Source organism: Cryobacterium sp. 10I1 (assembly GCF_035019805.1).
Lineage (GTDB): Bacteria > Actinomycetota > Actinomycetes > Actinomycetales > Microbacteriaceae > Cryobacterium > Cryobacterium glucosi.
Window position 1 is genome coordinate 1 of sequence record NZ_JASJVF010000003.1, and the last position, 49,487, is coordinate 49,487.

The following is a 49,487-nucleotide window of genomic DNA, read 5'->3' on the forward strand; positions in this document are numbered from 1 at the left end:
GCGTCGAGCGCTACCTTGTCCCCGGAATCGCGCTACCGGATCGTCAGAACAGCGCTACCCGATAGGGCGACTCGCCAGCCGTGAGCCTGGCGTGACGATCGAGCACATTACCAAAGATTTTGGTATTCATGCGATGACGTTGCAGAAGTGTGGCGAGTAGCCCCAGTCGGTTGCTGCACGGCCTGCTGCCCGATGACGGTGAGGTGACCGGGATGCTCGGGATGCTGCTGCTCACCGACGCGCGCCGTCCGGCAAGGGTGTCATCGGCGGGTGAGCTGATCCCGTTGGGTGAACTTGTGGGATGTGGATCAGATATCCGAAGGACACGCGCTCGTCCGTGAGCGATTGGCCTCCAAGGACGCGCCTGGCCGGTACCAGCTTCTCGCGGCGATCAACGCCGTGCACACCGACGGCGACGCGACGGACTGGACGCAGGTGGTCGCGTCAGGCTCGACGGCTCGCCGATTGTGCGGCTCAACCGGGCGAGCGTGACAGCGCAGAGGTGGGACGCGCGCTCATCGACGAAATCAAATCGGCGCTCTCGGGATACCACGCCCACCACGCCGCTCGCGCGCACCTGTTGCGTCGGCTGGGTCGGCCCATGGCATCCCGCGACGCTTACGACGCAGCGATCAGCCTCGCAGAAAACACTGCCGAGATCGCGTTCCTCAAGAGGTGCCGGGATCAGGCACGACCAGAAGACAACGGTCGTTGCGGCTGACCAGCCCAAGGCTGACCTTTAGTGTGAAAACAGATAACGGACTTCACTGTTAACTTTTCGGCTCTCGTGCCGACACGGACTCGCCGCTCCCGTGCTCGCCCCGTGTCATCTGAATCGAGGCGCTCACGAGCGCGTCAGTAAGAGGAACCATCTACGGCCATCTCAACCAAGCAAGCATCGGCCGAAAACCGCAACTCGCCTAATAATCCTGCTGCCCTTCTCGAACGTTTTCGTTCTACTATTACCGAAACTCCGTAGTGAGGATAAGTCTGGCGTTCCTCGTTTCGGATATTACAGCCCAGCGTCCGAGGTAGTCACCTAGCTGCCCTCCGTGCCGGTTGTGAGGTGTTTTCTGCGCACCACGATTACCGCGCAGGCCGCCGCAGCGGCGAGGAACAGCGCGGTCGAGACTGTCGCGATGGCGGTATCCGGATGCACGATCGATTCGCCGGACAGCGCCTGAACTGTGAGCACCGCGATGACACCGAGATAGAGCGCCGCGATCACCACGAGAATGCCGAGCCTGGTGGCGGAATCGCACAGGGCCAAGACGCGGCGAGAGCCCAGCTCGAGGAGCAGCGCTGCGACGGGGATCACCTGCATGGCGTGCATCCCGACAAAGTGCGGGATACGCAGGTCGCCCGCAACAGTGCTCCAACCGAGCAGCGGCAGACCGAGGCCCCCATCGGGGAGGCCCACAGTGTGGGCGCCAGCAATCCCCTGGAAGTGTGACAGTTGGGCGGCGGTTGGGCTCGTCATCAAGAACGCGAGCCCCATGCCGATCACCGCGACGATGAGGCCGGACCGGATGGCGAAGCTGCGAGCGGGGTCACCAAGATCGGCGCGAAACAGCAATACGGCCACGAGGATGGTTGCGGCCCAGACGATCACGATCGACACCGCCATCGTGCCCCAGATTGCCGTCGAGAACGGTGTCGACACGTTGAAGTGGCTCGTTGTGTCGGCGACAGCGGCCCCGTCGATGGCCATTATCTCCACGGCGAGGAAGGCAGCGGTCACCGTGCCGGCCCACCAAGCGAGTCGGCGGCGACGCGGAAGCTGGCCGAGCAGCCAGGACAGCGTGACGCTGTAAATCAGTATTGAGAGGGAGAACTTGAGTGGCTTCTCCCAGAGCGGCATCCCCGTGATCGTACGGGGGTCAACTACCAGCCCGACGAGGGCAATCACGGAGAGGGCGACCATGGCGAGGGCGAGCCAGAGCAGTGGTCGGTGCCCACCGAAGCGAGTGAGGACGGAGGCGGGGGACGCGTTGAGCGTGCGGGTCATGGTGGTCATTTCTTCTTCAGGAATATCGCTGGGATGTGACGTGCTCCTGGGCCGCACGGCGCAGCCCGGAGATCAGGGCATCGCCGAGTACGGTGCCCACAACGACGGTTTCGGCCTTGGCTGCGCGGTCGGGTCGCGACTGGATCTCATCGAGGTCGGCGGTGGCGATGAGTAGGGCGGCCTCGGCGTAGCGGGCGTACCAGCCCCGCTCATCCGCCTGCCCGACTCCGCGGAAGGCGGAGAGCACTCGTGCTGCGGCGAGACGCCCGGGGTTCTCCGGTGAGACGTGCCAGCCCTCGAGCAGCGCGTCGATGCTGGCGAGATCCGCCGGGTCAAGGTCACCCGGCTCGATGGCCGCCGACACAGAGCGCTGCGCCACCTTGAAGGCTTCGGGCAGCGAGGCATCCGAGTCAATGGCTTCGAGCACGCTGCGGGCGGATGCCACGCTGAGCCCGCCGACGTCGATGAGCGCGCGGATGAGACGCAGACGATCCAGGTGAACGGCCCCGTAGCTGGCCTGGTTAGCCGTCTCACTCTCGCCCGCAGGCAGCAGTTTTTCGCGTAGGTAGTACTTGATGGTCGCCACCGGGATGCCGCTGGTGGTGCTGAACTCAGCCATTCGCATACGGAGAGTATAACTATCCGACAGTGAAACTATCTAGTAGTAATTTTCTCAGACCACTCCGGAAAAAGGCTCTCGGGACTGCACCTCCACACTCATGTGAAAGCCCTCACCTGTATTCGTGCCATCTTGGCGAGTAGCGCTTGTTGGTAGCGTGAGTCCGGAATTTGATGCTCCTATTGTTGTCAAGCGCTGACTTTCGGTTGTTCGCTGAGCCATGTGCGGTAGCGCTCAGAAAGGACTCGATCTTGGGTGGCGCCGCGTTCAATCCGCGAGATGGCTTTGGGCCAGGCGCTCAGCTCGAGTGCTACTGCGGTCTGGGTGAGGTGCAATGCGAGGCGCCGTGGACGCAGGTCGTTGGTTAGCAGGCCGGACCGTGGGTGATCTGGATCGGCGGCAAGTCCACGAACCGGGGCGAATTCACCACCGCCAGGATCCGGCCCCGCTCGAGGACACCGAGCTTGTTCGCCGGCACCAACGCCGGACCGCGGGCCAGGGTGCGCGGCGCCCGGGTCGCCGTCGACCGCGGCAACCCCGCCAGGACCGCGGCGGTCCGGGTGGACACTCCCCGGCGGGTCAGGGCACGGTAGGTGGTCATCACGGTTTCGTCTGCGGTGTTTCGTCCCGCGAGCTCTTCGACAAATTTTCGAGTAGCTCGTGCATTTTTGACATGATCTCCAACGCCACCCCGGTCGTGGCCAGACGCCGTTCGGTCACATCGAGCTGCCGGCGAAGCCGGGCGATCTCGGCCTGCTCGGGCGTGAGCCGGCCGATCCTCTCCCCCGCCTTTTTGCCCTGCAGCACGCCCGCGTCGCGGAGCTTGCGCCACTCGTTGATCTGCGAGGAATAGATGCCCTGCTCCCGCAGATACGCCCCGCCCCCGTTCCGAGTCATCGCGTCCTCATACGCGGCCAAATGATCAAGCTTCTGCACGGGCCTGAACGACCGCCTGGCTGTCGGACCACCCGCACGCGGGCCGAGACTGCTGTTCTTTACTCATCGCACTATCGTCGCGCACGACGATCGAAGACGGGCTGGACATGATCGAAACTTCCTGATTCTCGCCCTACGTCACACAGCGGACTTGCTCTGAGCTACTGGCCTCAACTCACCCTGACACGCAGGGCGGCGACGCGAGACGTTTCATAGACACCTTCGTCGAGGGTTACAACCACACCCACCGCCACACCGGCATCGGCCTGAACACGCCCGCCGACGTCCACTACGGGCTCGCAACCGGCAAAGCCGCCAAGAGGTCCGCGACCCTGGCCCAAGCCCGGGCTCGGAACGCTTCAGTACCAGCGTCGATCCCAAAATCCTCGCCACCCCCAACGCGGCCTGGATCAACAAGCCAGCCGAAGCACAAGAAGACGAGCCAAAACTAGCCGCCTAACTCACCCTGGCCCCATTCACCTTGACGTAGGGATCCCCCGATGCGGCTAGAACGGGACACACTGCAGAAACTCGTTGCCGAGCTTCACGCGCAAGGGATGAGGACAAGGGCTATCGCGCCGATTATGGGAGTGCGCGGCGACATCATGGTAGAAGACATTCGAGGTGGCGGAAATCCGCCACCTGCGCCGGGTCCGGAACCTGAGTCCTACTGGTCACCCGAAGAGTCATTCGTCGGGACGCACAGCCTTGGGGCAATCTACACACCACCAGTTATCGTCGACTGCCAGCATAGGCTCGTCGCACTTGGGACAGTTCGGCGTAATGAGGTAGTCCATGCCATGAGTCTGCTCCGAATTGGTGATCGGGTGTTGGAAGAGCGACCAGATGTCCAAAAGACAACTGGCTTTGGCTCTAGCGGTTGTGGGGTCATTCGGCTTCATTCGGCGTTTTCTTGCGGTGCCCGTGCAAAAATGTCGGTGTGTCCTGGTCTGTCTGCAGCGAGCCGACGACCGTGGCGGGGCAACCCGAACGGCAAGACCGGACCGATACAGACGGGAAGACAATGAACGAGAAGTCCACCTACCGCGCCATCTTCTATGGTGCCAACCCGATCGCGTCCGGCACGGAACGAGAACTGGCCTACGTCGACGGCGGCTACCAACAGACAGTCACCCTCGAGGTGGATGAGGAAGGCGCCATTGTCCGCCGGGTATTCAAACTGGGGCATGTGACCGAAGAGCCGATCGCGTACCAGTACGTAGAAGACGTGCACGATGCTGCGGCCGAACCGGACGTTCCCAACTAGGCCAGGCCGAAACGCCAGATCCGCGCGCCCCGGGCTCCGGCTGGACCGCACAGGCAGCACCATCAGCGGGCCGACCATCGACGCCCGGAGTACGGAGACGATGGTCGGAAACGGGGGCATAGCTTTCGGCGAGGTGGCCGAGGATGCCCGAGTAGGGCTTCCTGATGAGGACGTTGATCCTTGTGTGCTGGACGCACTTGAGACTGATGGTGTCGAAGTCGCCACAAGGAATGCTGGTTAGCAGAGCACAGGCAGTATCGTGACTTCGTTCGATGCTGAGGTTCTCAATCACAGGTGACTGATCCGGAACGCTCGCCACGGTGCAGGTGTGATGGTCCTGGTGGTTTCTCACTTTCGGTCGATTGCTTTTTTGCCTTCCAGCGGAAGAATCGATATCAAGTGTGAGCGGGTACGTGCCCGGAATTCCAGGTGAAATAAGCCGAAAACGCGTCCAAAAATCTGGGCACGGCCTTCCCGCTGAGCTGGCCCGATGGCTGCGTTTGTCCGCACCATGGAAGCACCAACGGATGGCGGCCGACCAACTCTCGTTGGAAACGTGGCGGTTACGACCGGAAGATGTCCGTAACGGTTCGTTCGTCCAGCGCGATCCGTCGCGCGGCGACGTTAAGGTCGACGAGTCAATCTTTGATGGCTTCGAGCCGGGCATACGGGGCGGTAGATCGACCAGAAAGCTTCTGCTCGCCGCCGCGGTGGAACGCAGACCCGTAATTCAGGGCGCCAGCCACGTCAGTCTCGCTGCTTTCCTCCAAGCCAACATCGAACCAGGTAGCCATGTGATCACCGACGGCTGGTCTGCGTATCCAGCTGCGACACCCGGTCGCTACGACCACACCGGCATTCCCATGCCTGCTTCAGGCCTCCCTGCGCACGAGGTACTCCCGGGCTTCCACCACATGTTCTCTCTGGTCAAGGGGCGCTGATGGAAACGACTCACGGTTCGGTCGTGGCGAGCATCTACACGCCTACGTCGACGAATGGGTATTCAGGCTCAATCGTCGGAGTGCCCGCCGCCGTGAACTCCTGTACATTCGACGCTCGTTGAAAAGTAGGCCGCCGGCGCCCTATTACTCGATGCGCGAAGCTGGCCGAAAGCGTCCCAGGCCGATCCCAATGCGCGGCCACCACCAACGTCCACCGAGCCTCGACATCGGGCACCCAGAACTCCCTTGGTGCAACGAAACACTCTAAAGCCAGGCACCTGAACAGAAAAGTAGTCTCCTGAATTCGGAACGGGACGCACTGACTTTTCCGGTCGAGAGTTGCCGGTGTGGCGGGCACTCTCGACCGGAAAGGTCTCAATAGGGTGGGCTAGAGGACGTCCTCGTCGACCCAGTCGAGGGACTTGGTGATGGCCTTTTTCCAGTTGCGGAGCAGCCGGTCGCGTTCGGCGACGTCGAGCTTCGGCTCCCAGCGGGCGTCTTCCTGCCAGTTGGCGCGGAGTTCGTCGAGGTCGTTCCAGAAGCCGACCGCGAGGCCGGCCGCATACGCCGCGCCGAGCGCGGTCGTCTCGGCGACCACCGGGCGCACCACGGACACGCCGAGGATGTCGGCCTGGAACTGCATCAGCAAGTCGTTGGCCGCCGCGCCGCCGTCGACCTTGAGCTCGGTGAGTGGGACCCCGGAGTCGGCGTTGACCGCGTCGAGCACTTCGCGGGACTGGTACGCGATTGCCTCGAGTGCGGCCCTGGCGATGTGGCCCTTGTTCACATAGCCAGTCAGGCCCACCAGGGCGCCCCGGGCATCGGCACGCCAGTAAGGCGCGAACAGGCCGGAGAACGCGGGAACGAAGTAGGCGCCGCCGTTGTCCGTGACGGAGAGGGCGAGGGCTTCGATCTCGGAGGCCGACCCAATAAGGCCGAGGTTGTCGCGCAGCCACTGCACGAGCGCGCCGGTGACGGCGATCGAGCCCTCGAGCGCGTAGTGCGTCTCGCCGTCGCCGAGCTTGTAGCCCACGGTCGTGAGGAGGCCGTTCTGGGAGTGCACGATCTCGGTGCCGGTGTTGAAGATCAGGAAGTTACCGGTGCCGTAGGTGTTCTTCGCCTCGCCCTGGTCGAACGCGGCCTGGCCGAACGTTGCGGCCTGCTGGTCGCCGAGGATGCCCGAAATCGGGGTCTCGCGCAGCAGGCTGTGTTCGCTCGCGATGCCGTAGACCTCGGAGGAGGAGCGGATCTCGGGCAGCATCGACCGGGGCACGTTGAAGGCGGCGAGGATGTCGTCGTCCCATTGCAGGGTTTCGAGGTCCATGAACATCGTGCGGCTCGCGTTGGTGACGTCGGTCGCGTGCACGCCGCCCTCGAGGCCGCCGGTGAGGTTCCAGAGCACCCAGGAGTCCGTCGTGCCGAACATCAGCTCGCCGGCATCCGCCTTGGCCCTGGCGCCTTCGACGTTCTCGAGGATCCAGACGATCTTCGTGCCCGAGAAGTACGTGGCGAGCGGCAGGCCGACCTGCTTCTTGAAGCGTTCGACGCCCCCGTCGGCGGCGAGGCGGTCGACGATGGGCTGGGTGCGGGTGTCCTGCCAGACGATCGCGTTGTAGACGGGGAGCCCGGTGGTGCGGTCCCAGACCACGGCGGTCTCGCGCTGGTTGGTGATGCCGACGGCGTCGATGTCGTGGCGGGTCAGGTTCGCCTTGGACAGTGCCTGCCCGATGACCTCGCGGGTGTTGTTCCAGATCTCCATCGGGTCGTGCTCGACCCAGCCGGCGCGGGGGAAGATCTGTTCGTGCTCGAGCTGGCCGGTCGAGACGATCGACCCCGCCTTGTCGAAGATGATCGCACGGGAACTGGTCGTCCCCTGGTCGATCGCAATGATGTACTGGGCCATTGAATACTCCTTTGTAGTCGTGCGGTTCAGGTTGGGTGTGGGAATTGCTAGCCGAACGTGCCGCGGCATCCGTCAACGGAGGCCGCGGCACTGGTTCCCTGGTTAGGCCAGGATGGGCAGGAGTGCGGTGGACAGGAGTCCGGCGAGGACGCCGCCGATGATGGGGCCGAAAACGGGGACCCACGAGTATGACCAGTCCGAGGAACCCTTGCCCTTGATGGGCAGGATGAAGTGCGCGATTCGCGGACCGAGGTCACGGGCGGGGTTGATCGCGTAGCCGGTCGGCCCGCCGAGGGAGGTGCCGATCACGATGACGAGCAGGGCGACCGGGAGCGGGCCGAGCGCGGCAAGCCCGCCGTTGACACCCTGGCGGCCACCGCCGAAGGCGATGATCACGAACACCAGCACGAACGTGCCGATGATCTCGGTAAGAAGGTTCCAGCCGTACGAACGGATGGCCGGACCGGTGGAGAAGACACCGAGCTTGTTCGCCGGGTTCGGTTCCTGGTCGAAGTGCTGCTTGTACGCCAGCCAGCAGAAGACGGCGCCGATGATGGCTCCAAGCAGCTGCGCCCCGATGTAGGTCAGCACCGACAGGAAGTTCACCGGGACCCCGGAGCCGAATTCAGTGGCGCCGGATGCGACCAGGCCGAGGGTCACGGCGGGGTTCAGGTGCGCCCCCGAGTTGTAGGAGACGATGACGCCGGAGAAGACCGCGAGGCCCCACCCGACCGTCACCATCAGGAAACCGCCGCCCAGGCCCTTGTTCTTGGCCAAGGCCACGTTGGCCACCACCCCACAACCAAGGAGGACCAGCAAGGCCGTGCCCACCAGCTCCGAGAGGAAAACGATACCGAGATTGTCCACATTGACACCCTTGTTCAGTGAAGCCGAATTGTTGACGCTGGAGATGAGACAGTGTTTGGGCCGGTTATGGCTGCAAAACGAATCTCGAGAAACCTATCGGCTCAGCGCGGCCAATGGTGCATCCACGCGTGCACGTTTGTGCAGATCGTGGGCTACGCGCGCGAAGCGGATGCCGCGTCGACCGTGGTGAGGTCGACACCATGCCGGTCGCGCAGCACGTCGACGGCGAGGTCGAGCTCGGCTGCCCCGCGCGCGGAATCCCAGCCCAGCACGGGAGCGAGGACTCCGGCGAGTTCTTCGAGCAGCGCCAGGCTGAGCTCACCACGGAAGGCCATGCTCGTTCGTCGCAGCACGAGGTCGGTCAGGTGCACCACAGATTCCGTGGCCGCGAGGAACTCAATCTCGCGACGGGAGTAATCGGCGTGGTGTTCCAGCGCTGCGTCCGGTTCCGCGGTGATGAAGTCGATCACGTCGACCGCGCGGGTGCCGTAGCGGGTCAGCAGTTCGTCGGCCCTCGAGGCGCCGACCTCGTCGCCGTTCGCGGCGATCCAGACCCGGTGCGCGGCATCCGTCGACGGGAAGTTGCGACCGCCGCCGATGGCAATGCCGGCCGTCGACACGACCCGGGTGCGGCCGAGCAGGGCGAGGATGTCACCGCTCAGGTGCTCGGCGAGGGCCCGGAACGTCGTCCACTTGCCGCCGACGAGGCTGAGAAGTGTGCCCGGTCGGGCACCGAGCGGACGGGACTCGATGCGGTAGTCGCGGGAGACGAACCCCGGCGCCTCGTCATCGTGCCGCGGCAGCGGACGCACACCGGCGAACCGGAAGACGATCTCTGAGCGGTCGACGGCCACATCCGGGAAAACGTGCTTGACGAGATCGAAGAAGTAGTCGACCTCGGCCTCAGTGCAGCGCGCGGGCTGGGTCATATCGTGTTCGAGGTCGGTGGTGCCGACCAGCACCCGGCCCGCAAGCGGGAAGATCAACACGATGCGGCCGTCCTTGTGCTCAAAGAAGATTTCGCGGCCACCCGTGGCCGCGAGAAGCTCCCGGTTGTCGAGCACGATGTGCGACCCCTTGGTGCCGCCCATGTACGTGCTGGTCTGGCCGAGGGCCGTGTTTGTGAGGTCGGTCCAGGGCCCGGACGTGTTCACGACGATGTCGGCCTGGAAGCTGAATTCGGCGCCGGTGACCGCGTTCCGAAGACGCACGCCCGCGGCATCCATGCCGATGGCCTCGATGTAGTTGGCGCTGCGCGCGTGCGCACCGGCGGCCAGGCCGTCGGCCAGCACGTCGAGCGCGAGGCGCTCGGGGTCGTGCATCGAGGCGTCGTAGTAGGTGGCCGTGTACTTGAGGCCCGGGTTGAGGCGCGGCAGCAGTCTGAGCGATGCCTTCCTGCCGAGGAACTCGTGCCGGGGCACCGTGCCGCCGTCGCGGGAGAAGGAGTCGTAGAGCATCATGCCGATCTTGATCAGCAGGGCGCCACGTTCCTGGGCCGCACCCTGGCGGTGAGTGAGAAAGCGCATCGGCGCCGACATCACCCCGGAGAAGGTGGAGTAGATCGGAATGGTCGTCTTGAGGGGCTTGACGTAGTGCGGGGCGATCTTCAGCAGGCTGTTGCGTTCCTCCACCGACTCCTTGACCAGGCGGAATTCCCCGTTCTCGAGGTAGCGCACACCGCCGTGGATCATGTGGGAGGAGGCCGACGAGGCGCCGGAGACGTAGTCGCCCTTGTCGACGATCGCGACGTCGATGCCCTGCATCGCCAGGTCGCGGAAGGTCGCGATGCCGTTGATTCCGGCACCGATGATGAGCACGCTCGCCCGGGGATGAGCGGCGATGGCGGCCTGAGCGGCTACGGCACCGGGACGGATACCCGGCGCGGATGCCCCGGCGGGCTTCTGGTTTGAGGGGGTCACTGTTCGCTCACTTCTGTGTGGGTCGGCAGGTCTGGTGTGTGGGTCTGCAGCCTTAGGTCTGCAGCGGCGGCTGACAATCACCGGATCACGGTCCTGCGCATGCCGCGCAACCTCGTGGGTCAGTACAGCATGCGCAACACCACACAAACGGTCAATGCCTGTGCACACACGTGCACACATGTGCAAGCAGAAGCTACGACCATCACAAACGATCCATCCCTGTCCGACCGAACCGATGACGCCCTCACGGCGGCGCAACCGTATTACGTGCAGGACCACCTGACCATGGAGGCCATCGCGCACGAGCTGCACACCTCCCGTTCCTCGGTGTCCCGCCTGCTGTGTGTGATCAACTCTTTGTAGGCCGTTTCGGCGCTGGATCCCTGCCAAGTTAGCGGCTGGTTTCCTGCCAAATGAGCGCTAAAAATCAGGCCAGCAAATCCCGCCCAAGAAATGGGGTTGGGGATGCGTAGAGATTGAGATCACCTGGCGGCCGTGGCCCTCTCCAAGCGATGGAGACATGGGCCCGCCACCCCCCGATAGGTTCCTAAAGGCGTGTCTACTGCCAAGCGGTCGCGCCGGAAGGAACCAGGAAGCAGATGACGGTACCCATGTCCGTGCAAGAAAATATCAGAACACTCGACTCCCACGGAATTGCGGGCCGTGAAATCGCCCGCCGGTTGGGAGTCAGCCGCGATGCGGTGGCGAAATACACCGGGCAACAGAACTATTCACCGAAACCACCGACACCCGTTCTGAGGCCAGCCGGGTCAGCCTTGACCGGGTTTGAAGACACCATTGAGACGTGGTTGGGCGAGGACCAACGCCGGCCGCGCAAGCAACGCCACACAGCCAAGCGGGTCTTTGATCGCTTGATGAACGAGGAGAACTACAGCGGCAGCTACTCCCCGGTGCAACGCTTCGTGAGGAAGTGGAACGACCAACACCGTCAGGCCGGTGAGGGCTTCACGGAGCTGGTTTGGCCGGCCGGCACTGCGCAGGTCGACTTCGGCCAGGCCGAGGCCATCATCGGCGGGATCCGCCAGATCCTGCACATCTTCGTCGTCACGTTCCCGTTCTCGGACATGCGCTTCGTTCAGGCCTACCGCGGAGAGACCGCCGAGTGCGTCTGCCACGGGCTGCGCACCGTGTTCGATCACATCGGCGCCGCGCCCCGGCACCTGGTCTTTGACAACGCCACCGGTATCGGGCGAAGAGTCGGCACCAAAGTCGTCGAGGCCAAACTGTTCGGCGCGTTCAAACTGCATTACCGGTCGGAGTCGCGGTTTTGCAATCCATACTCCGGCAACGAGAAGGGCAACGTCGAAAACGCCGTCGGGTTTCTCCGCCGAAACCTGATGGTTCCCGAGCCAGAAGCGGCCACTCTCAAGGGGCTCAACGACGTGCTGATGACACGGTGCATGGCCTTGGCCGAGACGACGCACTACCGGAAAGGCCTACCTATCAGCGAGCTCTTCGCCCAAGACGTCGCTGCGTCGCTGGCGCTGCCCGGCGTGGGGTTTGACCCGGTGCGTTATGAGTCCCGCACGGCTGACAAGAAGGGAAACGTCCTCATCGACGGCAACACCTACGCGGCCGGATCCTCATTCCACAGCCGCACCCTCACCGTCGGGCTCCGCCACGACGTCGTCGAGATCCTCGATGAGCATTCCGCGCCGGTGCGGTCCTTTCCCCGCGCCTTCGGAGTGCAGGCCGAGACGATCTTCGAGCCCGCGGCACTGCTGCCGCTGCTAGTGACCAAGCCCGGCGCCTGGAGCCATTCCCCGCTGCGGCCGTTGGTCTCTGAGCCGGTGCGCGACTGGCTCGACAAGGCCCCCGCGACCGACCGACGCCGCCTGCTCAGTGCCGTCGAGGCCGCATCGGGATCGGCCGGGTTCGACGCCGCCATCACTGCTGCCGACCTGCTCATCCAGCGCGGCGACACCCCCGAGATCGCCGCGCTGGGCATGCTCGCCCGACGCCTGGCCGACGGCACCAGCCCGGCCGTGGAGAACGTGGACCTGAGCGTCTATGACATCTTCACCACCGAAAGCTTCACCACCCTCAACACGCTGACGGGAGAAATCGCATGACTCTGATCACTGCGCAGGACATCATCGAGACCGGCCGGCAGGCGTCACTAACCCACAGCGTGCTGGTCGAATGGGCCGAGAAAGGCACCCCGAAACAACGCGAATACCTCCACGGAATGCTCCTGGCCGAGCACGAATCCCGACAAGCATCACGCCGCCAACGACTGCTGACGGCCGCCCGACTGCCAGCGCTGAAATCACTCACGGGCTTCGACTACTCCAGCGTGAAATTCCCTGAGGACTACGGCAGGGAGGAGCTAACGTCGTTGGACTTCATCAACCGAGCCGAAGACTTGGTCCTCTACGGCGATGTCGGGACCGGCAAAACCCACCTCGCCAGCGCGCTGATCGCCGCCGCCTGCCAACAAGGAATACCGGCCCGGTTCTACACAACCTCGTCCCTGGTGATGCAGCTGCGCCGCGCCAAAGACGAAGGCCGCCTCGACCGGGAACTGGTCAACATAGCGAAAAACCAGCTACTCGCAATCGACGAATTCGGCTACCTTCCGATCGACACCGAAGGCGCCCGCCTCCTGTTCCAAGTCATCGCTGACGGCTATGAAAAAAGAAGCCTGATCATCACCACAAACCTAGAATTCTCACGCTGGGGCACAGTGTTCGGCGACGACAACATGGCCGCCGCCGTCATCGACCGCATCGTCCACCACGGCCGCCTCCTCCAATTTCGCGGCGAGTCCTACCGCGTCAAGCATGCCCTCATGAAATAGCCCCGGCCAGGCCCGGCTGGTCTCGAACCTGACGCCGATTGGGCCACCCCAACGCCACTCTGCCGCGGGTCAGCGCGAGGAAACGACCCCAAAACCGACCGCCGCAGGCACCGTGATCAATTGGCCGGAAACGGTGCTGAAGTGGCCGGTTAATTAGCGATCAAATGGCCGGGTTCGAGTTGACAAAACACACCTGCTGAGGCAGGCCAGGGCTAACGGGCTCGTGAACATCCAAATCCGTTCCCCACTCAACGCGACGAGCCGCCTGGATTACACGAGCGAGATCCTCCGCCGCTTCGGTGACGCGTTCGGAGCCCACGTCGAGCAATTCCCGGTGCAGACCTTCTTCGACGACCCCGCGACGAAGCGGGCGTTCTGGCGGGAGCGCGGCGTGACGAGACTGCTCGAGATGCAGGCGCGAATAAACGTTGCACTCTTCGGGCTCGGCTCGCCATTCTCCAAGGTGCCCAGCCACGTCTACGCGCGCGGGTACCTCGAAGACGAGGACTTCACGGCCCTCAGCGCGGCCGGCGTCGTCGGCGTCGTCGGCGACGATGACGTGGCGCCGTCTTCTTCCGCGCCGACGGGTCCATCGACGGGATCCCGCTCAACGAGCGCGGTACCGGGCCAGATCTCGCCGTGCTGCGCGGGGCGCCCCGGCGCATGTGTCGCCAGAACAGCGCTACCCGATGAGGCGACGCGCCACCCGCCCCAAAAGTCGCTTGACATCAATAAGAACATCCACTCAGCGGGACGTGACCAACCACCACGCGTTCACTCTGATCGGATTGCTCTTCAGGTACTCGGAGTCCTCCGCTCCACGGAACGCAAGCCCGACAGATTTGCCCACGGTTCAGAGTGAGAAGTAGGCCTGATAACGCTTCCTGGATTAGTAGTCGGTATTTCCGAGCGATGGCCGAGGTAAAAAACGCGCGGTTGACTGGGCGTGCGCATGCAGCTCCAATATTATGAGCTCGTTGATTCCAGTTCTCAGTTCGCTGCGGGGAATGTATAGGGTGCTCTGAGGGCCTCGTGACCAGTAACGTCCGAGGTTGAACCCGTTGATCCAGGCAATTCCCTTTCCCCATTCAGAGGTATCTAGGAAGAGATCAGTACTTGCGGACAGGGTGAATTCAGTCTTCGAGAAGCTTGGCCCCATCGGGTCTGAATTCAGGGTGGGAATGCCGGCAAAGAGGGATCCGTCAATTGAGGTGAGGTCCAGACTGAGGACCTCCCAATGCACCAGTTCTTCACCGTTGAGGGTGATCGGCCCGATTATTCCTTTTGGCTCTCCAATACGGGGGCCATACGAGACTCTGCCAAGGTCCTCCACAAGCAGTTCCAGGATGTCGCCTGCAGGCAACGCAATTGCTCTCTCTCTGTTGTCACGGTTAAGTGCTCCGACGCTTGTGCCGTCGATCGACACGAGCGCGCGATCACGGATCTCTGCAAGACGTAAAGTCCCGGAGCGGGCGATATTGTCGGCAGAATGGTGCAGAGTGGTTCGGTAGACGCAGAGGCCACGGTATTGCTCGGTGTGATCCATCGTTGGTGCGTGTTCAAATGCTCTCCATCTGCCAAGTTTCTCGCGTACGTCGGTCAGCGGAACAGTGATTTGGAACGGCGTTTGAAAGGCGGGTGCGTCTGTTGCTGACGCTGGGACACAGGCAGGGAGCTGGGAATAACGGCCGATGACTTCGCGGAATGCGTGGTATTTCTCAGTTGGGTATCCGGCTTCGTCAAGGGGGGCGTCGTAGTCGTAGGAGGTGACTTGGGACTTGTAAGTGCCTTTGTCATTCGCGCCGTTGCTGAATCCGAAGTTCGTGCCGCCATGGAACATGTAGATGTTGACGGATGCGCCTGCGGCTAACATCGAATCGAGTTCGAGGGCCGCATCCGCAACGGGGGTCGTGTGGTGGTGTTCGCCCCAATGATCGAACCATCCGTCCCAGAATTCGGAGCACATGAGCGGTCCTGTGGTTTGGTGTCGGCGCAGCGTTGCGAGTCGCTCATTGCTTCTGGAGCCAAACGAAGCAGTTCGGTGCAACTCGGGGAGGCTGCCGTCATCGAGCATCTGGTCGGTCGGCTGATCGACCGTCGTGAGGGGCACGGTAATACCAAGGTCATGTGCCATAGCGACTAGAGCCTGGAGATAGGGTTTATCAGCCCCGTAGGCTCCGTACTCGTTTTCAATTTGAAAGAGAATGACGGGCCCACCTCGATCGATCTGGGCTACCGAGATGATGGGAAGTAGTTGCTCAAAATACTCACGGACGGCCGTAAGATATTTAGGTTCAAACCGTCTGATACGCACGTCCGGATCAGCGGTCAGCCAGGCCGGTAGTCCCCCGTTGTCCCATTCAGCGCAGATGTACGGGCCGGGCCGAATGATTGCGTGCATACCTTCCTCTGAGACAAGGCGTAGAAATCGGGCCAGGTCGAGTCCGGCCGTTGTATCGAACACGCCGCGCTGCGGGGCATGTTGGTTCCACGGAACATATGTCTCGATCGTGTTGAGACCCATCAGCCTGGCCTTATGGATTCGGTCGGCCCATAAATCTGGGTGCACGCGGAAGTAGTGGAGAGCGCCCGAAATGATCTGAAACGGCTTGCCGTGAAGCAAGAAATCGTCAACACCGATTGTGAAGGTCGGCGACTTGGTTTCGCGTTTGAGTGAGGAGGTTTCGCTGTTGACCGTCAAAATCTCGTCCCGCCTGCTGAAAGACATTCTTGGTGCCTGGGCCAAGGACGGGTGTGGAGGCGAATGCGCCGGGACCGCTCGACCCAGTTCGGGATATCGACGTCTAGGCGCCCGAGTGCTGTGGCGTGTACATGAACTCTGCGCCACACGCGAGGGATGGTAAAAGCAAACTCATCGAGCGTCTTTCGAGTCGTACTCTTCACGCTTCTTTGCTCCTCTTGACTATGAAAGTGCTCGTGGCAGGACGGGTACTCCCGTGCCCCGGAGGGTGGAGGGAAGCTACCCTGGGCCGTGATCTCACTTGTATCTAAGGGCAAAGGTACGATCGATTTAGGCCGTCGAACACGAGAGAACGGTTGAGTATCTGGAGAGAACGATGACAGCGGTGACCAATTTGTCGGGTGTGATCCCGGATGGTTTCCCGGGTCAGCGGATGCTTGTGGTGCCACGCCCTCGAGTGAGGGAGGCGCTAGCGCATCCAGGGACGGCGCACCTTGTCGTCACGGACTGCGGGTATTTTCCACAGGCGCATTCTCATGGCCGAGTACGGCAAAGCCCGATTCCCCAGGCCGTCGTAATTCTTTGTGTCAAAGGAAAAGGTTGGTGTGTCACCGCGGCGGGCAGGTTCGCTGTCACCGCGGGACAGGTCATTATTTTGCCTCCGCATCAAGCTCATTCGTACGGCGCTGATTCTGACGACCCTTGGACTCTTTGGTGGTTGCATCTGGACGGAAGTGACCTTGAAGGGTTTCTCTCGTTCGCGGGAATGACAATTAGTGCGCCCGTTCGGACGCTGTCCGACATGTACGCAACTGTGTCGCTCGTTGCCGAGGTGATCCAATGGATGGAGCGTGACACAACAGATTCGAGCCTCCTCTCAGCAGCCGGCGCGGCTTGGCATTTGATGGCCTTGCTTGCGTCAGACAGAGCTAGTGCGGGGGGGACGAGCAACTCTATTGAGCGGGCGATTGACTACCTGCGAAGCCACGTCACCCAGCGAATAAGCGTGACGGACCTCGCTGCGATGGCGGGGTTGAGTAATTCCCATTTTGCGGCACTTTTCAAGGGGCACACCGGTTTGGCGGTCCTGAATTACCAAACTCAACTCCGGATGGCTAGCGCCCGCGAGTTGCTAGACACGACCACACAGCCGGTAGAAATGATTGCCCATAGTGTTGGTTACGAGGACTCGTTCTATTTTGCTCGCCAGTTCAAGAAGATCCACGGGCTGACTCCTTCTGTCTATCGTAAGCACGACAGGGGCTGATCCGTTGGGTAGTCGCTAGGGTGTGCCAGCCGTATGGGCAGACCACTGGATATCGAGGCGTGCGCAGCCTCCGGGCTCGATCGTATGTAGGGGCGATAACACTTCCAATTCGACGAGCCACGCGTTCGGATGAAAACCGTTGAGCTCGCTGAGGGCATGCGGTATCGGGGATTGCGCCCATACTTCGATCCGTGATCCGTGGTCTGGGTATTCCGCTCTTTCGTCGACGGCGGTTTTGAGGACGAGGCTGGTTCCTGCCGGTCCACGCCACTTAATCTCTCCAGTGGAGTGGGGGAATCCGAATTTGGCGACCCCAGGTTCGATCGGCACTCGCGCGATGCCGTCTGCGATGGTTGGTCTTACTGCGCCTGCGTATCGTGCGAGTTCGATAGGTGGATGGTTGGACGTGACGGTGACTTCTACTGCAGAGTCCGTTGCCCCATCTCGGGCCGCGAAAGTGTCGATTTGGCACACTTCCCAGAGAGACCACCGCACATTGCGGTGGGATGTGTTCGTAAAGGCGGTGTGTTCGAAGAATGAGGAGCCGGTGGCTGGGATCCGGAATTCGCGTTTGACTTGAAGGCCAGTTCGAGCGTCGTTGGGGCTGGCCATGATGACCTGCTGTACTTTCTCAATTGGGAGCCAAGTGGATTCGAAGGTCCACTCACCCGCATCGAGGACAGGATCCGGTGGGCCCGCCCATTGCCCTACACTTTCTCCTTGCGGTGCCGGCCAGGTCTTGGAACCACCGACGTTGGCCCAAGAGGCGAACGTGCCGTCCAGTGTTGCCCAGGACAGCCTCGGCTTAAGAGCGCGAAATTTTCTGTCAAAGAAATCCGGGTTGATCCACAGCAGTTCTTTCCCTGCGATCTGGAGAGACAGAAGGCGACCCCCAACGGATGGCAGGAAGACGAGCTGCAAGTATTCGTTGCTGATCCGATATAACTCGAGAGACGGGTCGCCGCTTTCAAGTTGGTGAACTGACAACTTCATAGTCCAGGACCACCACCACATTTTGAGTGGTCTCGGATCGCCTTTAGGAACAGAATATCCCCGTTCATGTCTAGTTGACCGTTGGCGATGCGGAGATCACGGACGCCGTAGTTCGTCGTCAATCGGTCGACGGGGTGGTGGCGTCCGTCGCGGCCGGGGGTAGTTGTGCAGAGAGTTGCTTGGACGGTGAGTGCATTGGTCTCGGAATGGACATGGTCTCTGCCGTGGACTCGGAACTAGGGTCGAGCTGTACGTTTCCGGTGAAGTCCGCATGACCATGGTTTTCGAAGAGAATCCGCGCGTCAAGTTGACCATCTGCGGTTGTGATGAGCACCTTGCTTATCGATGTTGGAGCGACACTTTCGAGCCAGACTGAACGCATGATGCCAGCATATGACCAGTAGTCGACGGGCTTGTATGGGATCTTAAAGTCGTCAGTGACTGGCTGGCATGGCGGACTGTACGAGGTGTGGGGAGTCCGAAGAAACATACGAACGGCGAGTGTGTGCAATCGGCTAGGCCTGATCGAGTCGGTGATCGGCAAGGAGAACAGCGTGTTGGCGCCTTCATACTTACCTAGGGGAACTCCGTCGAGCCACACATCGGCGCTGTAGCCAACGGCTCGGAAATTAAGGCGCAGATGACGCTCCGTCCGACCGCCGAATAGTTTCACATCACGCCGGCATCAGGCATAGCAGTCGAGGAATGCCGTACCCCCGCCGAAGTGGCTACCATCCAGAGAGCCGAAAACTGCTGTGGCGAGCAAGTCCCGCGCGGAAGGGACGGCGATACTTTGCCATTCACTGTCGTCGAATCTGGAGTTGTTCCAGCCGCCGTCCAGCCCGATAACCTCGGGGTCCGATGCAAAACGCCATTGTCCATCGAGGTCGATGTATTCCCGTTCCGGTTCTCTAGTGCGCCAGCCATCGAAGCTGGGCAGCACCGCTCATAAGAGAAGACCACTTTGGTTTCGCCGACTCGCTGCACGTGCGTGCCAGACGGCTCAGTTGGAGGATGGGTATCGAGAATAGGCATTTCTCCTGGGGTGACAGCCGTCATCGCTTGCGCAGCTGTCGACCGCACCGGTAGTGCGACGAATCCAACACCGCACAAAGCACTGGAAAGGAAACTCCGCCGCTTCATTCCTGCGGGGAAGGGTGATGGAGATGAGGGAACGGTCATGATGTCTCCTCATGTTCGTAGGGAAGCCCTGGAGGTTGGAAGTGTGGGATTGCTGGCTGTGGTGTTTCCCTTCGGGGCCTGCCCTAGGAGTTCGCCGTTTCCCGAGTGGAACTATCCATATTTTTGAGTATCGAGAGTTGTGTGCGGATAGTCGAGACGACGTGGTCGCGTTCGGCTGCTGGGTCGTCAATGAACAGCAGCATTGTGGGAAGGCTCGTTGCAAAGAAGTCAATTTTTGCCACTGATTCCTCATATTCATTTACCCACATGTCGAGTTTCTGGGCGACTTGCTGCGCCTGCTCATGGCGTCCAAGCCTGTGGAGTGCCACGATCGCGTGGTGTGTCTGGGTGCTGAATGGTGTTGCCGACATCTTGGTGAAGTCACCGGTTGACTGTGCAGCCTGTTGCCAGTGCCCTTCGGCCGCGCACATGTCGCCAGCTCCTGCCCAGGAATCTCCAAGCGCCAACTGCAGTTCGGAGACGTTGGCTAGGGGATGCCGCCCCTCGCCGAGGTTTTGCGGAGGTCGCAGCGCTGCTTCTAAGAGCCTGATGGCCAGTTCGTGATTATTCGAGGTATTGGCGCTCCGAGCTAGGGAGAGGGCCGCCCGATCCCAGGCAGCGAGGACTTGCCCCTCGCCGCCTTCCCATGGTTGGAACTGTCTTTCAGCTAGGAGAGTTTGAGCATCGCGCGCTCGGTCGACATCGATCAGAAGTTGCGCAAATGACACCGTCAAGTCGTCACGCTGGTTCACGATTTCCTGGCGTTTCTCCAGCTGTATAAAACGTTCCTCGGTGGACGTCCCAAGCCGCGCAGAAAGCTGGTCAAATTCAAACCAGAGTTTCGCGTTGCCAGGTTCCCCGTTGAGGGCACAGTGGTAGTGATCGGTCGCGGCATCGAAGTCGCGGAGCACGTTGTAGGAGGCGATGCCGAGATTCCGATGGACGACGGTCGCTACTTCAGTGGACGGGTTGGAGCTGAGCGAGAGGTGCCAGAGGCGGATCGCGTCAGCATATCGGCGACGGTCGTAGTACCAGTGCCCTAGCAGGGAGGCTGCGAGTGGGTCACCCGGTTTAATTTCGAGAGCCGTTCGGAGCGCATCGACATCATCGAGGCGTGATGGGAGAGTGAGTTTTGAGGACCCACGGCTGGCTGCATCTACAGCGGCTCTGGCCTCCTGTGCTTTGCCGGCTTGGTGGAGGAGAGCGGCACGGTGGTAAGAGATTAGTGGCCCTACGTTTACTTGCCCGGGCGCAAGAATGGGAAGGAGCGCCGCTGCGTCGTCTAATGCCGTAAGTGCGTGATCGATGAATCCTGCGGCGGCGTATTCAAGCGCGACGTCGAGCATTACCGTGGCGTCCGACGTGACGGGCTGCTTGCGGAGGTGTAGTGCCCATGCATCGAGCGGATCTTGGCTGAGGGTATTCGCGAGAACCTGGTCGGCTTCGGCAACGTGGCCGGCCGTCTGGAGTAGAAGCGCGAGCAAGTCGGCTGCCTGCAGGTGGCGATTATCCGTTGTGAGTACGTCTCGAAGCGTTTTGATAGCGACGTCGATCTGCCCCATCTTGGCGTGCTCACGAGCGAGAAGATAGCTTGCCGGGACTACGTACGCATTGTCCCATGACGCACGTGCGAGAACGTTGAGCGCCTCTCGCTGCCGTCCGAGCCGCGAGAGGGCGAGGCCGAGCCGGTAGTGTGCTGATCCATCCAGTGGAGTGGGTGCCCATTGAGTGCGGCGAGTCACACTTCGGGACAGCATCTCGACGGCGCCCTCATAGTCGGCGCAGTCATAGAGCCGTTCACCGAGTCCGGCAGTGGCTCGTGACTCCTGGGGATCCCGGGTCAGGATTTCACGCCAGTAGGGTTCCGAGGATCGCGTCGCGTGTCGATACTGGTCGAGATAGACGGCGATTTGAACTAGTTCGTCGATGGTGCCGACATCTCTGGGAGCGGCCGGTTCTTCAGCGTGCCGGGGTTGCTCAGTGATCTCTTCATCCTGTCGTGGATTGAGAGTGAGCATGGTTTTCTCGTCGGTAAAGATGCGTAGCTCAAGTTCATCGCCTGGCTGCTCTTGGCAAAAAGCGACATCATAAAGGAACGGGCCCGCAGGGCTTAGACGGTGGGTACCATCGTAGAGAACGCGACCATTGCTTGCGCTTAGTCGTACGTGGGCGTGCGGAATGACTTCAGATGAAACTATTCCGATGCGCGCTCCGGCTTCGGTGATGTCTAGCCGGGCGGCCACATCAGCACTTGCCTCCTGAGCCGGTCCTATCTGGCTAAGCGGATACCAGAATTGGCTAAACGTCTTCGTCTCGCCGGCGGCCAGATACGCAAAGTCAGGCTGGTTGTCGGTGAAGACGCCGGCCATCAGCTCCACGTACGGACCATCGGCATCGGTAAGATTGCTATCCCAAGCCCACCCAAATGGTGCGTTGCCCCAAGTCCACTGTTTCTTGCCCGGGGAAATGTCGCGGCTGGCCCAGTGAACAAAGCCGGCATTTCGGCCGTGATCGTATCCACCAAAGAATTCGCCATCGGTAGACGTAACCATGTACGAGGTCGGCACGGGAATGTTGCGATACCAGTCCAGTCGATCAGCATCGGGGCTCTCCGGGGTAACCCGGCTCGGGTAGTCGATGCCGTAATAGGACGTCCGGGCGTGCGGGAAACTTACGATGGCACGCTTGGCATGGTCAGCGACGTAGTTGACATCTGTCGGGAAGAATGACTGGTAGTCGTCATTGACGGCGGCCGCGACGTTTGCCCACCACAGGAACGTCTGGCGAGTTTCGGACCGGTTGTAGAGGCGCACCCGCGCTTCGATCTTTGAGCTATTCGGCCGCAGTCGGATACCGTGCATACCCTTCATCCGAGCAAACGGATCATGGTCGGAGCACCAGACAGTCACCGAGCCGTCATCTTCGTGCTCAATACTGACGTCGGTCGGGAGGAATGTGGCCGGGCGATGGTGCTGAGGCCAATTGAACTCAATCCCCCCCGAGATCCAAGGCCCCGCGAGGCCCACGAGAGCGGGCTTGATGACGTTGTTGCGATAGAACATGTCGTACTTAGCCACTTTGTCATAAGCGATGTGTATCCGGCCGCCGAGCTCTGGAAGGATTACCAGACGGAGCCACTCGTTTTCGAGATGTATCGCTTGCCACAGGTGAGGAGACTTGGTCTGACTGATGCGTTCGTGGAATGGCAATGGGAACACCCGTCCCGACGAGCCTTGGTAGACGCGAGTTTCAAGAAACGCGGGAAAGTGGTCCGGTGTCTCTGGGAGGTATGTGTCGATGCTGATTGGTTCGGACCATGCTGCCACGGGCGCAGCTGCCAGGGCAGCGGGAATTGAGGGGAGAGTAATTTTTGATGCCCGGGAGGGCCCTTCGGTGAGCATAGAGCGAGCATATGGTTGGTCAGCTTGGGTCCGGAATACACAATTCAATGGACAACCTAGACAAAACAACTTTTTACCCGCCGCAATACGTGCGTCACAGTGACGCATCTGACCCTGTTTGCTGGAGGTTTCTTACTTCAGTGCTCGACAAGACTTCACGAAACCATGGATTAGGCGGTCGCTCGGGGATGCCGCGCAACTCCTGGTTTTGCGCGAACGGGTTTCACATTGCGACACTGCGCTTTCGGGCGCGACGGCGCCGGGGCGGGTATGAAGCTGCTCACAAATAGTGGGCACGCTTCTTTGAATTGCGCTATTTTGCTTCCTGAAATAGCCTGTTCAGTCGTCGTTGGAATTCGATGTTCGCCCACCCCGGGTGGTGCGGAGCGGAGTTTGACCCGGGCAACGTTCCCCAGTAGCCCAGGTCGGCGCATCGTTGCACGGCGTAGGCCGCGAAGTATTGTCCGACTGGCCCATCCTCGAAATCGGCCTCAAGAGGCGTGTATCCGATCCAACCTTCGCCGATCACCGCAGGTACGTCGTGGTGAGTGGCCCAGATCATGACGGCCTGCAACCGGGCCTCCAACGCCTGTTTCATAGCAATTTCATGCTCTGCGAAGTGCCGGTACAGCCACGCGTCCCAGGCGATCGGGTCCACCCAGTCGTAGGCATAGAACATGCTTGTGGTGATGCCCGTCGCTTGTAACCGCCACGGTTCGATCGTTGTAGTCCATTCGTCGAACGGGGGTGCGTCGTCTCTGAGAATGGACTTCAGTTCCTCGGTTGGGAAAATTGGCGGCTCTGCGCGAACCTGCGCCCATGCTTCGAGAGAAGCAAGGACTCCGTAGATGTAGAAGTGTTGGTGTGCCACTTGCGCGTTGTCGGGGATGGATGCGAGGTCTAGGTAAGGCGGAATGCCGTAGCACACTGTCGATAAGACGTCGGGATGGGCGTCCTGTAGAAGCCGGAGGGCATTCTCGAGATACGGTCGTTGCGCCCAGAAAGTATCGAGGCCCTCCGATGGGACTTCTGTTAGGCGGGATAGGTCGACCTCGTTGTGGATCTCGACATACGCTATGCGATCGTCAAGTGACTCTTTCTTGACGTACGTCACCAGTTTCGCTTCGGCATGGGCAAGTGCCTCGTGCCGATTCTTCGCGGGAATTGCGCTTAGCATGTCGTGCCACGATGAGTTGGAGAGAAATGCGGAACTTTGCTGGTATTCCCATGACGAGATGATCACGAAGCAGCCGTGACGCTTGGCCGCCTTAAAAAGAGCCAAGAGGTGGGCGCGGCCATTGAGCACGGCGCCCCCGGCGGCGTTGTACCACCTCGTGCGCTGACCGGTGTCGCCGCCCATGTTCACGAATTGAAGCGCCGTCGTGTCGATATCGTGTTCTCCGAAGAGGAGCAGGGGCGCCGCGCAGATGCGAACGGTGTTGTAGCCGCGATCGACGGCTTCAGCGAAGGCACGATCAAGATCGTAAAAGGGTTCGCCCTTGGCTGTTTGGGTATACCAGGTGAAGTCCCAGAGGGTGATCGTCAGCTTGGCGGGAAGTTGCGCTGGGGTCGTGGTGAGACGTGAGGGAGTCATCGGTTCCTTCTATCGATCATGGAGGGTATTTGAGGAACGTTTCATCCCTTGACGCTTCCTTCGGTAAGACCCGCCTTCCAAAATCGTTGCAGGCTCACGATGGCGATCATGATCGGGATGACGGATAGGAAGGCGCCACCGATAGCCAGTTGGTACAACTCGGGGTGACGATCTGAGACACTCTGCCATTGGACGAGACCGAGGGTAATTGGATAGAGGCTTTGGTCGGAGAGCATGACGAGCGGCAGAAAAAAGTTGTTCCAGATGCCGATGAATTGGAACAAGAAGATCGTCACGGCGGCGGGCATCATCAATCGCAGGACAAGAGTGAAGAAGATCCGGAATTCTCCGGCCCCATCGAGACGCGATGCCTCAAGGAGACTGTCTGGGACGGCGGCTTGCGCGTAGATGCGGCCGAGATAGACACCGAACGGGCTCACGAGGGAAGGGAGGAGCACAGACCAGTAAGTATTGACGAGGCCGACTTGGCTCATGAGTAGGAACAGCGGAAGAGCCAGTGCTGTTCCGGGAATCATTACGCCGGCCAGAATGATGTTGAACCAGACCTCGCGGCCGCGGAAGGTAAATTTTGCTAAGCAGTATCCAGCCGCAAGAGAGCAGATTGTGGCCACGACGGCGCCGACCCCGGAATATAGGACGCTGTTGAGCGCCCATCGGCCGAAGATTCCGCCGTCGTAGGTCACGACATTGACCAGGTTGGTCAACAGCTGCGGGTTATCCAGGGCCAACCCGGACGACCCAAATAGGCTACTTGTGGATTTGGTGGCGGCGATTGTGAGCCAATACACCGGAAAGAGAAAGTAGACGGCGGCAACCGCAAGGGCAGCGGTTACCAGAATTCTCCAGCCGGGGCTGCGCTGAATCTTGCGTGGCTTTTGGACCGTGCTTGGTTGCTTTGACGACTGATTCTTTCCTTTTTTACCGGTATAAGCGCGTTCGGTGGTTGTCATGATGGGCTCCCCCCTCGAGTGACGAGTTTGAGAAATCCGAATGAGAACGCGCATGCGACGAGTGCCAGAAGGACTGACTCTGCGGCGGCAAGGTTGTAGTTGTTATTCGCAAATGCCTCGTTATAGGCAGAAAGGTTGGGCGTGAAGCTAGAGGTGATTGCGCTCGAAAGCGGTTTGAGGACGAGCGGCTCTGCGAAGAGTTGGATGGTTCCGATGATTGTGAAAACAGTCGTGAGCACGATGGCCGGGCGGATAAGCGGCAGCTTGATCCTGGTGATGACCTGCCACGCGTTCGCGCCATCGATGGAGGCTGCTTCGAAGAGATCAGCGTCGATAGATTTCAGTTGGGCAACGATCACAAGCATGTTGTAGCCGGCATACTGCCAGGTGACGATGTTGGCGATGGACCACAGGATCGAACCTCCACCGAGGAAGTCGAGATTCAGTCCGAGAGCTGACCCAAAGTTGACCAGCGGGCTCAGTCCCGGGGTGTAGAGAAAACCCCACAGAATCGAAGCGATAACACCAGGTACCCCGTACGGCAAGAAGTACGCCGATCGGAAGAACCGCACACCCCAGGCAGATGCTGCGTCGAGCAGGAGCGCCAGAGCGGTGGCGAGGATAATCATGACCGGTACCTGAACGACTGCGAACAGGAGGACCCGGCCGAGGCTGGCGACGAACGCCGAGGCGCCAAGTGCGGTGATGTAGTTGTCTAGGCCAACGAAAACGGGGCTGCTACCGCCCTGACCGAATGCGCCAGAACGTTGGATGCCGGTCACGCTCTCATAGATCGCATAGACAAGAGGCAGGACCATCGTCAGCGTGAAGAGGACGATAAAAGGGCCAAGTAGCCCGGTTATCGTTAGTCGGTGCCTGGATCGCGTGGTTGTCATGACGCTGTCTTTCTCTGCAATTCCTGGATGATTTCTGTGGTGTTTGGGTGTAGCCGTGAAGGGGGAAGCGGGGCCGGATCATGATCGTACGGTCTGACCCCGCAGCGTCCTGTTTGTCAGTCCCCTGCGCGAACTTTTAAGCCCTTCGCCTCCAAGTCAGCAATCGTCGCGGTCTGGGCGGCCTTCACAGCGTCCACGAAAGTCCCGTGGCCTTCAACGGCCGCTTGGAAGCCATCGTTTAGGTGCGTGTAGGTGTTGGCAGTTGTCGGTATCCAACCCCACGACGTATTGATGGACTCGTCAGACTTCTTGAAGACGTCTTTGTTTGCGTTCTGGCCACCGAGGAATTCCTCTGGTTTGTCGAGAGTAGATCCGGCAAGCGCGTTCTTCGCTGCGGGCCAGCCGTAGCCGCCAGCGAGAAGAAGGTTGATGCTCTGCGGGTCAGTATTGAGCCAGACCGCGAACTTCTCCGCAGCCTGCGCGTTCGACGTGCCCTTGAGCACTGCGGTGCTCGAGCCACCCCAGTTCGCGGAGGCGTAGGTGCTATCCCACTGCGGCAGTGGGGCGACCTTCCATTTCCCTGCAGTTGTCGGTGCGTTCCCCGAGAGGATGGACCCGCCCCATTGGGCAGACGGCCAGGCGACGATATTGCCGTTCTGGAGATCGCTGTACCACCCGTTGGCGAAATCAGGTTCGGTCTTAATGAGCCCGGCTTCGCGAAGTTTGTCCCAGTAGGAGGCAACTTTGAGTGTGGTGTCCGAGTCGATGTTCACGGTCCAAGTATCTCCATCGAGGCCAAACCACTTCGCGCCTGCCTGCCACGCGAGAGCCGTAAACCACGCTGAGTTACCAGGGGCGAAAGTATTGATATATTGAGCCGGGTTCGCGTCGTGAATGGTTTTGGCGGCCACGGCATATTCGTCCCACGTCGCCGGAGCCTTCAGCCCCAGGGCGGAGAAGATGTCCTCCCTGTAGTACAAGCCCATCGGTCCGGATGCTTGAGGCACCGCGTACACGGAGTCGCCGAATGTTGACTGCCCCAGCTGCCAGTCCACGAATTTGCTGCTCTCGACGCCCATCCCGAGTGGCTTGAGATCAACAAGACCATTTTCAAGAACGAAGCCGGGAAGTTCCTGGTATTCGATCTGAGCGAGATCGGGCGCCCCCTTGCCTGCCTTCAAAGCGGAGTACATCTTCGCGTACGTTCCGGAGCTTCCCGCAGGTGTTTGCTCCAACTTGACCTGAATATTCGGGTTTTCTTTGTTCCAAAGGTCCACGGCCTTGTCCACGCCGGGCACCCATGACCAAAACGTGAGGTTTGCCTTCTCTGAAGGATCAGAAGAGGACCCGGGTGGCGTGCTGGTACATGCGGTCGTAGCGAATACCGCCGCCACAGCTACCACTGCTGCAATCGTCCTGATGCGTTTCATTTTCTCTCCTCGTTGAGGTACTGGGCTTGGGACGCAACATTGTGATCAGCGCGGTCGGACGGGCACAGTTCTGCAAGGTTGTGGCCCCGGCACTCGCATGATATTTGCGCTTTAAAACAGGGTTTCGTGAGGTGCAGTAGCCGCCAAAATCGACTTCTTCGGGGCCAACGAGGCGGTTCTTGCGTTCAACCTGGCGCTCCGTGTCGGCAGCTCGCTCCCCATGGAAGGGCGACAGCCGACCATAGGAACTTTTCTTTGAACATATGGTGAGTCTAGGCACTTCAGTCCGCCGCCCGGAATGAGCGAAGCGCTGAAGAAACAAGACAAAACGCTGATCGATCATGGGCCATAAAAGTTGAATATCGCCCATGAACGACGCTGACACAGCCACCGATGCCCGACCTTGTGGGAACTCGGATTGCGGCGGGTGCCCCGCTTCCAAAACGTTGAACCAGTTTTTGTGATGATCCTGTGATCCGGCACTTCCGGTGATGAAGCCCACACGCGATCGAATAGGCAGCCAAAACGGATGGTCCGGGTCATCGATCGTGCTTGGCGAGTAGCGCTTGATGGTAGTGCCAGTCCGCACAGCTGGTATGTCCTGTCTCAGCTCTTTGTTTACAACCTGTCTCATGACGTTGTTGACACCATGTCTCAGAGCCTTGTTTACGGGATGTCTCAGGACCCTGCTTACAACTCCGGTCGTTGTGAATCGCGGCAGCTGGGCGCTTTCGATAATGGGCAGTGCCCAGATCCCTTACTCCCTCCGTCCGCCGTGATTCATAACGGGTCAAGTCCAAATGTTTGGTGTACCGAGTTTTCCGCGTGATTCTTGGATTTCTAGGCGCTGAGGGCGCTGAGTTCGGTTGTGGGTTCCTCCTCCTCGGTCGGGATTGGGGTGAGGCGTGAGCGGCTGAGGACGTCGAGGCCGAGGTAGCGACGGCTTTCGATCCATTCGTCGTGTTGTTCGGCCAGGACCGCTCCGACGAGCCAGATCAGGGAGCCGCGGTCGGGGAAGATGCCCACGACGTCGGTGCGGCGGCGGATCTCACGGTTGAGGCGTTCCTGTGGGGTGTTGGACCAGAGCTGACGCCAGCTCTCCTTCGGAAGCCCGGTGAACGCGAGCACGTCGGCCCGGGCTGTCTCGAGGTGAGTGGCGACCGCGGGCAGCTTCTCTTCGAGGGCGTTCAGGACCCGGTCGAACTGGGCGTGCACGGCGTCCTTGTCGGGCTGGTCATAGACGCAAGTGGAGCAGAGTCTTCACCCACGGCCAGCTGGACTTCGGGGTCGCGGACATCAGATTCGCGGCGTAGTGGGTTCGACAGCGCTGCCAGGTCGCGCCAGTCAAGGCCGCCCCGATCGCTGCCACGAGGCCGGCGTGAGCGTCGCTGGTGACGAGTTTAACCCCGGTGAGGCCACGCGCGGTCAGGTCGCGGAATAAGCCGAGCCAGCTGCTACCCGGGGACGACACCACACTTGCCCGCGGCAGAGTCGTGTTGAGCCGACGGTAGAGGCTTACAACCCCGAGGTATTGATCCGGCTGGGCGACCTTTGCGTGGGTCGCCCAGCCACAGAAACTACGCGGGGTTCAGTTAGACGTTGTCGAGCGCGAGCCTTTGTCCTCCCGCGGCCACAGCGTGGGAGCGAACACGGGTTACCGCACTTTCCGGGTAACCGATAAAACGAGTTCTTCGGATGAGGCGCCAAGGGAGATCATTCGGTCACCCGATCCAATCACCCACTTCTGACCGATAGTGTCCCAGGCGGATACCTGCTGCCGGTCGACGTGGAGGGTTGCCGTCTTCGACTGACCGGTGGCCAGTTGGATGTGATCGAACTGCACCAGCTTCTGTGCGGACTGTTGGAACCCGCCAGTCACGATGCCATTGGCGTCATAAGTCGGCACGGCAAGATCTGGGGAAGATCCGATGTACACCTGAGGTGAGTCTGCTCCGTCCTTCTCGCCCGTGTTCTTGACGGTGAACGTGACGTCAAGCCCGCCGTCCTTCGCGTTCTTCACGCGAAGCCCGGAGTACCGAAACGTCGTGTAGGAGAGCCCGAAACCGAACGGGTAAAGCGGCTCATAACCATTGACGTTCGCCGTCGGGTCGGTGTACCAGCGGTAGCCCACATCGACTCCGTCTGTCCATTTGATTGACGGTCTGGTCTCCGTTGCGGTCTGCGTTCCGGTGGTGCGCTCGAGGTTGCTGGAAAAGGGCGTGGAGTCGTCGTTCTTGGGGAACGTCATCGGGAGTTTGCCCGATGGGTTCACCAGCCCGTAGAGCAGGTTGGATGTTGCCTCGCCGCCCCGTTCGCCCGGATACCACATCTCGAGGACAGCATCGACGTTGTTGACCCAGGGCATTGCCACGGCGGTTCCGGAGTTGAGGACGACAACGGCTTTGTGGCCGGCCGCATGGGCTGCGGCACTCACTGTGTTGATGAGGTCCACCTGCGTCTTGTTGAGGTTCCGAAGGGCGGCCGACGTAGACGAGTTCGGTCCGGCACCCTGAGTGATCCCCGGGGTGGAGTCATCGACGAAAATGACAGTTTCATCGTTCGTCTTCGCCGCCGCGACTGCTTTGGCTGTGTTCTGTGCCAGGGGGGCCCAGGCGAAGCGGACCGTTGGTGCCGTGGCTGTTGTGAGAGTCGGTTTGTAGGTGAAACTGATCTTGTGCAGTCCGACCGATAGTTCCAGGCTCACGCCCAGGTTCTGCTTGCCGAGGTACTGGTTATTGGACGCACGCTCCCCGCCAGGGAATGCGTTCGGCAGGATGTTCCCTCCAGGGTTCACGATCGTCTGCGCAGCATCATCAACGCTGAGGCTGAGCGGCTCCGGCGGAGCGTTGCGGCTGGGCTCCTGCTGGATGCCGCCGTTGTACGCCGACTTGTTGCCCGTGTCAATCCCGTATGGCCGCTGGAGAAGCAGCCCGTAGGTGTCGGCTGTGGTGACGTTCAGGTAACCAGTCCAGGTGTACTGGCCGCCCTTGGCAAGGGTCGTCTGCTGGCCGTCAATGGTGCTATCAACGGTCGTGGAGCCATCGGCGCTCGCACGGGTGAGGCCGGGCAGGGCGTTCGCGTCCTTCGTCACTCTCAGGTTGGCGGTGGGGACGGTGTCCCCGATCCAGTCCACGCCCGGCGCGGAGGTGACGTTTGCCGAACCCACCTGCGCCGTGACGGCCTTGAACGGGGTGTATTGGACCTGGTCGCCAAAGCCGCGAGCTCGTTCGCCGCCAGGGCTTGCGGGTAGGAGCGTCGAGGTGGGCCCGACGACCGCGACGGTTTTGTTCGTCGACAGGGGAAGAGCATCCTTGTCATTCTTCAGGAGAACGCCGCTTTCCTCGGCCAGCGCCAGAGCGACATTATCGCCACTCTGCTTGTCAACGCTCGTGCCGTTGTAGGTCGATGTGACGTCGCCGTGCTGTGGTACCGCCGACTCGTGCGCAGTGGGAATCTTGCTGTTGTCAAGCAGGCCGAAGCGCTCGTACTCGTACAGCATGCGCGCGACCGCATTGGCCGTCGCAGCGGCATAAGGTGCACTAAACGATGATGACGTCAAGTCGATGAGTGGGACCAGCTTGGACGCCGAAAGGTTGCTGGAGGCGAACTCATTGTCCATCCCAGCTAGGACGTCCGACGTTGCCTTGCTAGCGGTGTAGTCGGACGTGATGAAACCCTTGAGTTGGAACTGATTCTTGACGATGTTGGTGAGGAGATTGGAGTTCGAGCAGGCGTACTGTGGCGCGCTTTGCTCGCCGACAATCTGGAAGATCGCGTAAGAGCACATCACCGAGCTGACGCCGCCCTGCTGGATTGCGGACTGCGCTGGTGCGAGGTAGATCTCGTGCGCCGCCTGCGATCCGATCAGCGACGGTGTGTCTCGATCTTGGCCGTTGTAGAACGACACGTGTTTGACCTGTGACATGAGACCGGTGCTCTGAATGCCGTTGATCTCAGCCGCGGAGAACTGGGAGGAGACGTACGCGTCTTCACCGTTCGTAGTCAAATTCCTGGACCAGGAAGGGTAGCGCGCCATATCGACCTGGGGACCGTAAACGAGATCTACGCCCAGAGCCCTCCCCTGTTTTCCGACTTCTTCACCGAGGACGTTGTACGCATTGCGGTCGAAGGAAGAGGCGAGTCCAAGTCGGGTGGGGAATGCTGTTCCGTCGGCGTATACGTTGATGCCCAAGGCGTCAGCATGCCGGATCGCGGGGACGCCAAGTCGGGGAACTCCGGCCAGGTAGCCTGCTTGGCCGTGGTTATCTGGATCGACGCCATGCTCGACTACGGCAACCTCTTCGCCCGGGGTCATCTGGGAAAGAAGATATGAGACAGTCTTCGTAAATGGGGCATCCGAGGCGGTGGCCGGTGAGACCCGGGGGGTGGTCGCCGGGGTTGGCTGCGCGGCGGCCGCCACAAGCGTCCCTGAGGCCATGCTCAACACCAGCGCAATGCCGACACCCCCTGCGCACATGGACAGCGCGGTCTTTGCGACCCTCCTGTCACGTCGCCCCTGATTGCTGATCTGATTCACGGTTGTCCTCTCTGACACCATTACAGGATTGATCCAGCTCTCCCGAGTCGTCTCCGACCCGGAAGCAAGCATCTTCGGCGTCTTTACTGCTGTGCGCAGAACAAGCACGGGTACCGAGGCTGGTGCAAGTGAACCGCGAATCTTCTCGTCAGTCAATGCCTAAAAGACTGCATTTCTGTCTTTTTTTTGGCCATTCATCGCAAGAAAGATTTTTTTGCACCATCACACTGCCTATGCTGGCAAGGTGACCGATGTACGAGCTGTCGCCCCGCGAGATAGGGCCCTTGAAGACCTGTACGACCGTATTCGGCTTGCCCCCGAGGGACTTTCTCGTTCAGAACTGGCCTCATCGACGTTGATGTCCCCAAGCGGTGTCACATTCCTGGTGCGTCGGCTTTTACGCGAAGGCCGTGTGGTGGAGGTCGACCCTCTCGCGAAGGGCAAGGGATCGGGGAGCGGTCGACCAGCTCTACGTCTGCTCCCGACTCCATTGTCGGGATGGGTAGCGGGTATCGATTTTGGCCACAAGCACATTTCCGTGGCACTGGCTGATGGATCTGGCGCGGAGATTGCGAGCGCGACGACGTTGCTGAACGTCGACTTGAACGCGCAGGAGGCAATGAATGCGGCCTGCGAGCTTCTCGACCGGTTATGTGAAAAATACGAAATCGGCGATCTTGTCACGATTGTTGCGGGTATCCCGGGCCCCGTGGACGCGCAACGCGGAGTGGTCCGATCGCCCACGATTTTGTCGGGCTGGGTCGGGCTTGATCCGGCTGCAGAGCTACAGCGGCGCTTGGGGCACAGCGTGCTGGTAGAAAATGATGCAGTCCTCGGCGCGATCGGAGAGCATCGGCGCGGTGTGGCATCCGGGCATGATGACGTTCTTTACGTGAAAATTTCCGACGGCATCGGAGCGGCACTCATTCTGGGAGGCCGAATCTACAAAGGCTCAGCAGGATTAGCTGGGGAAATAGGACATAATCGACTCGAAAACAACGCGGAGCTGTGTCGCTGCGGTAGCCGAGGGTGTCTTGAGGCAGTGGTTTCAGTCGACAGTGTCGTCGCGCAGCTAGCCCACAGCCATGAAGGCGTCACCATCGACCGAATCGACAGCCTCCCCTTCGCAGATGAAATCACGGACCGCATCTTCAGTGACGCCGGTCGCACCGTGGGTCAAGCCTTGTCCGCGCTGTGTAACCTGCTCAACCCCAGTCTCTTAGTGGTCGGCGGCACACTCGGAACGGCCAATCCTGCGCTTCTCACCGGCATCAGACTGGGTATCGATCAGTATGCGCAACCTGCAGCAGCTCAAGGAATGACCGTTGCAGCGGCAGAACACGGAAGCCGAGCCGAACTCGTTGGAGCGCTTTATCTCGCCGCCCGCGCAAATTTCTAACGACCGGAAGAGCTGACGCTGCACGTCGTGACCAACTGACTCGGACCGAAAGGCAGACGAACGTCGGCACGGACGATCGTCAAGAGCTCTCCCAGATCAGCCCGCTCGTCTGTCTCTGACGGGTAATCGAAAATCCCATGTAGGTCCGCGCACTTATGACGCTGGCCTCCATGATCATGGGCGCCCTCACTGGATTCTCTCGCACGGCCGCCTTGAGTGCCGAAGTCACCGTTAAGGATCACGAAGTACGTGATGCCGAACAAGGCCACCGACCATCCGATGTCGACTTCGATCGCGGTGACGAACTCGGTCGAAATTCGCAGGGCGCCCCGACCGCCCAAGCATTGCCGACAAGTGCGATGAGTACGGCGGCGATCACCGGGCCTGCGTGAGCGGAGATGCCGCTCCTCGCCGACAGTAACCCCTTTGCGCTCTGCCACTCGGCGACGGGAACAGCCTCCTGCACCAGTCCCGTGGATTCAGGCCGGAAGAAAGCACTCGCCGCACCGTTACCCGCCTACAGCAGGACCATCGCCCAAAGCGCCGAGGCATGCTGCGTCAGGATCAGCGCACGCACCCTGCCTGCGTACACAACTGCACCAAATCGCTGGTGGCCATGAGGCTCTTGCGCGGCAATCGGTCAGCCCAGGCACCGCCGAGCAGCACAAAAACGACCATCGGGACAGTCCGACCAGCGAGCACCAAGGTTACGTGCAGCTGAGTGCGCGAAACGGCAAGCCGACGTCGTCGCGTCGATCTGGTTCTCGTCGATCAGTTCCTGCCCGTGAAGATGAGAGTGATGTGGGAAGATGGCACAAAAAAACGAAGCGGAGCAAATGTGAGCACTGGAATTGTGGTCATTGACATTCAGAACGACTACTTCCCCGGGGGTGCATATCCCCTCACCGGGAGTGAGTCTGCCGCGGTCATCGCCCGGGGCGTCCTCGACACGGCCCGTGCCACCGGCACCCCCATCATCCACTTCCAGCACCTCGCCACCGAACCGGATGCGACGTTCTTCATCCCCGGGACCGCGGGCGCCGAGATCTACCCGCTCGTAGCGCCGGTAGCGACCGAACGCCACTTGACCAAGGGTTCCCCGAACGCCTTCATCGGCACCGGACTCGAACAGCTACTCCGGGACGAGGACATCGAACACCTCGTCATCATGGGCATGATGAGCAGCATGTGCATCGACGCGACCACCAGAGCCGCGCTCGACCTCGGCCTCGTTGTTACGGTCGTGCACGACGCCTGCGCCGCACCCGACTTCGAGTTCGAAGGCAACGAGGTGCCCGGGGCATCCGTCCAGGCCGCCTTCATGGCCGCGCTCCGGGATGCGGGGGCCGAGGTGCTCGCCGCCGCCGACCTCCACCTCGCTCCGCTCTCGGCTCACTAGCGGCATCCTGCCCGGCCGGGTCGACAACGCGACACTACTCCGAGGCAAGCCCACCACATGCGAGGCACAACCAGCAGGCGGATCCTGCGAGCGTATGTCTTGAACAACCTGGGCTATCCGCCGTACCGAACGCCTCGCCGACATCGAAGCCGTCGCCACGGTCGCGTCCAAAGACGACCGTTACGACAACGCGATGGGCCAAGCCTTCACTCCCCTCTTCAAGGCCGAACTAATCCGCAACCGCGACCACCCTGGTGCGGCATCAACGACCTCGAGTTCGCCATTGCCGTCGCCGAGCGCAGCGACTGATTCAACCACCGGCGCCTCCACGGCAAGATCGGCATAATCCCCATATTGAATCCAAATGAGCTTCCCTTTTCTCCAATCCGCCAAACCCACCGCGCCAGAGGCGCACGAAGAGCCCCAACCCGTGACACCCCAAACCGTTGAACTGAACGGGGGCCGGCCGTCCACGAGGCCACTTCGACCCAAACCGAAGAACGACCTCCGGCATTGGAACCCTCGAGCTCTGGCCGTTGTAGACGGGCACCCGAATCGGCTGTCCAGAAAACGACCAGACGGGCGCACTATCGTCGCGGGCAGATTGAAGAGAGGAAGCATCATGATCGCCGGCCGATTGCAGACCCGTACCTCTGAGGACATCGAGGTCCGCGCTTTGTCTGGTTGTCAGTGGAGGGTCATTGACCGCCGCATTGCCAGAAACAATGCTCTCTGCCTGGTTGGCTTCATCAACAAGAACCACGGCCACTATGAGGTCATGGAATTCCTTGACCCGGTTGAACGCACTGAGTATTAACGCTTTAGGGGGCCACCATCGCTACTGTGAAACTCTGCTCGTGGGATTGGCATTGACGAGACGGTCAGCGGGTCCGAGACCGTTGAGTAGTTGGCTGCGATTGCTTGGTTCGTGAACGAGGCCCCAATCGCCTCATTGTTTTTCGCTCGAGGCCGCACAGAGAACCGCGGAGCCTGTACGCGATATTTTCCGCGGCGATATCGGATTTGCTCTGACCGATCGCAGCCATATCGCGGTCGTCTCACCGTCGACCACTTTCGTGCGCGTGCGCTTACGCGTGCGCGTGCGGGAGCGGTCGGAGTCGATTCGCCTCGTATGATCGAATAATGCTCATTATTATCTGTCCGAACTGCAACAGCAGCGTGGTGCATGGGCCCTACTCACCGGAGTTGGCGGACGGAAAGCGCACCTGGGTGGATCAATGTTCGAGCGATGACTGCGACTGGGAGCTCGAGGGCATAGACCTAACCTAGGCCGACGTCCAAGTCCCGCAATCAGCCGACCTCGTTATTCATCGGAGTGCGGGACAGAGGATCAATACGCTTCGAGTTCAGTCGGGAATGGAATGCTGAAAAGCAGGGGTATTCCCAATGAGAGTTTCTCACTGAACGTTAAACGCATGGGAACGTCGCCGAGAACGGTGAAGTTTCTCGACACTGTGGATGTTACTGCTTTTGATTATGCAGCAAGGAGCTTGGTAGCGATAACCTGCCCCGTCGTGGCCAGACGCCGTTCAGTGACATCGAGCTCGCGATGAGGCCGGGCAATCTCGCCCTTCCCGGGCGTGAACCGGCCGATGTTCTTCCCAACTTTTTTACCTTGCAGCACTCTACTTCACGGAGCTTTCGTCACTCATTAATCTGCGAGAAGTAGATGCCCTGCTCTCGCATAGACGCGCCGCACCGTTACAGGTCATCGAGCACTCATAAGCGGCGAGATGGTCGGGCTTCTGCTTCGGCGTGAACGACCTTGGCGCTACCGGGCCACACGCGCGGAGAGCGGGGACTGCTGTTCACATACATCGGACTATCGTTGCGCGCAACGATCAATGAAGGACTGCACATGAGCAGACAGGCGAACTTGAGGGGCCGGCTGCGGGACTGCGGCCTACCCGGGACACGAAGAAACGACTCAGGTTGGGCAGAGATTCTCTGCCCAACCTGAGCCGTGACGTGCCGCTGCCGTGTAGAGACTTACTTGACGGCAACCTTAATGAGTGGGCTTCCGACCTCAACATGGCCAGACGCTGCCTGGTCAATCGAACCGAACTTTTTGGCGTTGGTAACGAGTACCGGGGTCACCAGCGAGTAGCCGGCAGCTTCGATGACTGCGCGGTCGAAGGTCACCAGCGGGGTGCCGGCTTCGACCCTGTCGCCAGCGGCGACCTTGACGTCGAATCCCTTGCCTGCGAGGTTCACGGTGTCGATGCCCACGTGGATGAGCAGTTCGACGCCGCTGTCCAGCAGCAGCCCGAAGGCGTGGCCGGTCGGCTGCGCGACCATGACCTTGCCCGCAGCAGGTGCATATACGGTGTCCCCGGTCGGATCCACTCCGACGCCGGGCCCGACGATTCCCTTACTGAACACAGGATCCGGAACCTCGTCGAGCGGAACGACGATACCGGCAACGGGCGAACCTATCGTGGCCAGGAGGGTGGCCAGTGCGGTCGCCGAGCCCGTTCTGGCACCAGTTGCGGCACCGGTTCCGGAGACTACCGCGGTAGCGACGACCGGTGCTGCGATGTGCGAACCGGCTGTGGCCTTTTTGCCCTCCGCAGCTTCGTCGGCGTCGACCTGGGCGGCGACTTCCGCCTTCTGCTCCGGCGTCTGGTAGCCGGAGAGGATCACGAGGATCATCGCGGTGAAGAAGGCTGCAGCGATGGCGATCGTGTACAGCGGGATGTTGTTGAAGGCGGGGATGGTCAACAGCGAGGTGAAGACGAAAGCGCTGGTCTTGACGCCGCCGCCGAGCCCGATGATGACGCCACCGACGAGGCAACCGATGAGCATGCGCGGGTAGATGCGCTTGAAGCGGAGATGGATTCCGTAGAGAGACGGCTCGGAGATGCCGCCGAGGAGACCGGCAGCGAGAGCGCCTGTCGCGGTCTGCTTCATCAAGCGGTCCTTCTCGCGAATGGCGAGGAAGAGCACACCGGCGGTCGCACCGAAGCACGCGAAGTTCCAGGCGCCCATCGGGCCCTGGATGAAGTCAAATCCGAGGGACTGGATGTTGAGCAGCATGATCGCGTTCAGCGGCCAGTGCAGGCCGAGCGGAACCATGAACGGGTAGGCCAGCGGGATGACAACCGCGAAGATGAACGGCGAGAAATCGTTGATCGACTTGAGGAAGTTACCGAGACCGGCTCCGCCGTACACACCGATCGGGCCGATCAGGAAGGCGGTCAGCGGGATCATGATGAGCATGCTGATGAACGGCACGAAGATCAGCTGGACGCTGGACGGGATGATCTTCTTCAAGAGCACGGTCAGGGCGGCGAGCACTCCGGCCATCAGCAGGGGCGGGAACACCTGCGAGCTGTAGTCGAATACCGTCAACGGCAGTCCGAAGATCTGCACGACGGATGCGTGGCCGCCGAAAACGGACGCCGCACCATCGGTCTTGCCCAGGGCCGTGAAGCCGGGGAGCATGACGACGGCCATGATTCCGAAGCCGACCCAGGGGTCGGCGCCCATCCGCTTGGAGGCGTTGTATGCCACCATCAGCGGCAGGAAGACGAAGACGCCCTGCCACATCAGGTTCACGAACTGCCAGGACGGATCAAGGGTGACGCCGGGCGCGTTCCAGGCCGGGATGACACCGAGGGTCGCCATCAAGGCCATGAATGTAATGAACAGCGACGCGCCCAGCAGCGCACCGAGGATCGGCCGGAACGAGTCCGACAGAACCTCGAAGAACGTGTCGAGCCCGGCGAACTTACCGCGCGGACCCTTCGCCTTCCCCGCGGCCTTCATGTCAGCGATGGAGTCGCCCTCGCTGGATCCGCCGGAGCTGATCCGCTTCATTTCGGGGAGGGCCATAATTTCGTTGTAGACGGTCTCAACCGCTCCACCAATGACGACCTGGTATCGGTCGCCGGTTTGGGGAACGGCGCCCAGAACCACCGGGATGGCCTCGACGGCCGCCTGGTCGATTCCGGATGCGTCCTTGAGCTGGAAGCGAAGCCGGGTGGCGCAATGGGTGAGACCCACGACGTTTCCGGCACCTCCAATACTTTGAACAATGTCTGCAGCAGGTTTTGACGCCACCTTGATCTCCTTACGATATGGATGCGGAACGTGCCGAGTTCCACTTGCCTGCAGCTCAACGTGAACTCCGTAGTCCGGCCGAGAAGATCGTGTCAACTCCACACATCATTAGCAATGATAACGGCTTTGCACTCAACTGCACCGAACTCAGTTACCTGCCTAGGACGGACTTGACGCGCAAGAAAACGCCGACGCCCCCGACGTGGTCTACATCCTGAGCTCCCCCCGAACCAACGCCTCTTCGCGGCGTGTTTTTAACGCGATGGGACGTGGATTACCCGTCGCAGCGTGCCGCAACCGTCGTCGCCATCGCCGTCGACGTCGATGGGCAAAATTTGTTCCCAAAGCATTCCCCATGGGCCGTCATAGCGCAACGACTGCACGCTGGGGACTGCCCCCGGTTTGGTTGACTCCTGACCTGTGGAGATTCGTCTTCGCTGGAATGATGTCATCATGCCCAAGCCCTATCCACCCGAGTTCCGCCGCGATGTTGTCGCGGTAGCCCGGAAGCACGAAGCCCCGCTGAATCAGATCGCGAAGGACTTCGGGATCTCGGAGTCCTGCCTGGCGAACTGCCTCAAGAAAGCCGACGTCGAAGAAGGCGTCAAGCCCGGCGTGACCGAGAAGGAATCCGCGGAAATGCGCGATGCCAGGAAGCGCATCCGGCTGCTCGAGCAGAAAGCTGAGGTCATGCGGCGGGCCGTGGCCTATCTCTCCCGGGACGTCAACCCAAAATGATCTACCCGCTGGTCCGTGAACTGGCCGTCGACGGTGTCCCCGTAACGGTGACCTGCCGGGTGTTGCGCTTCTCCAAACAAGCGTTCTACCAGTGGAAGCGCAACCCTATCTCCCAGCGCGATTGGGACACCAACGCCGCCTGGGATATCCACCGGGACGACCCTGCGTTCGGCTACCGGTTCATCGCCGACGAGCTCCACCAGGCGGGCCTCAGCGCCGGCGAGAACCGGGTCTGGCGGCTGTGCTCGCAGCAGCGGCTCTGGTCCGTGTTCGCGAAGAAACGCGGCCTCACCCGTAAGGCCGGCCCGCCCGTCCACGACGATCTCGTCGAGCGGAAATTCACCGCGACACGCCCGAACCAGCTTTGGCTGACCGACATCACCGAACACCGCACCGACGAGGGCAAGCTCTACCTCTGCGCGATCAAAAACGTCTACTCGAACAAGATCGTCGGCTACTCCATCGACTCCAGGGTGAAGGCGTCCCTGGCCGTCGCGGCCGCCCGGAACGCGATCGGCCAGCGCACCATCGACGGCACGATCCTGCACTCGGACCGAGGCTCCCAGTTCCGCTCCAACGCGTTCCTGCGGGTGCTGAAGAACAACGGCATCACCGGATCGATGGGCCGCGTCGGCGCCTGCGGCGACAACGCCGCGATGGAGTCCTTTTTCGCCCTGCTGCAGAAGAACGTTCTTGACCGGCAGCGGTGGTCAACCCGGGAAGAACTGCGCCTGGCGATGGTGCTCTGGATCGAGCGGACCTACCACCGCAAACGCCGGCAACGCCGCGTCGGCAACGCCGCGTCGGCAACGCCGCGTCGGCAAGCTCACCCCGATCGAGTTTGAGACAATATACGTGGCCTCAAGGCCGCCTGAAACCACTAACTCTTTGAGTCAACTGAACTCGGGGCAGTCCCCTGCACCGTTCGAGGAGCATGTCGTTTTTGCCAAGGCCGTCGGTCCCAGACGACCCCACGGCTGACCAACGAGGGGCTTCTTTCCAACTCATCGCGACTTGACGTAGCGAGGGTTGAACGCCCCCCCTACAGGGGTACGCAGGGGTACGTCAACCCTCTTGAGAGTTCTCTTTTCAGCATGTGTACTGAACCTCCCATTGTGATTTGGAGGCGTTCATGCCCGAACATGTCCTAGCTTCACGTCAGCACGACAGCGTTAGCTTAGTCGCCGTTTCCGCGACGACCTGGCAAGTACGAGGTCAGCGAGACGGGGATGAGCCAGCCTCCGATATCCTCGGCTACATTCAACACGTCGGAGATACCTTCGAGGCAACGAGTCTCATCAGGCCTCTAGAATGCCGTGCCATGTCCACCCTGGCCCGAGCGGTGGAGAGTATCGCCGGGGCGGCAACGAAATGAGCACCGAAACCCAAGCCCCGCGGCCGCACCTCTATTCCTCCACGTTCCGCCCGGGGCGCGTGCCTGGTCGCCGCTGGCTCCAGTAGAAACAACTACCGCGACGAGTAGGTTTTTACAGCAAAGACGTGGGAGTGCCCTCGTCGGGAGTGCGTTTCTGCCGCGACGACGCCAGGAACTGCTGGTGTCGCGGCGCTCACAGCGGAGTCGGGCTGGGTGGTAGCCTAACTGCATGGCTTCGCCTGAGACACAATTTGGTGCAGACGAAGACGCTCATTCCTCTCGCGCCGTGCACGAACTCGCCGCTCAGTGGGAACGGCGGGGCCATGATTCCCAGCAGGTCGAGCTCATCGCCCTAGTGAGAAGCACCGCCGTACACCTTCGTTCCGGTGCGGATGTTGTGTTGGCCGCCCATGGCTTGTCACGGGAGATTTTCGATATCCTCGCGGCGCTTTATCGCGCCGATGGTGACACGTTTGTTACGCAGGCACAGCTTGCTGGCCAGATGTTCGTGACGCAGGCGGGAATGAAGAAGCGCCTCGGGCGTCTGCATGAGATGGGGTTGGTCACGCGCAGCGTGGATCCGAAGGACGCCCGCCAGTACCAGCTTGCGCTGACTGACGATGGGCGCGCCGTGCTGGACGGGGTGCTCGACGAGTTTTTCGCTGCCGAGGCAGCGAGCTTGGGTGGACTGGCAGAAGCTGACCAGCGCCAGCTCATCCGGTTGCTGCAGCGTCTGCTCGCTCACAAGCCGGGCTGAATCCATGAGCCGGGTGGCTTACACCGGGGGTGAAATACTTAACTAGTTAAGGATTACGCTGGTGTCTGGGCCTAGTAGGGCTCGTGAATCCGTAGGAGGATCCTCATGGCGCTTATCAACAGCGCGGAACCGACGATAGCCCAGGCGCCGCAGGGACAGGTTAACGACCTCAGGTCGGCCCTCGCCCTCATCGCCGATGATCCGAAGAACTTCATCCAGACCGATCATCCGGTCGACCCGAACGCCGAACTGGCGGGCGTGTACAAGCACGTCGGCGCTGGTGGAACGGTGATGCGGCCCACTCGTCGTGGCCCCGCGATGCAGTTCAACAAGATCACCGGCTTCGATGACGTGCGTGTTGTGGTGGGTGTGCTGGCCGATCGAAGCCGCGTCGCGACCCTGCTCGGCGCCACCCCGAAGACAGTGAATCAGGTTGTGGCCGCCGCTTTCAACGCGGCGCTCGCACCCGTCGTTGTGGGCAAGAACAATGCACCTGTGCAGGAGAAGATCTACCTCGCCTCCGACCCCGGCTTCGACATTCGTACGCTGCTGCCGGCCCCGACGAACACGCCGGAAGACGCCGCACCGTACTTCTGTATGGGATTGCTGCTGGGCACCGACCCCGAAAATGGCCACTCCGACGTCACTATTCACCGTATCGCAGTGCAGGGCAAGGACGAGCTGTCGATCTTCTTCGCGCCGGGCCGCCACATCGACGCGTTCCGGCTCAAGGCCGAGGCCAAGGGCGAGGCTCTTCCGATAACCATCAACATGGGTCTCGACCCCGCCGTCTACATCGGAGCCTGTTTCGAGGCGCCGACCACACCGTTCGGTTACGACGAGTTGCAGGTCGCTGGCGGGCTGCGCCACTCGCCCGTCGAGCTGGTCAAGGCCATTACCGTGAACCAGCACTCCATCGCGCGCGCTGAGATCGTCATCGAGGGCGAGCTATTGCCGAACGTGCGTATGCGCGAGGACCTGCACTCGGACACTGGGCACGCCATGCCCGAGTTTCCCGGCTACAACGGCCCGGCCAACACCGCGCTGCCGATCTTCAAGGTCACGGCGGTGACCACCCGGATGCACCCGATCCTTGAGACTCTCGTCGGCCCGGGCGAGGAGCATACCTCGCTGGCCGGAATCCCGACCGAGGCCTCGATCCTTCGCGCGTTGGACGCGGCCCTGCCGGGCTTCGTCTCGCAGGTCTACGCACATACCGCCGGCGGCGGCAAGTTGCTCGCGGTTGTGCAGGTGAACAAGTCCAAGGCGTTCGATGACGGCCGTGCCCGCCAGGCCGCTCTGGTGGCCCTGGCCACCTACAGCGAGCTGAAGAACGTCATCCTCGTGGACGAAGACGTTGACCCGTTCGACTCCGACGACGTGCTGTGGGCGATGACCACCCGGATGCAGGGCGACCTCGACCTCATCGTGGTTCCCGGTGTGATGGGGCACGTGCTTGACCCTAGCCAGCAGCCGGACTACGACCCGCGCCTTCCCGTGAAGGGCGTGACCGCAAAGACGATCTTTGACGCGACCGCACCGTTCCACATGAAGGATGTTTTCGCCCGCGCCCAGTTCAAGGAAGTCGACCCCCGGCCATGGGCTCCGAGCCTTCACTTCCCCGAGTACGAGGACTAGGTGGCGCGCAAGCGCCTGATTGTCGGCATCACCGGTGCCAGCGGAATCGCCTATGGCGTTCGGATGCTTGACGTGTTGCGCGGACAGGACGTCGAAACCCATCTCGTGATATCACCTTCCGGGCAGATCACCCGGGAGTACGAAACGGTGCTATCCAAACACGAGTTGGAGGGCCTTGCCGATTTTGTGCACAAGCCCTCCGACATCGCAGCGTCGATCTCCTCGGGTTCTTTCGTCACTGACGGCATGGTCATAGCGCCCTGCTCGATGCGCACTCTGGCCGAGATAGCCACGGGCGTCAGCGCATCGCTGGTCTCGCGGGCGGCCGACGTCATCCTCAAGGAACGTCGCCGCCTGGTGCTACTCGCGCGGGAAACCCCATTGTCACTGGTGCACCTGCGCAACATGACGGCTGTGACCGAGGCCGGCGGGATCATCTTCCCGCCGGTCCCCGCCTTTTACATCAGACCGACGTCGTCGATCGACATCGTTGACCAGACCGTAGGTCGGGTTCTCGACCTGTTTGGCATCCACATCGATACCTTCCCCCGCTGGGGAGCCGAATCAAAGAAGGTCCAATGATAGGCGCCATTATCAACTCCGTAGCCGTGCTGGTCGGCGGCTTTGGAGGTGCGGCCCTCGGCGGTCGTATGCCCACACGACTGAAAGTCGGCCTGCCTGCAATCTTCGGTGTCGCTTCGATGGCCATGGGCGTGGTGATGATCGTCAAGGTCAATACCATCGGCGTGATGGTTATCTCGGTTCTCCTCGGCTGCGTGGTAGGGGAGCTGGCCTACGTCGAGAAGGGCATCGGCGTGGCCGCATCGGCGCTAAACCGCTTCATCGGACGGGTTGTGCCGATACCCGGCAACATCACCCATGAAGAATTCCTCGAGAAGTACGTGGCCATCGTGGTGCTCTTCTGTGCGAGCGGAACCGGAATCTTTGGCGCTCTGCACGAAAGCATGACCGGCGACCCGTCGATTCTGATCGCCAAGGCCGCGCTCGACCTTCTGACTTCTGCAATCTTTGCCACCACCTTGGGCTACGCGGTCGGAGTGGTCGCGGTGCCACAGATCGTCATCATGGTTCTGATTGAGCTCGGCGCCGTGTTCATTGAGCCCCTGATGAGCGGTGGCGCAGAGGCCAACTTCTCCGCCGTGGGTGGAGTTCTGATGCTCGCAACCGGTTTCCGAATCTGCGGCCTGAAGAACTTTCCGATCGCGAATATGCTGCCGGCGCTGATCTTCGTTATTCCGGTGACCACGCTCTGGTCTTTGGTCTTCTAAACCATGGCCGCCAGAACCACATCGCCCGCGTTCACCGCGGCGATCGACCGGTATATCGCCAGCCACCACGTGGTGTCGCTCGCCGCCAGCGCCGAAAATTCGGTGTGGGCGGCGAATGTGTTCTACTCGTTTGACCTGCCCGGGCGGAGGCTGCTGTTTGTCACGAGCCCGAACACGGCCCATGGGCGCCTGATGCTGGCCAATCCCACCGTCGCCGCGACCATTTCCACCCAAGAAAAAGACGTCACGAAGCTTCAGGGCATTCAACTGCGCGGAACGTCGACTCTGCTTGCTGGCGCGGAGGCCGACCGGGGGCGAAAACTGTTCGCCGCGATATCCCCGGTGCCTATTATTGTGAACGTCGCGCTGTGGGCACTGGCACCGACCTACTTAAAAATGGTCGACAACTCAAGGGGATTCAGTCACAAAGAAGAGTGGCCCCAGCTCGACTAGAGGGTCGCGCCGCCGCGCGTGGCCGGTTGCGTCCAATAGCGTGGTGTAACCCCGGCCCTGATGGGCGTGTTGCAGGTCAAGTCCAAATGTGTGGTGTAACGAGTTTTCCGCGTGATTCTTGGATTTTTAGGCGCTGAGGGCGCTGAGTTCGGTTGTTTGCTCCTCCTTCTCGGTCGGGATGGGGGTGAGGCGTGAGCGGCTGAGGACGTCGAGGCCGAGGTAGCGGCGGCTTTCGATCCATTCGTCGTGTTGTTCGGCCAGGACCGCGCCGACGAGCCGGATCAGGGAGCCACGGTCGGGGAAGATGCCCACGACGTCGGTGCGGCGGCGGATCTCTCGGTTGAGGCGTTCCTGTGGGTTGTTGGACCAGAGCTGACGCCAGATCTCCTTCGGGAACCCGGTGAACGCGAGCACGTCGGCCCGGGCTGTCTCGAGGTGAGTGGCGACCGCGGGGAGCTTCTCTTCGAGGGCGTTCAGGACTCGGTCGAACTGGGCGTGCACGGCGTCCTTGTCGGGCTGGTCGTAGACGCAAGTGGAGCAGGGTCTTCACCCACGGCCAGCTGGACTTCGGGGTCGCGGACATCAGATTCGCGGCGTAGTGGGTGCGGCAGCGCTGCCAGGTCGCACCGGGCAGGGTGGCCCCGATCGCGGCCACGAGGCCGGCATGGGCGTCGCTGGTGACGAGTTTCACACCGGTGAGGCCGCGGGCGGTCAGGTCGCGGAAGAAGCCGAGCCAGCCGGCGCCGTCTTCGGCGCTGGTGACCTGCAAGCCCAGGATCTCGCGGTGCCCGTCCTTGTTTACGCCCGTCGCGAGGAGCGCGTGGATGTTGGCGACACGGCCGCCCTCGCGGACCTTCAGCACCAGGGCATCGGCGGCGACGAACGTGTAGGGGCCGGCGTCGAGGGGGCGGGTGCGGAACTGCTCGACCTGCTCGTCGAGGTCCTTGGCCATGATCGACACCTGCGACTTGGAGAGGCGGGTGATACCGAGGGACTCGACTAGTTTCTCCATCCGCCTGGTCGACACCCCGAGGAGGTAGCAGGTCGCCACGACGCTGGTCAGGGCGGCCTCGGCCCGGCGGCGGCGCTCGAGGAGCCAGTCCGGGAAGTAGGTGCCGGTGCGCAACTTCGGGATCGCGACATCGAGGGTGCCGGTGCGGGTGTCGAAATCACGGTGTCGGTAGCCGTTGCGGGAGTTGGTCCGGTCGGCGGAGATCTGGCCGTATTCGGCGCCGCAGACGGCTTCGGCCTCGGCGCTCATCAGCGCGTTGATGAACGTGGTCAGCATCTGCCGCATCAGGTCCGGCGAGGCTTGCTCAAGTTGTTCGGACAGGAAACGGGCAGGGTCAATAAAATGAGGTGCGGTCATCGCGTGTACTCCTTCGGAAAAGACTTGATCGGTCTTTCCAAGAATCACGCGGTGACCGCCTCGTGAGTGCAGGCTCTCTCCATCAGTAGCTTTCTTCTGCGTGCGAATTTCGCGAACGCCCCAGTATCAAACAACTGACGCTGAACATAATCACGACCCTGCATGCATCAAGGTCTCAACACTCCATCCGAAACCGTGCGTCGGCACGCTTTCATCGCCCAAATGTCAGCAAGTTCGTAGGACCTGCACCGTTCGAGGAGCATGTCGTTTTTGCCAAGGCCGTCGGTCCCAGACGACCCCACGGCTGACCAACGAGGGGCTTCTTTCCAACTCATCGCGACTTGACGCAGCGACGGCTGAACACCCCCCTACAGGGGTGCGCAGGGGTACGTCAACCCTCTTGAGAGTTCTCTTTTCAGCATGTGTACTGAACCTCCCATTGTGATTTGGAGGCGTTCATGCCCGAACATGTCCTAGCTTCACGTCAGCACGACAGCGTTAGCTTAGTCGCCGTTTCCGCGACGACCTGGCAAGTACGAGGTCAGCGAGACGGGGATGAGCCAGCCTCCGATATCCTCGGCTACATTCAACACGTCGGGAATACCTTCGAGGCAACGAATCTCATCAGGCCTCTAGAATGCCGTGCCATGTCCACCCTGGCCCGAGCGGTGGAGAGTATCGCCGGGGCGGCAACGAAATGAGCGCCGAAACCCAAGCCCCGACGACCACCTCCCCAGTCTCGCTTGTTCGCCCGGCGGTCGCCGGGCGCTATACGCGCGAGGCCACAGATGCTTTCGGTGATTACCTGCGCCGCATCGGCAAAGGCCCGCTCCTGCGCGCCGAGGACGAAGTCAACCTCGCCCGGCGCATCGAAGTCGGACTCTTCGCCGCAGAGAAACTCTCGCACGGGGTCGACGACCCCGAAATCTCCCGGGAACTCTCCTGGCTCGCCCACGACGGCGGCCGGGCGAAGAACCACTTCATCGAAGCCAACCTCCGCCTCGTCGTCAGCATCGCCAAACACTACTCCGGCCGCGGGGTGCCGATCATGGACCTCGTCCAGGACGGCAACATCGGCCTCGTCCGCGCGGTAGAAAAGTACGACTTCACGACCGGCTACAAGTTCTCCACCTACGCCACCTGGTGGATCCGCCAAGCAATCCACCGCGGCATAGCCGACAAGTCCCGCATGATCCGCATCCCCGTGCACACCGCGGAAAAGCTCAACAAAATCAAGCTAATCCGCCGCGACCTAATGATTTCCCTAGATCGGGAACCAACCATCCAGGAACTAGCAGCTGCCACCCTTCTCACGGCCCAGGACGTGTCCCGGTTACTCAGCTACGACCGCGAACCCATCTCTCTGGACATGCCGATCGGTGATGGTGTCGGGGACATCTCCGAACTCATCCAAGACGGCGACCTGCCCGAACCCGAGGAATACGCGACCCTGACCCTGCGCCGGGCCGATATCTCCTTCCACCTTCACCGACTGCCGTCCCGGGAACAGGCCATCTTGACCGCCCGGTTCGGACTCGACGGCGACGAGCCGCACACCCTCGAACAGGTCGCAGCCGTCCAGGGCGTCACCCGGGAACGCGTCAGACAAATCGAAAAACGCGCCCTCGCACTCCTGCGCGTACCCCGACTCGAACAATACCTCTACGACTAAACCCGATAAGGAAGACAACCCCCGGTCGGTTTCGGTCACGGTGAGGAACTTCGCACCTTCATGCGCGCGTCTGCTGGCCCCGGCAGAATGGGCAGGCCACCAGGATTCCATACAGCGACGGCTAACCCACGACTGAGCGGCGGCCGATCCCCCCGACAAGTCCAGAGGTGTGAGCTGCTGCGGTAGAACCTTCTACGCGTGAAGTGGGCCAAGTAAAAAACTGAGACAACGGTGCTCGTCTGGCGAAATTGGCGGAATTCAACATTTTTCGAGCGGCCCCATTTTCGGGTTGACTACGAGGCTGCTGAGTGTGAATATCACGATCCGACCCGAAAGGCGTACAACCATGAAAGTACTCGCATACATTTTGTCGGTGCTCGTGGCAACCGGCCTCATTATCGGCGGCACCTTCCTGATCCTCGTCCAAGCGCCAACAGATTCAAGCGGCCTGCTGCTACTGGCGATCGGCGCGCTCTGTGTCTTCATCTACGGCCCACTCATCCTGGGTTCAATCACGTCCTATTGGGATGTGAAGAAAACGGGCGAGAGTCGACGGTATTTCAGATGGTGGTTCGGGATAGTGCTCGGGCTCGAGGCACTCGGAGCGGTCGCGATCATTCTCTATGCGTTCCTCACCCACGCGCCTGCTTGGCTGCCGATCGTCTTCATCGGGGCCGGGGTCGCGCTCACCGCGGTTGCATTGCTCGTGGGACGAACGCTCCTCCGACACGAAGAAGCACGTCCCCAAGTCGAACGACCCTGGGCTCCGATCAGCCGAAGGGAGATCGTGCGCAAGATCGCCATCGTTGCCATCACCTTTGTAGCCACACTCGTGCTCGCTCTCGTGCTGTTCACCGTTCTCGCTCGTGGGAGCACTTCCGCCATCTCGGAAATCGGCGTGCAGCTGACCTTCGCGGCAGAATCTGCGTTCTTCGCCGCGGCCCTTGCCTGCATACTCGTGACCCTGCCACTGAATCGTCGCCTTCGCGAAAGCGTCAGCCGGGACCTCGGAAGATTAAGGAAGATGGGCAAGGTAGTGCTACGCGGCAAGCAACTAGAGCT

Annotated in this window: 36 protein-coding genes and 6 pseudogenes; 23 read left to right on the plus strand and 19 right to left on the minus strand. The window is 61.1% G+C overall.

The features are described from left to right. Positions 1-221 precede the first annotated feature (221 nt). On the plus strand, positions 222-341 hold the full coding sequence (locus QN345_RS00855; RefSeq protein ID WP_322140444.1) for a hypothetical protein: 120 nt from the start codon (positions 222-224) through the stop codon (positions 339-341). After that, on the plus strand, positions 304-492 hold the full coding sequence (locus tag QN345_RS00860) for a hypothetical protein (protein WP_322135184.1): 189 nt from the start codon (positions 304-306) through the stop codon (positions 490-492). The genes QN345_RS00855 and QN345_RS00860 overlap by 38 nt, the downstream gene beginning before the upstream one ends. Positions 493-2,024: 1,532 nt before the next feature. Here QN345_RS00860 and QN345_RS00870 read toward each other — a convergent pair. From QN345_RS00870 to QN345_RS00880, 3 genes are all read right to left on the minus strand, one after another. After that, a complete protein-coding gene (locus QN345_RS00870; protein ID WP_322135091.1) occupies positions 2,025-2,627 on the minus strand; it encodes a MerR family transcriptional regulator in 603 nt (200 codons plus the stop codon). Between the two features lie 364 nt (positions 2,628-2,991). After that, positions 2,992-3,228 carry a hypothetical protein gene (locus QN345_RS00875; RefSeq protein WP_322135090.1) on the minus strand — a complete coding sequence of 79 codons (237 nt, stop codon included), beginning with the start codon at positions 3,226-3,228 and terminating at the stop codon, positions 2,992-2,994. Next, on the minus strand, positions 3,228-3,563 hold the full coding sequence (locus tag QN345_RS00880) for a hypothetical protein (protein ID WP_322140262.1): 336 nt from the start codon (positions 3,561-3,563) through the stop codon (positions 3,228-3,230). Before QN345_RS00880 ends, QN345_RS00875 begins: the two co-directional genes overlap by 1 nt. A gap of 197 nt (positions 3,564-3,760) precedes the next feature. Here QN345_RS00880 and QN345_RS00885 point away from each other — a divergent pair. The 3 genes and pseudogenes from QN345_RS00885 to QN345_RS00895 all read left to right on the plus strand — a co-directional run. After that, a pseudogene (locus QN345_RS00885) lies at positions 3,761-4,023 on the plus strand (IS3 family transposase); the annotation flags it as partial. A 564-nt stretch (positions 4,024-4,587) separates the two neighbouring features. Then, positions 4,588-4,830 (plus strand): hypothetical protein, encoded by a 243-nt coding sequence (locus QN345_RS00890; RefSeq protein WP_322140263.1) that lies wholly within the window; start codon positions 4,588-4,590, stop codon positions 4,828-4,830. Positions 4,831-5,357: 527 nt separating this feature from the next. After that, the gene (locus tag QN345_RS00895; RefSeq protein WP_322140264.1) at positions 5,358-5,771 is read left to right on the plus strand and encodes a transposase; all 414 of its coding nucleotides are present in this window, start codon (positions 5,358-5,360) and stop codon (positions 5,769-5,771) included. A gap of 388 nt (positions 5,772-6,159) precedes the next feature. On the opposite strand, the gene glpK is transcribed toward QN345_RS00895, so the two are convergent. From glpK to QN345_RS00910, 3 genes are all read right to left on the minus strand, one after another. Then, positions 6,160-7,674: a glycerol kinase GlpK gene (gene glpK / locus QN345_RS00900; RefSeq protein ID WP_322140265.1), complete on the minus strand. Its 1,515-nt coding sequence runs from the start codon at positions 7,672-7,674 to the stop codon at positions 6,160-6,162. 102 nt (positions 7,675-7,776) lie between these two features. After that, positions 7,777-8,541 carry an MIP/aquaporin family protein gene (locus tag QN345_RS00905; protein ID WP_134446156.1) on the minus strand — a complete coding sequence of 255 codons (765 nt, stop codon included), beginning with the start codon at positions 8,539-8,541 and terminating at the stop codon, positions 7,777-7,779. A 152-nt stretch (positions 8,542-8,693) separates the two neighbouring features. Continuing rightward, positions 8,694-10,415, minus strand: a complete 1,722-nt coding sequence (locus QN345_RS00910) for a glycerol-3-phosphate dehydrogenase/oxidase (protein ID WP_322140445.1) — start codon at positions 10,413-10,415, stop codon at positions 8,694-8,696. A gap of 264 nt (positions 10,416-10,679) precedes the next feature. Here QN345_RS00910 and QN345_RS00915 point away from each other — a divergent pair. From QN345_RS00915 to QN345_RS00930, 4 genes and pseudogenes are all read left to right on the plus strand, one after another. After that, positions 10,680-10,802 (plus strand): annotated as a pseudogene (locus QN345_RS00915) (sugar-binding transcriptional regulator); the annotation flags it as partial. A gap of 269 nt (positions 10,803-11,071) precedes the next feature. Next, positions 11,072-12,553, plus strand: a complete 1,482-nt coding sequence (gene istA, locus QN345_RS00920) for an IS21 family transposase (RefSeq protein WP_323508368.1) — start codon at positions 11,072-11,074, stop codon at positions 12,551-12,553. Beyond that, the gene (istB, locus tag QN345_RS00925) at positions 12,550-13,281 is read left to right on the plus strand and encodes an IS21-like element helper ATPase IstB (protein WP_322140266.1); all 732 of its coding nucleotides are present in this window, start codon (positions 12,550-12,552) and stop codon (positions 13,279-13,281) included. The genes istA and istB overlap by 4 nt, the downstream gene beginning before the upstream one ends. Before the next feature lie 223 nt (positions 13,282-13,504). Further along, entirely contained in the window at positions 13,505-14,143 is a 639-nt protein-coding gene (locus QN345_RS00930; RefSeq protein ID WP_322140267.1) for a sugar-binding domain-containing protein, read from the plus strand. A 27-nt stretch (positions 14,144-14,170) separates the two neighbouring features. On the opposite strand, the gene QN345_RS00935 is transcribed toward QN345_RS00930, so the two are convergent. Further along, complete coding sequence (locus QN345_RS00935) at positions 14,171-16,009, minus strand: beta-galactosidase family protein (protein ID WP_322140268.1); 1,839 nt, start codon at positions 16,007-16,009, stop codon at positions 14,171-14,173. Positions 16,010-16,415: 406 nt separating this feature from the next. Here QN345_RS00935 and QN345_RS20495 point away from each other — a divergent pair. Beyond that, positions 16,416-16,733: pseudogene (locus tag QN345_RS20495) on the plus strand (AraC family ligand binding domain-containing protein); the annotation flags it as partial. Between the two features lie 51 nt (positions 16,734-16,784). After that, positions 16,785-17,249, plus strand: a complete 465-nt coding sequence (locus QN345_RS00940) for an AraC family transcriptional regulator (RefSeq protein ID WP_322140269.1) — start codon at positions 16,785-16,787, stop codon at positions 17,247-17,249. A 15-nt stretch (positions 17,250-17,264) separates the two neighbouring features. On the opposite strand, the gene QN345_RS00945 is transcribed toward QN345_RS00940, so the two are convergent. The 10 genes and pseudogenes from QN345_RS00945 to QN345_RS00990 form a co-directional block, all read right to left on the minus strand. After that, a complete protein-coding gene (locus tag QN345_RS00945) occupies positions 17,265-18,242 on the minus strand; it encodes a hypothetical protein (RefSeq protein WP_322140270.1) in 978 nt (325 codons plus the stop codon). A gap of 685 nt (positions 18,243-18,927) precedes the next feature. Next, entirely contained in the window at positions 18,928-19,185 is a 258-nt protein-coding gene (locus tag QN345_RS00950) for a hypothetical protein (RefSeq protein ID WP_322140271.1), read from the minus strand. 322 nt (positions 19,186-19,507) lie between these two features. After that, complete coding sequence (locus QN345_RS00955) at positions 19,508-22,825, minus strand: DUF5107 domain-containing protein (protein WP_322140272.1); 3,318 nt, start codon at positions 22,823-22,825, stop codon at positions 19,508-19,510. A gap of 313 nt (positions 22,826-23,138) precedes the next feature. Continuing rightward, positions 23,139-24,419: a cellulase-like family protein gene (locus QN345_RS00960; RefSeq protein WP_323508358.1), complete on the minus strand. Its 1,281-nt coding sequence runs from the start codon at positions 24,417-24,419 to the stop codon at positions 23,139-23,141. A gap of 41 nt (positions 24,420-24,460) precedes the next feature. Continuing rightward, the gene (locus QN345_RS00965; RefSeq protein ID WP_322140274.1) at positions 24,461-25,390 is read right to left on the minus strand and encodes a carbohydrate ABC transporter permease; all 930 of its coding nucleotides are present in this window, start codon (positions 25,388-25,390) and stop codon (positions 24,461-24,463) included. Next, positions 25,387-26,286: a carbohydrate ABC transporter permease gene (locus tag QN345_RS00970; protein ID WP_134446147.1), complete on the minus strand. Its 900-nt coding sequence runs from the start codon at positions 26,284-26,286 to the stop codon at positions 25,387-25,389. Before QN345_RS00970 ends, QN345_RS00965 begins: the two co-directional genes overlap by 4 nt. A 116-nt stretch (positions 26,287-26,402) precedes the next feature. After that, a complete protein-coding gene (locus QN345_RS00975; protein ID WP_322140275.1) occupies positions 26,403-27,575 on the minus strand; it encodes an ABC transporter substrate-binding protein in 1,173 nt (390 codons plus the stop codon). A gap of 46 nt (positions 27,576-27,621) precedes the next feature. Continuing rightward, positions 27,622-28,218 (minus strand): hypothetical protein, encoded by a 597-nt coding sequence (locus QN345_RS00980; protein WP_322140276.1) that lies wholly within the window; start codon positions 28,216-28,218, stop codon positions 27,622-27,624. A 338-nt stretch (positions 28,219-28,556) separates the two neighbouring features. Next, positions 28,557-29,184, minus strand: a pseudogene (locus QN345_RS00985) (transposase); the annotation flags it as partial. Positions 29,185-29,370: 186 nt separating this feature from the next. Continuing rightward, entirely contained in the window at positions 29,371-32,253 is a 2,883-nt protein-coding gene (locus QN345_RS00990; RefSeq protein ID WP_322140277.1) for a glycoside hydrolase family 3 protein, read from the minus strand. Between the two features lie 244 nt (positions 32,254-32,497). Here QN345_RS00990 and QN345_RS00995 point away from each other — a divergent pair, with 244 nt between their 5' ends. The 4 genes from QN345_RS00995 (at position 32,498) to QN345_RS01010 (ending at position 35,868) form a co-directional block, all read left to right on the plus strand. Continuing rightward, positions 32,498-33,652 (plus strand): ROK family protein, encoded by a 1,155-nt coding sequence (locus QN345_RS00995; RefSeq protein WP_322140278.1) that lies wholly within the window; start codon positions 32,498-32,500, stop codon positions 33,650-33,652. A 170-nt stretch (positions 33,653-33,822) separates the two neighbouring features. Then, positions 33,823-34,044, plus strand: coding sequence for a hypothetical protein (locus tag QN345_RS01000; protein WP_323508359.1), 222 nt, complete (start codon positions 33,823-33,825; stop codon positions 34,042-34,044). Between the two features lie 446 nt (positions 34,045-34,490). Further along, positions 34,491-35,051: a cysteine hydrolase family protein gene (locus tag QN345_RS01005; RefSeq protein WP_323508360.1), complete on the plus strand. Its 561-nt coding sequence runs from the start codon at positions 34,491-34,493 to the stop codon at positions 35,049-35,051. 622 nt (positions 35,052-35,673) lie between these two features. After that, the gene (locus tag QN345_RS01010) at positions 35,674-35,868 is read left to right on the plus strand and encodes a hypothetical protein (protein ID WP_322140281.1); all 195 of its coding nucleotides are present in this window, start codon (positions 35,674-35,676) and stop codon (positions 35,866-35,868) included. Between the two features lie 1,193 nt (positions 35,869-37,061). Here the strand turns inward: QN345_RS01010 and QN345_RS01015 are convergent. Then, entirely contained in the window at positions 37,062-39,134 is a 2,073-nt protein-coding gene (locus QN345_RS01015) for a glucose PTS transporter subunit IIA (protein WP_323508361.1), read from the minus strand. A gap of 453 nt (positions 39,135-39,587) precedes the next feature. Here QN345_RS01015 and QN345_RS01020 point away from each other — a divergent pair. The 6 genes and pseudogenes from QN345_RS01020 to QN345_RS01045 form a co-directional block, all read left to right on the plus strand. Further along, positions 39,588-40,727 (plus strand): annotated as a pseudogene (locus QN345_RS01020) (IS3 family transposase); the annotation flags it as partial. Positions 40,728-41,533: 806 nt separating this feature from the next. Beyond that, positions 41,534-42,004 (plus strand): MarR family winged helix-turn-helix transcriptional regulator, encoded by a 471-nt coding sequence (locus QN345_RS01025; RefSeq protein WP_323508362.1) that lies wholly within the window; start codon positions 41,534-41,536, stop codon positions 42,002-42,004. Positions 42,005-42,109: 105 nt separating this feature from the next. Further along, positions 42,110-43,642, plus strand: a complete 1,533-nt coding sequence (locus tag QN345_RS01030) for a UbiD family decarboxylase (RefSeq protein ID WP_323508363.1) — start codon at positions 42,110-42,112, stop codon at positions 43,640-43,642. Further along, positions 43,643-44,224 carry a UbiX family flavin prenyltransferase gene (locus tag QN345_RS01035; RefSeq protein ID WP_323508364.1) on the plus strand — a complete coding sequence of 194 codons (582 nt, stop codon included), beginning with the start codon at positions 43,643-43,645 and terminating at the stop codon, positions 44,222-44,224. After that, the gene (locus QN345_RS01040; protein ID WP_323508365.1) at positions 44,221-44,931 is read left to right on the plus strand and encodes a DUF554 domain-containing protein; all 711 of its coding nucleotides are present in this window, start codon (positions 44,221-44,223) and stop codon (positions 44,929-44,931) included. The genes QN345_RS01035 and QN345_RS01040 overlap by 4 nt, the downstream gene beginning before the upstream one ends. Before the next feature lie 3 nt (positions 44,932-44,934). After that, a complete protein-coding gene (locus QN345_RS01045; protein WP_322140286.1) occupies positions 44,935-45,384 on the plus strand; it encodes a pyridoxamine 5'-phosphate oxidase family protein in 450 nt (149 codons plus the stop codon). Between the two features lie 126 nt (positions 45,385-45,510). On the opposite strand, the pseudogene QN345_RS01050 reads toward QN345_RS01045, so the two are convergent. Beyond that, positions 45,511-46,753, minus strand: a pseudogene (locus tag QN345_RS01050) (IS256 family transposase). Between the two features lie 697 nt (positions 46,754-47,450). On the opposite strand from QN345_RS01050, the gene QN345_RS01055 reads away from it, so the two are divergent. Further along, on the plus strand, positions 47,451-48,425 hold the full coding sequence (locus QN345_RS01055; RefSeq protein WP_323508366.1) for a sigma-70 family RNA polymerase sigma factor: 975 nt from the start codon (positions 47,451-47,453) through the stop codon (positions 48,423-48,425). A 346-nt stretch (positions 48,426-48,771) separates the two neighbouring features. Beyond that, on the plus strand, positions 48,772-49,487 hold a 716-nt coding region (locus QN345_RS01060), incomplete at its 3' end, for a hypothetical protein (protein WP_323508367.1).

What these genes read in the sequence shown, in the direction of transcription:
- QN345_RS01045 (WP_322140286.1), top strand. Translation starts at nt 44,935, where the DNA reads ATGGCCGCCAGAACCACATCGCCCGCGTTCACCGCGGCGATCGACCGG.
- QN345_RS01010 (WP_322140281.1), top strand. Translation starts at nt 35,674, where the DNA reads ATGATCGCCGGCCGATTGCAGACCCGTACCTCTGAGGACATCGAGGTC.
- QN345_RS00960 (WP_323508358.1), bottom strand. Translation starts at nt 24,419, where the DNA reads ATGACTCCCTCACGTCTCACCACGACCCCAGCGCAACTTCCCGCCAAG.
- QN345_RS01040 (WP_323508365.1), top strand. Translation starts at nt 44,221, where the DNA reads ATGATAGGCGCCATTATCAACTCCGTAGCCGTGCTGGTCGGCGGCTTT.
- glpK (WP_322140265.1), bottom strand. Translation starts at nt 7,674, where the DNA reads ATGGCCCAGTACATCATTGCGATCGACCAGGGGACGACCAGTTCCCGT.
- QN345_RS00875 (WP_322135090.1), bottom strand. Translation starts at nt 3,228, where the DNA reads ATGACCACCTACCGTGCCCTGACCCGCCGGGGAGTGTCCACCCGGACC.
- QN345_RS01000 (WP_323508359.1), top strand. Translation starts at nt 33,823, where the DNA reads ATGATCATGGGCGCCCTCACTGGATTCTCTCGCACGGCCGCCTTGAGT.
- QN345_RS00965 (WP_322140274.1), bottom strand. Translation starts at nt 25,390, where the DNA reads ATGACAACCACCGAACGCGCTTATACCGGTAAAAAAGGAAAGAATCAG.
- istA (WP_323508368.1), top strand. Translation starts at nt 11,072, where the DNA reads ATGTCCGTGCAAGAAAATATCAGAACACTCGACTCCCACGGAATTGCG.
- QN345_RS00890 (WP_322140263.1), top strand. Translation starts at nt 4,588, where the DNA reads ATGAACGAGAAGTCCACCTACCGCGCCATCTTCTATGGTGCCAACCCG.
- QN345_RS00870 (WP_322135091.1), bottom strand. Translation starts at nt 2,627, where the DNA reads ATGGCTGAGTTCAGCACCACCAGCGGCATCCCGGTGGCGACCATCAAG.
- istB (WP_322140266.1), top strand. Translation starts at nt 12,550, where the DNA reads ATGACTCTGATCACTGCGCAGGACATCATCGAGACCGGCCGGCAGGCG.
- QN345_RS00970 (WP_134446147.1), bottom strand. Translation starts at nt 26,286, where the DNA reads ATGACAACCACGCGATCCAGGCACCGACTAACGATAACCGGGCTACTT.
- QN345_RS00855 (WP_322140444.1), top strand. Translation starts at nt 222, where the DNA reads ATGCTGCTGCTCACCGACGCGCGCCGTCCGGCAAGGGTGTCATCGGCG.
- QN345_RS00940 (WP_322140269.1), top strand. Translation starts at nt 16,785, where the DNA reads ATGTACGCAACTGTGTCGCTCGTTGCCGAGGTGATCCAATGGATGGAG.
- QN345_RS00895 (WP_322140264.1), top strand. Translation starts at nt 5,358, where the DNA reads ATGGCGGCCGACCAACTCTCGTTGGAAACGTGGCGGTTACGACCGGAA.
- QN345_RS01030 (WP_323508363.1), top strand. Translation starts at nt 42,110, where the DNA reads ATGGCGCTTATCAACAGCGCGGAACCGACGATAGCCCAGGCGCCGCAG.
- QN345_RS00935 (WP_322140268.1), bottom strand. Translation starts at nt 16,009, where the DNA reads ATGTCTTTCAGCAGGCGGGACGAGATTTTGACGGTCAACAGCGAAACC.
- QN345_RS00955 (WP_322140272.1), bottom strand. Translation starts at nt 22,825, where the DNA reads ATGCTCACCGAAGGGCCCTCCCGGGCATCAAAAATTACTCTCCCCTCA.
- QN345_RS01055 (WP_323508366.1), top strand. Translation starts at nt 47,451, where the DNA reads ATGAGCGCCGAAACCCAAGCCCCGACGACCACCTCCCCAGTCTCGCTT.
- QN345_RS00945 (WP_322140270.1), bottom strand. Translation starts at nt 18,242, where the DNA reads ATGAAGTTGTCAGTTCACCAACTTGAAAGCGGCGACCCGTCTCTCGAG.